This window comes from Campylobacter sputorum (genome assembly GCF_002220775.1).
GTDB classification, from domain to species: Bacteria; Campylobacterota; Campylobacteria; order Campylobacterales; family Campylobacteraceae; genus Campylobacter_F; species Campylobacter_F bovis.
Genome location: NZ_CP019685.1, coordinates 403701 through 461371, shown reverse-complemented (window position 1 = coordinate 461371; position 57671 = coordinate 403701). Strand labels below are relative to the sequence as shown.

At 30.4% G+C, this 57671-nt stretch carries 54 protein-coding genes, 5 tRNA genes, 1 pseudogene and 1 riboswitch (2 of these 61 cut by a window edge); of the genes and pseudogenes, 7 read left to right on the top strand and 53 right to left on the bottom strand.

The annotated features are described in order from the left end of the window. The 6 genes from CSPB_RS02350 to CSPB_RS02325 form a co-directional block, all read right to left on the bottom strand. A protein-coding gene (locus CSPB_RS02350) for a hypothetical protein (protein ID WP_089192995.1) crosses the window boundary here: on the bottom strand, positions 1 to 1204 show its 5' portion. It extends 173 nt beyond the left edge of the window; the window shows 1204 of its 1377 coding nt (coding positions 1–1204); its start codon is at positions 1202 to 1204; its stop codon lies off the left edge, out of view. A 58-nt stretch (positions 1205 to 1262) separates the two neighbouring features. Beyond that, positions 1263 to 2036 (bottom strand): flagellar biosynthetic protein FliR, encoded by a 774-nt coding sequence (fliR, locus tag CSPB_RS02345; protein WP_033916475.1) that lies wholly within the window; start codon positions 2034 to 2036, stop codon positions 1263 to 1265. Then, positions 2027 to 2671, bottom strand: coding sequence for an ABC transporter ATP-binding protein (locus CSPB_RS02340; RefSeq protein ID WP_089192994.1), 645 nt, complete (start codon positions 2669 to 2671; stop codon positions 2027 to 2029). The genes fliR and CSPB_RS02340 overlap by 10 nt, the downstream gene beginning before the upstream one ends. A 1-nt stretch (position 2672) precedes the next feature. Beyond that, the gene (tsf, locus tag CSPB_RS02335; RefSeq protein ID WP_089192993.1) at positions 2673 to 3731 is read right to left on the bottom strand and encodes a translation elongation factor Ts; all 1059 of its coding nucleotides are present in this window, start codon (positions 3729 to 3731) and stop codon (positions 2673 to 2675) included. Next, positions 3731 to 4522, bottom strand: a complete 792-nt coding sequence (gene rpsB, locus CSPB_RS02330; protein WP_033916478.1) for a 30S ribosomal protein S2 — start codon at positions 4520 to 4522, stop codon at positions 3731 to 3733. The genes tsf and rpsB overlap by 1 nt, the downstream gene beginning before the upstream one ends. Before the next feature lie 181 nt (positions 4523 to 4703). Then, positions 4704 to 7544, bottom strand: coding sequence for an FAD-binding and (Fe-S)-binding domain-containing protein (locus CSPB_RS02325; RefSeq protein ID WP_089192992.1), 2841 nt, complete (start codon positions 7542 to 7544; stop codon positions 4704 to 4706). Positions 7545 to 7694: 150 nt separating this feature from the next. Between CSPB_RS02325 and CSPB_RS02320 the strand changes: the two genes are divergently transcribed. Together CSPB_RS02320 and CSPB_RS02315 are read left to right on the top strand one after the other, a co-directional pair. After that, positions 7695 to 8075 carry an HIT family protein gene (locus tag CSPB_RS02320; protein ID WP_089192991.1) on the top strand — a complete coding sequence of 127 codons (381 nt, stop codon included), beginning with the start codon at positions 7695 to 7697 and terminating at the stop codon, positions 8073 to 8075. Next, positions 8059 to 8913 (top strand): cache domain-containing protein, encoded by an 855-nt coding sequence (locus CSPB_RS02315; RefSeq protein ID WP_089192990.1) that lies wholly within the window; start codon positions 8059 to 8061, stop codon positions 8911 to 8913. The genes CSPB_RS02320 and CSPB_RS02315 overlap by 17 nt, the downstream gene beginning before the upstream one ends. 1 nt (position 8914) lies before the next feature. On the opposite strand, the gene CSPB_RS02310 is transcribed toward CSPB_RS02315, so the two are convergent. The 7 genes from CSPB_RS02310 to CSPB_RS02280 all read right to left on the bottom strand — a co-directional run bounded on the left by CSPB_RS02310 (position 8915) and on the right by CSPB_RS02280 (position 16947). Further along, positions 8915 to 10045, bottom strand: a complete 1131-nt coding sequence (locus CSPB_RS02310; RefSeq protein WP_227484188.1) for a sensor histidine kinase — start codon at positions 10043 to 10045, stop codon at positions 8915 to 8917. Continuing rightward, positions 10038 to 10697, bottom strand: coding sequence for a response regulator transcription factor (locus CSPB_RS02305; protein ID WP_033916537.1), 660 nt, complete (start codon positions 10695 to 10697; stop codon positions 10038 to 10040). Before CSPB_RS02305 ends, CSPB_RS02310 begins: the two co-directional genes overlap by 8 nt. A gap of 1 nt (position 10698) precedes the next feature. Beyond that, positions 10699 to 11670, bottom strand: coding sequence for an NrfD/PsrC family molybdoenzyme membrane anchor subunit (nrfD, locus tag CSPB_RS02300; RefSeq protein ID WP_089192989.1), 972 nt, complete (start codon positions 11668 to 11670; stop codon positions 10699 to 10701). Then, on the bottom strand, positions 11663 to 12229 hold the full coding sequence (locus tag CSPB_RS02295; protein WP_089192988.1) for a 4Fe-4S dicluster domain-containing protein: 567 nt from the start codon (positions 12227 to 12229) through the stop codon (positions 11663 to 11665). The genes nrfD and CSPB_RS02295 overlap by 8 nt, the downstream gene beginning before the upstream one ends. Positions 12230 to 12239: 10 nt before the next feature. Further along, the gene (gene phsA, locus CSPB_RS02290) at positions 12240 to 14519 is read right to left on the bottom strand and encodes a thiosulfate reductase PhsA (RefSeq protein ID WP_089192987.1); all 2280 of its coding nucleotides are present in this window, start codon (positions 14517 to 14519) and stop codon (positions 12240 to 12242) included. A 69-nt stretch (positions 14520 to 14588) separates the two neighbouring features. After that, positions 14589 to 15269: a response regulator transcription factor gene (locus CSPB_RS02285; protein ID WP_033916485.1), complete on the bottom strand. Its 681-nt coding sequence runs from the start codon at positions 15267 to 15269 to the stop codon at positions 14589 to 14591. Position 15270: 1 nt separating this feature from the next. After that, positions 15271 to 16947: a sensor histidine kinase gene (locus CSPB_RS02280; RefSeq protein ID WP_089192986.1), complete on the bottom strand. Its 1677-nt coding sequence runs from the start codon at positions 16945 to 16947 to the stop codon at positions 15271 to 15273. 129 nt (positions 16948 to 17076) lie between these two features. Between CSPB_RS02280 and CSPB_RS02275 the strand changes: the two are divergent. Continuing rightward, a pseudogene (locus tag CSPB_RS02275) lies at positions 17077 to 18927 on the top strand (aryl-sulfate sulfotransferase). A 136-nt stretch (positions 18928 to 19063) separates the two neighbouring features. Then, positions 19064 to 19645 carry a DUF2179 domain-containing protein gene (locus CSPB_RS02270; RefSeq protein ID WP_089192985.1) on the top strand — a complete coding sequence of 194 codons (582 nt, stop codon included), beginning with the start codon at positions 19064 to 19066 and terminating at the stop codon, positions 19643 to 19645. A gap of 282 nt (positions 19646 to 19927) precedes the next feature. Here CSPB_RS02270 and thiD read toward each other — a convergent pair whose 3' ends face one another. The 4 genes from thiD to CSPB_RS02250 form a co-directional block, all read right to left on the bottom strand. Then, positions 19928 to 20716, bottom strand: coding sequence for a bifunctional hydroxymethylpyrimidine kinase/phosphomethylpyrimidine kinase (gene thiD, locus CSPB_RS02265; RefSeq protein WP_089192984.1), 789 nt, complete (start codon positions 20714 to 20716; stop codon positions 19928 to 19930). 323 nt (positions 20717 to 21039) lie between these two features. Continuing rightward, on the bottom strand, positions 21040 to 22911 hold the full coding sequence (locus CSPB_RS02260) for an aryl-sulfate sulfotransferase (RefSeq protein WP_193625310.1): 1872 nt from the start codon (positions 22909 to 22911) through the stop codon (positions 21040 to 21042). Between the two features lie 695 nt (positions 22912 to 23606). Further along, positions 23607 to 23852, bottom strand: a complete 246-nt coding sequence (locus CSPB_RS02255; protein WP_033916490.1) for an RNA-binding regulator — start codon at positions 23850 to 23852, stop codon at positions 23607 to 23609. 130 nt (positions 23853 to 23982) lie between these two features. Beyond that, entirely contained in the window at positions 23983 to 24525 is a 543-nt protein-coding gene (locus CSPB_RS02250; protein ID WP_089192983.1) for a DJ-1 family glyoxalase III, read from the bottom strand. A 98-nt stretch (positions 24526 to 24623) separates the two neighbouring features. Here CSPB_RS02250 and CSPB_RS02245 point away from each other — a divergent pair, with 98 nt between their 5' ends. After that, the gene (locus tag CSPB_RS02245; protein ID WP_257789331.1) at positions 24624 to 24854 is read left to right on the top strand and encodes a SelT/SelW/SelH family (seleno)protein; all 231 of its coding nucleotides are present in this window, start codon (positions 24624 to 24626) and stop codon (positions 24852 to 24854) included. 51 nt (positions 24855 to 24905) lie between these two features. On the opposite strand, the gene efp is transcribed toward CSPB_RS02245, so the two are convergent. From efp to CSPB_RS02120, 25 genes are all read right to left on the bottom strand, one after another. Beyond that, positions 24906 to 25472 (bottom strand): elongation factor P, encoded by a 567-nt coding sequence (gene efp, locus CSPB_RS02240; RefSeq protein WP_089192981.1) that lies wholly within the window; start codon positions 25470 to 25472, stop codon positions 24906 to 24908. Positions 25473 to 25547: 75 nt separating this feature from the next. Further along, positions 25548 to 30068: a DNA-directed RNA polymerase subunit beta' gene (rpoC, locus tag CSPB_RS02235; protein WP_089192980.1), complete on the bottom strand. Its 4521-nt coding sequence runs from the start codon at positions 30066 to 30068 to the stop codon at positions 25548 to 25550. Then, complete coding sequence (rpoB, locus tag CSPB_RS02230; RefSeq protein WP_089192979.1) at positions 30061 to 34200, bottom strand: DNA-directed RNA polymerase subunit beta; 4140 nt, start codon at positions 34198 to 34200, stop codon at positions 30061 to 30063. Before rpoB ends, rpoC begins: the two co-directional genes overlap by 8 nt. Before the next feature lie 90 nt (positions 34201 to 34290). Further along, positions 34291 to 34668 (bottom strand): 50S ribosomal protein L7/L12, encoded by a 378-nt coding sequence (rplL, locus tag CSPB_RS02225; RefSeq protein ID WP_033916495.1) that lies wholly within the window; start codon positions 34666 to 34668, stop codon positions 34291 to 34293. Between the two features lie 16 nt (positions 34669 to 34684). After that, complete coding sequence (rplJ, locus tag CSPB_RS02220) at positions 34685 to 35170, bottom strand: 50S ribosomal protein L10 (protein ID WP_089192978.1); 486 nt, start codon at positions 35168 to 35170, stop codon at positions 34685 to 34687. 100 nt (positions 35171 to 35270) lie between these two features. Further along, positions 35271 to 35972: a 50S ribosomal protein L1 gene (gene rplA / locus CSPB_RS02215; RefSeq protein WP_089192977.1), complete on the bottom strand. Its 702-nt coding sequence runs from the start codon at positions 35970 to 35972 to the stop codon at positions 35271 to 35273. A gap of 63 nt (positions 35973 to 36035) precedes the next feature. After that, positions 36036 to 36461 (bottom strand): 50S ribosomal protein L11, encoded by a 426-nt coding sequence (rplK, locus tag CSPB_RS02210; RefSeq protein WP_089192976.1) that lies wholly within the window; start codon positions 36459 to 36461, stop codon positions 36036 to 36038. Between the two features lie 12 nt (positions 36462 to 36473). Continuing rightward, positions 36474 to 37007: a transcription termination/antitermination protein NusG gene (gene nusG / locus CSPB_RS02205; RefSeq protein ID WP_193625314.1), complete on the bottom strand. Its 534-nt coding sequence runs from the start codon at positions 37005 to 37007 to the stop codon at positions 36474 to 36476. Between the two features lie 14 nt (positions 37008 to 37021). Beyond that, positions 37022 to 37201 carry a preprotein translocase subunit SecE gene (secE, locus tag CSPB_RS02200; protein WP_033916500.1) on the bottom strand — a complete coding sequence of 60 codons (180 nt, stop codon included), beginning with the start codon at positions 37199 to 37201 and terminating at the stop codon, positions 37022 to 37024. Between the two features lie 16 nt (positions 37202 to 37217). Next, positions 37218 to 37293, bottom strand: a tRNA-Trp gene (locus tag CSPB_RS02195). Positions 37294 to 37309: 16 nt separating this feature from the next. Then, the gene (gene rpmG, locus CSPB_RS02190) at positions 37310 to 37477 is read right to left on the bottom strand and encodes a 50S ribosomal protein L33 (RefSeq protein WP_033916501.1); all 168 of its coding nucleotides are present in this window, start codon (positions 37475 to 37477) and stop codon (positions 37310 to 37312) included. 50 nt (positions 37478 to 37527) lie between these two features. Further along, entirely contained in the window at positions 37528 to 38727 is a 1200-nt protein-coding gene (gene tuf, locus CSPB_RS02185; RefSeq protein ID WP_033916502.1) for an elongation factor Tu, read from the bottom strand. A gap of 66 nt (positions 38728 to 38793) precedes the next feature. Further along, positions 38794 to 38868 (bottom strand) — tRNA-Thr (locus CSPB_RS02180). A gap of 119 nt (positions 38869 to 38987) precedes the next feature. Further along, a tRNA-Gly gene (locus CSPB_RS02175) sits at positions 38988 to 39064 on the bottom strand. Positions 39065 to 39073: 9 nt separating this feature from the next. Next, positions 39074 to 39158, bottom strand: a tRNA-Tyr gene (locus CSPB_RS02170). A gap of 45 nt (positions 39159 to 39203) precedes the next feature. Next, positions 39204 to 39279 (bottom strand) — tRNA-Thr (locus CSPB_RS02165). 91 nt (positions 39280 to 39370) lie between these two features. Beyond that, entirely contained in the window at positions 39371 to 40072 is a 702-nt protein-coding gene (cmoA, locus tag CSPB_RS02160) for a carboxy-S-adenosyl-L-methionine synthase CmoA (RefSeq protein WP_033916503.1), read from the bottom strand. Between the two features lie 20 nt (positions 40073 to 40092). After that, complete coding sequence (locus CSPB_RS02155) at positions 40093 to 40947, bottom strand: bifunctional riboflavin kinase/FAD synthetase (RefSeq protein WP_227484191.1); 855 nt, start codon at positions 40945 to 40947, stop codon at positions 40093 to 40095. Further along, entirely contained in the window at positions 40907 to 41608 is a 702-nt protein-coding gene (tlyA, locus tag CSPB_RS02150; protein WP_089192975.1) for a 23S rRNA (cytidine-2'-O)-methyltransferase TlyA, read from the bottom strand. The genes CSPB_RS02155 and tlyA overlap by 41 nt, the downstream gene beginning before the upstream one ends. Further along, positions 41605 to 43542, bottom strand: a complete 1938-nt coding sequence (gene ligA / locus CSPB_RS02145) for an NAD-dependent DNA ligase LigA (RefSeq protein ID WP_089192974.1) — start codon at positions 43540 to 43542, stop codon at positions 41605 to 41607. Before ligA ends, tlyA begins: the two co-directional genes overlap by 4 nt. Positions 43543 to 43547: 5 nt before the next feature. Continuing rightward, positions 43548 to 44684, bottom strand: a complete 1137-nt coding sequence (folP, locus tag CSPB_RS02140; RefSeq protein ID WP_089192973.1) for a dihydropteroate synthase — start codon at positions 44682 to 44684, stop codon at positions 43548 to 43550. A gap of 11 nt (positions 44685 to 44695) precedes the next feature. Next, positions 44696 to 45307 (bottom strand): DNA polymerase III subunit delta', encoded by a 612-nt coding sequence (locus CSPB_RS02135; RefSeq protein WP_089192972.1) that lies wholly within the window; start codon positions 45305 to 45307, stop codon positions 44696 to 44698. After that, complete coding sequence (locus tag CSPB_RS02130; RefSeq protein WP_033916509.1) at positions 45308 to 45856, bottom strand: HobA family DNA replication regulator; 549 nt, start codon at positions 45854 to 45856, stop codon at positions 45308 to 45310. A gap of 3 nt (positions 45857 to 45859) precedes the next feature. Next, positions 45860 to 47059, bottom strand: a complete 1200-nt coding sequence (locus tag CSPB_RS02125; protein ID WP_089192971.1) for an aspartate kinase — start codon at positions 47057 to 47059, stop codon at positions 45860 to 45862. Continuing rightward, positions 47059 to 47526 (bottom strand): RNA pyrophosphohydrolase, encoded by a 468-nt coding sequence (locus CSPB_RS02120; protein WP_033916511.1) that lies wholly within the window; start codon positions 47524 to 47526, stop codon positions 47059 to 47061. Before CSPB_RS02120 ends, CSPB_RS02125 begins: the two co-directional genes overlap by 1 nt. Before the next feature lie 98 nt (positions 47527 to 47624). Between CSPB_RS02120 and hemW the strand changes: the two genes are divergently transcribed. Continuing rightward, positions 47625 to 48674 (top strand): radical SAM family heme chaperone HemW, encoded by a 1050-nt coding sequence (hemW, locus tag CSPB_RS02115; RefSeq protein WP_089192970.1) that lies wholly within the window; start codon positions 47625 to 47627, stop codon positions 48672 to 48674. Between the two features lie 8 nt (positions 48675 to 48682). On the opposite strand, the gene rpsR is transcribed toward hemW, so the two are convergent. The 11 genes from rpsR to thiS all read right to left on the bottom strand — a co-directional run bounded on the left by rpsR (position 48683) and on the right by thiS (position 57156). Then, entirely contained in the window at positions 48683 to 48943 is a 261-nt protein-coding gene (rpsR, locus tag CSPB_RS02110; RefSeq protein WP_089189080.1) for a 30S ribosomal protein S18, read from the bottom strand. A gap of 14 nt (positions 48944 to 48957) precedes the next feature. Beyond that, a complete protein-coding gene (locus tag CSPB_RS02105) occupies positions 48958 to 49536 on the bottom strand; it encodes a single-stranded DNA-binding protein (protein WP_089192969.1) in 579 nt (192 codons plus the stop codon). 9 nt (positions 49537 to 49545) lie between these two features. After that, positions 49546 to 49965 carry a 30S ribosomal protein S6 gene (gene rpsF / locus CSPB_RS02100; RefSeq protein WP_089192968.1) on the bottom strand — a complete coding sequence of 140 codons (420 nt, stop codon included), beginning with the start codon at positions 49963 to 49965 and terminating at the stop codon, positions 49546 to 49548. A gap of 93 nt (positions 49966 to 50058) precedes the next feature. Beyond that, positions 50059 to 51051, bottom strand: a complete 993-nt coding sequence (gene holA / locus CSPB_RS02095) for a DNA polymerase III subunit delta (RefSeq protein WP_089192967.1) — start codon at positions 51049 to 51051, stop codon at positions 50059 to 50061. After that, on the bottom strand, positions 51044 to 52966 hold the full coding sequence (locus CSPB_RS02090; RefSeq protein WP_089192966.1) for an RNB domain-containing ribonuclease: 1923 nt from the start codon (positions 52964 to 52966) through the stop codon (positions 51044 to 51046). The genes holA and CSPB_RS02090 overlap by 8 nt, the downstream gene beginning before the upstream one ends. Beyond that, on the bottom strand, positions 52963 to 53781 hold the full coding sequence (locus tag CSPB_RS02085; protein ID WP_089192965.1) for an HDOD domain-containing protein: 819 nt from the start codon (positions 53779 to 53781) through the stop codon (positions 52963 to 52965). Before CSPB_RS02085 ends, CSPB_RS02090 begins: the two co-directional genes overlap by 4 nt. Before the next feature lie 67 nt (positions 53782 to 53848). Further along, on the bottom strand, positions 53849 to 54397 hold the full coding sequence (locus tag CSPB_RS02080; protein WP_089192964.1) for a thiamine phosphate synthase: 549 nt from the start codon (positions 54395 to 54397) through the stop codon (positions 53849 to 53851). Then, a complete protein-coding gene (gene thiH, locus CSPB_RS02075; RefSeq protein ID WP_089192963.1) occupies positions 54394 to 55548 on the bottom strand; it encodes a 2-iminoacetate synthase ThiH in 1155 nt (384 codons plus the stop codon). Before thiH ends, CSPB_RS02080 begins: the two co-directional genes overlap by 4 nt. A 2-nt stretch (positions 55549 to 55550) precedes the next feature. Next, complete coding sequence (locus tag CSPB_RS02070; protein ID WP_089192962.1) at positions 55551 to 56312, bottom strand: thiazole synthase; 762 nt, start codon at positions 56310 to 56312, stop codon at positions 55551 to 55553. Next, the gene (gene thiF, locus CSPB_RS02065; protein ID WP_161492177.1) at positions 56309 to 56959 is read right to left on the bottom strand and encodes a sulfur carrier protein ThiS adenylyltransferase ThiF; all 651 of its coding nucleotides are present in this window, start codon (positions 56957 to 56959) and stop codon (positions 56309 to 56311) included. The genes CSPB_RS02070 and thiF overlap by 4 nt, the downstream gene beginning before the upstream one ends. Then, positions 56959 to 57156 carry a sulfur carrier protein ThiS gene (thiS, locus tag CSPB_RS02060; RefSeq protein ID WP_089192960.1) on the bottom strand — a complete coding sequence of 66 codons (198 nt, stop codon included), beginning with the start codon at positions 57154 to 57156 and terminating at the stop codon, positions 56959 to 56961. The genes thiF and thiS overlap by 1 nt, the downstream gene beginning before the upstream one ends. Before the next feature lie 26 nt (positions 57157 to 57182). After that, a riboswitch (TPP riboswitch) is annotated at positions 57183 to 57274 on the bottom strand. A 133-nt stretch (positions 57275 to 57407) separates the two neighbouring features. On the opposite strand from thiS, the gene CSPB_RS02055 reads away from it, so the two are divergent. Further along, positions 57408 to 57671 carry the beginning of a methyl-accepting chemotaxis protein gene (locus tag CSPB_RS02055; RefSeq protein WP_089192959.1) on the top strand. Its footprint extends 1416 nt past the window's final position, so the window shows 264 of its 1680 coding nt (coding positions 1–264); the start codon lies at positions 57408 to 57410; the stop codon falls past the right edge of the window.

Here is a 57671-nt window from a genome sequence, read left to right as displayed (position 1 = left end):
CGTTTATATTTTCATCATTATCCACAACTTCTTCATTTAGCGCTACCTTCATAGCTTTTTCTGTAATTTCGCTTATATCCCGTATATCTTCATTGGATACTTGCTCTATATTTTTATCTTCAAAAGTAGATTCTTCGCTACTAAATTCAGGAACCTTATCTTCTTTTAAATTTATATCTTCTTCATATGCATTTTCATCTAAAGAATCATCTTCAATCAAATCTTCTTGCAAATCATCTTGTTGCTCATCTAAATTTTCACCAACTTCTTTAATTTTATCAACAAGTCCGCTATCTAAATTCACATCATCTTCTATAGAGTCTTCTTCTAAATTTGTCTCTACAACATTTTCTTGCAAATCATCTTGCTCTAAAACTTCATCTAAGCTTTTTTCAAAATCATATTGATTTTCTTCATTTGTTTGCATAGCCTCATCTTCTAAATTCTCAGTAGGCATCTCTTCTTTTAACTGACTTGTCATATCGTCTTGCAAGTTTTGTTCATCGCTACTTTCATCAACCATATTATCTATCTCATCTATAATGCTAGTAATTTCATCTATATCATCTACATTATCTGTATTTATATCTGAAATTTCTTTTTCCAAACTTTCTTTAAAATCATCTACACTTTGATTTTCTTGTGTATCATATACTTCGGATATATCTTCATTTTCAAATAATTCTCTATGTTCTTCTTTTATATTATCTAAATCTTCTATATCCAGTTTTTCATCAATATCTTTATTTGTGATATCTTCATTTTTAATGTTATCTTCATCTATGTTTAAATTGTCTTTTAAGTCATTTTCTAAACTATTAGACATTTCTATATCATTCATAACATCTTCAAAATCAGCAAACTTAATATCATCATCTTCTTTTGGCTCTACATCAGCAAAAGAACTTTGTGAAAAAGACTCAATAATTTCTATAAATCTAGTTGGCAAGAAAGGTTTTTCTAAAATTTCACCACCTTCTGGTCTATTTTCTAAATTTTTAGGCACCAAAAAAACAGTATGATTTGCAAGCGATGTTAAGCTAGAATCAAAATCATCTATTTCGCTATCTACCACAAGAATATCTACTTTAGAAGTAATCTCATCTTTGGAGGTAATCTCTTTAAAATCATATCCAAGTTTATTTACACTTAAGCTAATAAGCCTTGAAACAGCGGGATTATTATTTAACAAAACAACTTTCATTAATTTCTCCTTTGAAAACCAACTGTATTATTTTATGATAAATTTGATTATTAATTGCTTAGCTAAAAAATAAATTTGGTAAATTGTTCATAGCAGCTAGTAAAAGCTTTTTAAAAACCTCCATAATTATACCAAGAATTACTATTAAAACTACATATGCCATACAAATTTTTATAGGATATCCAACTATCAAAAGATTAAATTGTGGCATAGTTTTCATAAGCATTCCAAATATAAAATCAGCCATAAGTGAAAATGCTAATACTGGAAAAGCTATGATAAAACCAAACATAAATAAATTTACCACACTTTTTGAGATATATGTTAAAAGCTCTGGATTTGGATAAAAGCCGCCAAGTGGTATAAAATCAAGTGAGCTTGAAAAAAACATTATAACAACATGATGACAATCTAAAAGTAAAAAAAGTATAAGTGCTATAAAATTCAATATATTTGAAATAATGGGCGTATTTATACCACTTTGTGGATCTATAACATTTGCCATAGTTAAGCCCATAACAAAAGCGATTTGCTCTCCTGCAAGTTGTAAGGCTGCAAACACAAGATACAAAATTATACCAGCACAAAGTCCAAAAAGTGCTTCGCTAAGAATTTCAAAAACCAGATAATTCATATAACTATCATTAAAATTTACTATCTTAGCCATAGGAAAAAATAAAATTGTAAATAAAAGCGAAAGAGAAGTTTTTATTACAAAAGGAATTTGGGTATGTGAAAAAAATGGAAAAAACAAAAACAAAGCACTCATTCTAACAAAAAGTAGCATAAATGTTAAAGTATTTTGGTTAGATATAAAATTTACTAACTCCATTTTTGTAGCTGTCTGTTTTCAAGACGATAAATTTGTGAGCATTTTGAGGCTAAAATTTCATCATGCGTAACTAGGATAAGTCCACCTTTTTTTTCTTTTGTATAATCAAATAAAACACTCATAACTTCTTTTGAAGTAGCTTTATCTAAATTTCCAGTTGGCTCATCAGCAAAAATTATCTTAGGTTCTTTATTTAAAACTCTTGCAATGCTAACTCTTTGCTGCTGTCCGCCACTTAACTCTGTGGCTTTTTGGTTTAAAACATTAGAAATTTGCAATTTTTCACATAAATCTTTATCCAATTTTTTGTTATTTAAAACAGAAGCAAGTTCTATATTTTCCAAAGCACTAAAACCTTTAAAAAGATAGTGCGATTGAAATATTATACCAAAATCATTTCTTCTTATATCAAGTTTTTGTTTGTCATTTAGAGTGTATATTGATCTATTTTTATAAATTACTTCGCCAGTTTTTGGCTTTAAAAGAGTTGATAATGCGTGTAAAAGAGTGGATTTACCACAGCCGCTAATACCAAGTATAGCTATAGTATCACACTCGTTTAAATTTAAATTTACATTTTCAAAGAGCGGGTAATCATACTCGCAAGATAAATTCTCCGCTCTTAAAAGTTCCATTTTAGCCTATTTGAGCTGCTACCTCAGCTGCAAAGTCTTCACTTTTTTTCTCTAAACCCTCACCAACTTCAAATCTAATATAATTTGTTATAGTAATTTTTCCACCAAGCTCTTTACTCTTATCTTCTATAACCTGCTCGATTGTTTTTTTATCATCCATTACAAAAAATTGTCCAAGAAGTGTAAGTCTTTGATCTAAAATAGTATTATCAGCAACAAATCTATCTATTTTACCTGGAATTATATGATCCCAAATTTTTTCAGGTTTTCCTTCTGCTTTTAATTCAGCTTTTATATCTTCTGTAGCTTTTTTCATAACTTCATCACTTAATTGCAATCTACTTGCAAAATGAGGTATGTGGTGAAGCGGTTTTCCAAGCCTTGATAACTCTTCATTATCTTTTTCAAGTTCAGCTTTTAGTGCTATAAATTCTTTTTGGACAAAATCTTTATCCAAATCTTTATAGCTTATAACTTGAGGTTTCATAGCAGCTGCATGCATACAAAGTTGTCTTAAAAAATCAGCAACTTTTGATTTATCAGCACTCTCGCAAGTTGCACTTATTATAACAGCTACTCTATTATTTGAATGGATATAACCATTTAAAACACCATCGCTTTGTTCAACAGTAGCAAATCTTCTAACAACTATATTTTCGCCTATTGTTGCTATTTGAGTTTTTAAATTCTCATCAAATTTAACACCATTTATTATACTAGCATTTAACTCATCTGCTGTTTTTATAGATTTGTCTTGTATATGTTGTGCTGTATTTTCTACTAATGAGATAAATTGTGCATTTTTTGCAACGAAATCTGTTTCTGAATTTATCTCAACAACAGTAGCTTTTGTTAGTTCTTTATTTATAGCTATACTAACAAGACCTTCGCTTGCTAATCTATCAGCTTTTTTTGCAGCTTTTCCAAGACCTTTTTCTCTTAGATAATCAACTGCTTTTTCCATATCTCCATTTGTTTCAACTAGTGCTTTTTTGCACTCCATCATTCCAGCTCCAGTACTTTCACGAAGCTCTTTTACCATGGCTGAGCTTATTTGCATTACTCTTCCTCCACTTCTTCAAAATCTTCTTCACTCATAGCTTCGTCAAGAATCTCATCTTTTTCTTCTTTAGTTACAGGATCTTTCTCATCTTGCACACTCTCGTCTTGATCTCTTAAAGCTTTACCTTCGTTTATTGCCTCTGCAAATTCCGCACAAAATAGCTGAATAGAACGAATCGCATCATCATTTCCAGGAATTGGATAATCCACAACATCTGGATCGCAGTTTGTATCAATTGGTGCAACAACAGGAATTCCAAGTCTATTTGCCTCTGTTACTGCTATTTTTTCTTTTACAGTATCAATAACAAAAAACATATCAGGAAGAGTTTTCATATTTCTAATACCGCCTAGAGTGTCTATTAGTTTCTCTTTTTTGCGGCGTAGCATTAAAGCTTCTTTTTTTGTAAGAAGGTTAATTGAACCATCTTCTTCCATTTTTTCTATAACATCTAATTTTCTTATTGATTGACGAATTGTATCAAAGTTTGTCATCATACCGCCAAGCCATCTATGATTTACATAAGGCATACCGCATTTTTCAGCATACTCTTTTATAGCTAAGCCTGATTGTTTTTTTGTTCCAACAAAAAGTATAGTTTTGCCTTCAGCCGCTGCGTCTCTAACTATATTGTATGTATATCTAAAATATCTAATAGTTTTTTGCAAATCTATTATATAAATACCTTTTCTCTCACCAAAAATGAATTTTTTCATCTTTGGGTTCCATCTTCTAGTTTGGTGACCAAAATGAACACCACACTCTAGTAAATCTCTCATTGTAACCATGAGTTATCTCCTTATGCGAAAAATCGCGAAATTTAGTTTTTCCTCCACACCCCTTAACAAGCTACAATATTTAAAAAGCAGTTTGCAACCAAATTTAGGAATGGATGTGTTTGAAATGAGACTTAAATTATAGCGGAGTTTTATTTAAACTACGCTAAATTTAAGTTTATATTAAATAGTTTTAATGCTTTTTACTAGAACATCTATCTAGCAAATAAGCTATACTTTGAAAAGATATATCGCTTTGGGAATTTAGCCCTACTTCACAGCTAGAACTAGAACTAACGCCTATTGTAGCTGCTTTAAATTTTATCTCTTTGGATAAATTTTTTGTAGCACTTAAATTTAACTCTGGTGTGAAAAATCCTTTATCTCCAGCAAATCCACAACACGCAAAACTTTCTATATCAAAAACGCTATTTGAACACATTTTAGCAAGTTTTTCTATGTAATCAGATTTACCACTTTTTTTCAGCTCACACTGCTTATGAACGATTATGGTTTCATCTATTTTTTTGATATCTAAATTTGAAGATATTTTATATAAAAATTCACTTATGTCAAGAATTTTTAAAGAGCTATTTTGTTTAGCAGCCATTTTTAGCGTATGATAAAAACACGCAGAATGATCTATAACTATATCGTATTTACCGCCATTACTAGCTTTTAAAAGAATATCTAAAAATTTATCTTGATTTTGCTTTTGTATACTATCGTAATTTACAAAACCCATACCACAGCAAAGTCTGTCTAAATCTTGTGGATAAATCACATTTACATTAGCTTTTTTGCATAAACTTTCAAAAACTTCTTGTAAAGCCCTAGTATCACGCATTTTTTTGTTTGGTGCAAAGCCTCTGTTTATACAGGTTGTAAAATACACAACGCTAGTTTGATTTTGTGATGAAATTTGGCTTTTTAGCTCATAAGTATTTGCTCTTGGCATAACGCTTGGTGCATAAGGAAACATAGGAATTTTTGAGTGGATTGCTGAAGTAATTTTAGATATATTTTTTTCTCCTATTACTTTACTAGCAAGTTCATCTGTTTTTAGTGCAAATTTCGCTATTTTCACTGTTTTATCTATGTTGTTATAAATTTTATTTGCTAAATTTAGTGTTTTATCACTAGCTGCTTTTCTTAAACTAAGTGCTATTTTTGCTGTATCTATGCTAAGAGGACACAAATCTTCGCACATAGAACAAGCTGCACAAGTTTCAGCACCATAATACTCAAAACCTTTTTTTAACTCATCTGAAAGTTTGATATCGCCATCTTCTAATGCCCTTTGCTGCTCTCTTAAAACTCCTATCCTTTGCCTAGGCGTTAAAGTGATATTTTTTGACGGGCAATTTCTCTCACAAGCCCCACATTCCATACAAAGATTAAACAAATCATCAATTTGCGACATTACCTTCATATTTTTCTTATAAATTTGCGGATCATCTGTTATGATAACATCTGGATTTAGCAAAAATTCCTTATCAAAAAGCTCTTTGACTTTTTTATTTATCTCATAAGCTTTCTTACCCCATTCAACCTCAACAAATGGTGCAACCATCCGTCCAGTACCATGTTCTGCTTTTATACTTCCACCCATATTTGCTGTCTCATAAGCCATATCTTTTACTAAATTTGAAAAATTTTCATATTCATTTTTATTACTTAAATCAGGTGTTATGACAAAATGCAAATTTCCACTTAATGCATGACCAAATATCACTCCGTTATTTTCAAATCCGTATCTTTTAAAAAGATTTTTTAGCATAATCACGCCATCGCAAAATTTATCTATTTCAAAGCAAACATCTTCAACTATAACAACGCTTTTTGACTTTCTGGCTCCAGCTGCAATCGGCAAAATTCCCTTTCTTATAGCCCACCAGCTGTTGTATTCATCTGGATCCTTTGAAATCAGAGTTGACATGCAAACAGGTATATCTTTAAGGGTTTGTTTTATAACTTTTAAATTTCTATCAACAATCTTTTCATCACTGCTTTGAGTTTGTAAAAGTAAGCAAGTTGCACCCTCTTTTACATTTTTTAAAAACTCAGGAACATTACTAAGATTTGCTACGCTTTTTAAACAAGCATAATCCATCATCTCGGCTGCAACTACCTCTTTTTTATCAAGCGGATTTATAGCAACCACTGCCCTGCTTGCATCTTCTAGCGTTTCAAAAAACATCAAAGCACAACCTTTAAACTTAGGATCATCAATGCAGTTATATGTAACTTCGCTCACAAAACCCAAAGTTCCTTCGCTTCCTATGAAAATATGGTTTATAATATCCCTGATATCACTAAAATCAACAAAAGAATTTATACTATAACCTGTTGTATTTTTAATCTTAAATTTCTTTTCGATTAGTTTTTTAAGCTCATCATCTTTATAAATTTCATTTCTAATATCCAAAAGACCATTAACTAAATCTTTATGAGTATTTAAAAATTTACTAAAACTAACCTCATCTGATGTATCAAGCAAAGTTCCATCCATCAAAATCACTCTTAGCGAATCAATCGTTTGATATGAGTTTTGATAAACACCACAACACATTCCGCTTGCGTTATTGTTTAAAATACCGCCAATTAATGCAGTTGCTATAGTTGCAGGGTCTGGACCGATTTTTTTACCATATGGCTGCAAATATTTATTAGCATCACTTCCGATAACACCGCATTGAAGAGTGATTTTATCTGCATTTTTTAAAATTTTATAATCTTTCCAACCATCATTTGCTATGATTAAAACACTATCGCTACAGCATTGTCCTGATAAAGAACTTCCAGCTGCTTTAAATGTTATAGGAGTTTTGCATTTCTTTGCAAGATGGATTAATTCTATAACCTCAGTTTCATTTGCTACTTTTACAACAACTTGAGGTATATATCTGTAACAAGACGCGTCTATTCCATAAGCATATCTAAGCAAATAACTATTAAAAACTCTATCTTTTGCTATCTTTTTAGCTTTTTGGATAAACTCTTCGTAGTTTGCCTCTTTCCACTTTAGTTCCATAAAAACCCTCCTTATTTTGTAATTTATATAGATTTTATATACTTTACGCTTAGTTATAGTTTTGAAATTACAATTAATATAAAATTTAAGCTATATCCTTAAATGCTAAATTTATGATATAATGGATTTTAAATTTAGCAAGGAAATGCCGTGATTTACGAAAATGATTTGATATATGTTGAACAAGAAGTTAATGAAATTCCATGGGTAAAAATTTTCACAAAAAAAGAGTATAAAGAAATTAGTGATTGTGAAGAATTTACACAAAAAGCTATTTTTAAAGCCGCAATTTGTGTTGAAAAAACTATGATTAGTTTTTATAATCCAGATAAAATAAATATGGCTAGTTTTGCAAATTATCTACCAAGGGTACATTTACATATTATGGCTAGATTTAAAAACGATAGTTATTTTCCTGAATGTATGTGGGGTAAAAAACAAAGAGATGCTAAGTTAAATTTACCAAGCTTTGATAAATTTAGTAAACTTTTAAACAAAAATTTAAAGGAATGTTTTGAAAAAAACTCTTAAAAAAATTATACTAATAATTGCTGCTATTTTCATGGTTATACTTGGAGCGCTTTTTTATAAATTTAAAATCAGCGAAGAAGAGCTTATCGTAAAACAATATTTTGACATCAACTCAGAAATTTTACTAAACACTATAAAAGAAGATAACATTAATGCTATGACCCTTTCTTTGATACTTTCGCAAAATGAAGATATAAAACAATGTCTTTTGTCTCAAGATAGACATTTTTGCTATACAACACTAAATAACTATATAGATATATTAAGCAAAATTCCACTATATCAAAACATTATGCTTCACACACATACAAGCGAATTAAAAAGTTTGGTAAGAAGCTGGAATTATAATAAATTTGGCGATGATTTGACTAAATTTAGACACACGCTCTTAGAGGTAAAAAATTCTAAAAAATCAGTTTATGGCATAGAAGCTGGAAGATGTGGAGTTTTTATAAGGGGAATTTCTCCAATTTCGTATGATAGTAAATTTTTAGGAAGCTTGGAAGTTATGCTTGATTTTAACCATTTAGATACAATAGCTAAAAGAAGAGGATATGATATATTTGTGCTTGTTGATCAAAAGTATTTTTCAGAATGCTTTCAAAGAAACTCACTTGTTAAAAATTACGCCATTTTAAATGAAAGCAGTGCAAATCTAAACATACTAACTACGCTAAAAAAATTTGACTTTGAAAATGAAGAGTTTACAAAAATAAACTCAAATTATTTTTGCAAAATAGAACTTTATGATATAAAAAACAACAAAATAGGATTTATAGTACTTCACTTTAACAAAGATAAAGTAGAAAATGGTGTATCAAAATTAATGCAATACTAAACTAGATATTATCTAGTATTTTATCCATATAAATGGGTATTTTATAGCTAAAAATACTACCTTTTGTATAAACTGATTTTACATCATATGAAATGCCATATTTTTTGCATATTGATGAGATGATGTTTAAACCTAATCCAAAACCACCTTGAGAATAATCTTCTCTTGTGTAGCGTTTCCAAATTTCGTTTGTATCTTTTATGCCGCGTCCAAAATCCTCAACACTAAAAAGTATAAAATCATCATTTATTTTAGTTAAATTTATCAAAATTTTACTATTTTCTTTAGAATACTTTATAGCGTTTGAAAGGTTGTTATCCACAAGCCTTGTAGCCTCAATCTCACTCATAAAAATTTCTAAATTTTTTTCAATGTTAGTTAATATTTTAATATTTTTAACATTTGCTATAGTGCTTATAAACTTAACCCTAGAGAGCAAAAAATATGAAAAATTTATCTTTATTTTAGGAAGATTAGTATAAGAATTTTTTATAAAAAACTCAACATCTTCGTAAGTTACTTTCATCTCTTTTAATGCCGATTTTATGCGATGTGTGTGTTTATCTTTGTATCCAAGCATTTCTAAATTTATAGTTGCTATGCCAAGTGGAGTTTTTAATTCATGCATGGCGTCGTTAAAAAACATATTCATAAGTCTTTTTTGTTCTTGATATGGTTTTGAAATACTTTCATAGCTTACATACATAAGTGCAAATACAACAACTATCGTTATTATAGCCATGAAAGTTGCTAAAAATATAAATTTAGTATAATCTAGCTTTTTAGCAACTATCAAAAACAACAAATCCCTATCATCGATAAATGATGTTTTGTAATACAAATACCCATCGCTTTTTAAAATTTGAAAATCTCTATTTTTAGGTGGTATAGAAAGCTTGGAGTATAAAACATTATCATCTTTATCGTAAATGCCAAATTCGTATATAAGTGTGCTTTTGTTTTGTATATTTTTGATATCATGTATTATCTCTTTGCTTTTGTAGATTAAATTTAAAATCTCTGTATTTTCATCTTTTTTAGAACTTAAATTTACTATTTGTATTCCTTGAAAAATAAATAGTAGCGTTATACAAATAGCAACAATTATAGGTATATTTAACCTTTTAAGCATTTATTTTGTATCCAAATCCTCTTGAAGATACTATAAAATCATCATAAGTTTTTTGTCTAATTTTACTAATATGAACTCTTATATCTGCACTATCTACATTTTTATCTTCCCAAATTTCATCTATAATTTCAGCTATACTTACAAATGAGCCTATTTTGCTTAATAGATATTCTATTATAGATATCTCTTTATTTGTTAAAACTATATCTTGATTTTTAAATTTAATAACTTTTAAAATAGTATCATATTCATAGTTATTTGAAAGTTTTATAATATTTTTGTCATCTTTGTTATAGTATTTTCTCATAAGCTCATTAACTCTAAATTTAAGTTCAGCTAACTCAAATGGCTTTTTTAGATACTCATTGCAACCAAGTTCATATCCATAAGATAAATCCTCTATACTAGTTAAAGATGTCATTATCATTATAGGGGTTTGTAAATTTAGGTTTTTTGCATATTTTATAACTTCATGACCTGAAATCTCAGGAACTTTTATATCTAAGATTAAAAGATGGTAGCTTGAAGCAGCTATCTTATCACACGCTTCAAGCCCATCACCAGCCTCATCAACTTCGTATCCAAGAGTCTCTAAATACTCTTTTATGCTAAGTCTATAAGCATAGTTATCTTCAAGTAATAATATCTTTATATCACACTCCTGTAAATAGTTGCCCTGCATAAACTATATAATATCTTAAAGCAATCACGCCAATTAATACAACAACAGAATTTAAGATTATAAATCCTGGTTTATACGCGTGATTTTTAAGAGCTGTAGCTGCGATTATAATAGGTGTTAAAAGACCGATTCCTACAACAACTATCCAAAATAATTTACCATAATACGGATCGCTAAGTGCTTGAGAAGCAGCAACCGCACTTTGTCCGCCTTGGAAATTCATTCCTATAAATAAAATTAAAAGCAAAGGAAGCTCAAAAAGTATAGCACGCAAATCCAAAACTAAAAGGTATTTTATGCTATCTTTGTTTAATGAACCTTTAAAAAACGCCATACCTATAAGTATGTTCGCAGCAATGCCACTTGAAAATCCAGAAACTAGAAACAAAATAGGTAAAATAGGAGTATTCCAAAGTGGAATTTTGCTAATAGCACTAAGCAAAAACCCTGTATACATTCCTACACAAATTGCAAGTATTAATAAAATATACTCAACTAATTTTGATATACTAGCAAAACTTCTAATTATCCTAGGTATAAAGCTAAATACCGATAAAGTTCTACTTTTTTCAATGCTATTTTCAAAAATAATAAAAGCAAAAAGCACACTAAGTGGCGTATAAACAAGCAAAAACAATACACCAAGACTCATAACAGAACCAAAATTATACGATATAAGCAACCAGTAAAAACTAAGTGGTTTGCCAAGATCAAATATAAGTAGCAAAAGACCAATTATTATAGTAACAGGTGCTGTTATTGCGCCAGCTTTTACCATAGCATCCCAGATAGAAGAGGTATTATCTGAATGTTTGTTCCATTTTACAAGAAGTGCAACTATCGTACAACCCGCACTAAGACCTGCTAAAAAAAGATACACAGCAATTGGCCAAGGCCAGTAAATAGCACCATATTGTGCCATATCTCCCCACATATTATTCATGATATCCTCCTCTTGTATTTTTTATATATCCTAAAGACGGCTTTGTTCCTTTATGAGCTTTAGGATAAATTACAGCATTTGTAGACATTGCTTTACTTACTTCACTATTTTTATCATTTGCATCACCAAATATAAGTGCATTTGTAGGACAAACCGTAACACAAGCTGGTTCAAGCCCTTTTGCAAGTCTTGTTTCATAACAAAATGTACATTTTCCTATAACTTTACTAACTGGATCAACAAATCTTGCATCATAAGGACAGGCTAAAACGCAGTATTTACAGCTAACACAAGTTCTTTCATCAACCAAAGTTATACCATCTTCAGTTTTAAAACTAGCTCCCGTTGGACAAACATCCACACATGGACTTTCTTCACACATAACACAACTTTGTCTTTCAAAATTTGTTTGTAAATTTGGAAATACACCTTTCATATTTGCGTGTACTTGAAGCCTATAAACACCATCACTTACTTTGTTTTCATTTCTACATGCAACAGAACAAGCTTGACATCCTATGCATAAATTTTCATCGTGTATCATTACATATTTTTTCATTTTATCCACCTTACAACTTTACAATATCAACGCCAACATTTGTAACCATTGTGCCACAAACTGCACCATCAGCTGGATTTAAAATCTTACTTTGATTAGTTCCATCACCATAAGTTCTCTTAAGTTCTTTACTAATATGCCCAAAGCCATGATAAACAAAAAGCGTATCTTCTCTTATGCCCTCAGTTACAAAAACGGTTCCTTTTTCTTCGCCAAATTTATTTTTTAGCATAATCTTGTCACCTGTTTTTAGATCTTTTTTATTTGCTGTTTTTGTATTTATCCAGATTGGTGCATCATTCATCATATCGTTTAAAATTTTGATATTTTGCGTATGTCCATTTGTATGGATAGGTGTTTTACCGCTCATTAAACAAAGCTCATGTCCATCAAAAACATCCATATTGTTGGTATTAAGACAGCCTTCTCCTGGAAGTTTTTCTTCAACTTGCAACGAAAATAGTTCTATCTTTCCGCTTGGAGTTTTAAATTTCATTTGCGAACTCATCTCACCATTTTCATCTACAAATTTAGCCGCATTTGGATATTTTTCTACAAATTTAGAAATATAACTTGCCTCTCTATAATAAACTTGTGGAACTTTCCATGAAACATAACCATCTTTTATAAGAGATTCTAGGAGTTTTGCATCTCCTTTTGCTTGAATCATTCTAAACTCATTTATATCATTGTATTTATAAAGACTATCAATGTTCATAATCTTAGCAAGTTTTCTAAATATCTCATATCCGCTTAAAGTACCATTTATTGGCTCAATTGCTTTTTGACGCATATAATACCCAGGTGCTGTACCTGATTTGTCTTGTATGCTTTCATCTCTTTCAAGATAAGTCGCTTCTGGGAATACAACATCAGCATATTGACTAAAATCACTCATATAAATATCAATTGACATTACAAAATCAAGTTCATTAATCGCTTTTATGACATCTTGTGTTCCAGCAACATTTATAAGATGATTAAATCTAGTATTTACCCAACCTTTTATAGGATATGGTTTTTTATTTAAAATAGCAGGAGCTATATCCATCAAAATACCATGTTTTCTAGGAATAAAAAAATGCCTACTTCCATCTTCTCCACAACCATCTATTCTAGGTGTTTTTGGAACTTTAAACTCGCTGTTTGGATTTGATAAAACAGGAAATAAATCTTCTCCACAAAGCTCGTTAAATTTCTTAGCATTTTTGCCAAAAAATAGTCCGCCTTTTTTTTCAAAATTTCCCATCAAAGCATTTGCTATAGCTATAGCTCTTGTTCTTTGATACTCAGCCCTTGTTGTGGTTGTTTTATGACCCCAATCAATGATAACTTGTGGTGCTTTTGAATAAATTTCATTAGCTATTCTCTCAACACTCTCAGCACTTATGCCAGTTATTCCTTCTTGCCATTTTGGAGTAGAGTTAGCTACACTTTTTGCAAGCTCGTCAAATCCTATTGTGTAATTTTCAATAAATTTTTTATCATATTTTTCATCTCTTATCCACACATGAATAAGTGCCATTACAAATGCTAAATCAGTTCCTGGTTTTACAGGCAGCCACTCATCAGCCTTAGATGCAATAACGCTAAATCTTGGTTCTAAAACTAAAAGTTTAGTATCTTTTTTATCCGCAAAAGCCATAAGTTTTTTAGTATCTGAAATGTTAATACCTTCAAATAAATTATGACCAAAATTTACAATATATTTTGCATTTTTAAAATCTCTTTTTGGTGATGTTCCAAATGTGTGCGGAATAGCTATTTTTTCTGTAATCGGACAGCAAGACCAATGTGAAAAAATATTTGGGCTTCCGTAACTACAGGCAAAATTTGTCATTTGCTCATGACTTTCTCCACTTTTTGAAGTAAAAACAACACTTTGCGGACCGTATTTTTCCTTGATTTCATTAAGTTTATCAGCTGCAAATTTAAGTGCTTGTTCATAACTAACCTCTTTCCATTTACCCTCACCTCTTTTGCCGACGCGAATTAAAGGCTTAACAAGTCTTTCTTTATCATAAAGCTGATTAACTCCTGCTCCACCTCTTGCACAAACTGCTGTTTTATTTGATGAAAATTTTGGATTTCCTGTTATAAAGGTACATTTACCCTCTTCAACTCTTACCTCAACAGGACAACGAGATGAACACATTTCGCAAATGCTTTTTACACTTTTACTTACGCCAGTACCCTCAACTATATCTTTTGCACTAGCTCCTAAATTTAGCTCAAAAGCTGCTAATGTCCCAATGCCTGCTGTGCCTTTTAGAAAACTTCTTCTATCCATTTTGCACTCCTTTTTTTATTGGTATGGAGTAATGTTAGACAATCATCGTAAAATTAATGTAAAATAAATTTAGCTTTTTAAAATATATCCAATTGATGAAATGTTTTCTATTTTTACATCAGCAAGTTGTGATTTTATACGCTTTATAGACATTTGAAGAGCATTTTTACTAAAATTTTCATCATTATAAACATAACTTTCTATAAGTTCGTAACTAACAACATTGTTTAAGTTATATAAAAATAGCCAGAAAATTTTATGATTTTTTTGTGATAAAAACACCAACTCATCATCAAGATAGATATTTTCATTACTATAATCAACGCTTACTCTTTTACTAATTTGTTTTTTCTCGCTTTTGATATTTGACAGAGCAATTATCAGCGAACTTTGTATAGTAAGCATGTTTAATGGTTTTCTAATAAAATTTAAAGCACCGTGTTTTATACTATTTAAGAAATTTTGATCGCTATCATATGATGTCATAACTATGAAATTTTGATTTGGCTTTATAGATAAGATTATTTTAATCATCTCAAATCCATTTAAATTTGACATATGCAAATCCGTTAAAATCATATCTATTTGATTTTTTTTAAAAATTTCAAGTCCTTCTAAACCATCACGAGCTAAAAATAGCTTTTTGCAATATGGCTTTAAGCCTAATTCTAACATACTTAAAGCAATTTCGTCGTCTTCAACAACCATTATAGTAAAATTTTCAAGAAGTTTTAATGTAGAAAGTTGCAAATTAGCTCCTTAAATTTATTGGTATATTTAGAGTAAATTTTGTTGGGTTGCGTGAAGAAATAAGCTGTAAATCGCCTTTTAGTTTTTGCACACAAATAGTTTTTGCAAAATATAATCCAAGACCAAAACCTAATTTTTTATTTGTCGTTTTATCCTCGCTAAAAATTTTTTCACTAAGTTTTTCATCAATTCCATCAGCAAAATCACTAACGCTAATCTCAACAAAATCATCTACTTGATTTATCTGTATATAAATTTGACGAATAGATACTTTTTGTGAGCTTATTATCGCATCTTTTGAATTTTGGATCAAAACCAATAAAATTTGTTGAATAAAATTTTCAATACTAACAACTTTTATGTCATTTTTAGATTCAAATTTAATTGTAATATTGTGATGAGAAAGCTCACAATGAGTCGCAAAAATCAATGATTTTATAGATTCATTAATCCAAAATTCGCTTATTGCATCGTCATTAGAATAAAAATTGCGAAAAATATTTATCGACTTATCTATCAATTCAATCTGTTTAAAACATAAATCTAAATTTGACTTCAACATATCGTCATTTAAATTGTGATTTTGACGAAAAAATTCTGTATTTGAAAGTATTAAACTAAGTGAATTTATTGGCTGTTTTAACTGATGATTTATGCTTGTAATAAGCGTGCCGATTTCATTTAATCTAGATTTTCTAGCTAGCAAAATTTCCATTTGATTTTTTTTAATAACAAATTTTTGAATAATAAACTCATATCCTAAATTTAATACAAGCATAAAAAATATAAAAAATATAAATAACACAATGCTGTGTTCAAATATGGTTTTAAAATTTTGTTTTAAAAAATTTTCATTATTTACACCAACACCTATTTTCCAATCAAATCTATCTATTGTGCTTAAATTTATTACATCATTATTTATTTTGATAATTGTTTCATTATTATCTAGTTTTAAGCAAGTCTCTGAAATTTCGGCTATTAAATTTTCATTATCTAATTTAGTAAGAATTTTACCACTTTCATCAACAATAAAATAGTAAAAATGCTTAGGTGGCTTAATTTGCTTGATTTTATCAAACAAACTTTTCGCTCCAAGAATTCCACATACCACACCTTTAAATTTATCTTGATCGATAATAGGTGTGCAAATATTTATAGTTCGTTCTTTTAAAATCGCATGTTTTGTTTTGTTGTTTATAGTTGTTTTCATCATAGATTTTGTTTTTACATACCAATCAAGCGTTCTTGCATTATTTATATTTGCAAAAGAATTTAGACTTTTGTTATGCTCTAAATCAAAAATTTTATCAGAATTTACAAAAAAATATTTATCATCAACATAAATGTGAATAAAGTCAAAATTTGGTGATGATTGAAGAAAATTTTTGTTAAATTTTATAATTTTATTTTCATCTTGATAGATTTGATTATTTTGTAAATACGCAGTAGCTGCTTCTAAACTTTTTATCTGCTCTTCTATCCAGAGAGAAAGAGAGTATTTTAATCTTTGAGTTGTCAAAATACGATTTTGTTCTATTTTTTGATAAACATCTTTTTTTATGTTTAGAAAAGTTACTATTAGTAAAAACATAAAAACAAGTGAAAAAATAGCCATTGTATGATATATTTTATAATTATCTATATTTAAAATTAAATTTTTAATAAATTTTTTCATAAAAATCTCCAATAAATAATTTTAGCAGTTTTTCATAAAATCTTACTTTAGCAAATATTAATATTCTTGTTGCAAATTTGTTAATTAAATTTATTAATATAACACAAATATTATAAAAGGAGATGCAATATGAAATCAAAGATTTCTTTATCAATCTTAGTTGCAGGATTGCTAGTATGCATAACACCTGCTGATATTTACGCAGCTGGCGGAGCAACGGTCCAAAGACATATAATGCAATTGGCAAAATCGGTGCAGTTGTGATGAATCCTTATGGAACAGCACCACTTACTGCAATAATTAATGATGGCGGATATCACATAAAAGACGCTAAAGTTACGGTTAAAGGAAAAGGTAGTAAAGGCATTGATATACAATACGATGTATCAGATACAAAACTTATGCAATATGCAGGAATTCCTATTTTTGGACTTTATCCAGATTTTATAAATACAGTTGAAGTTAGTTACATAAGATTTAAGCCAAGCAGTAAAAATGCAAAATCTCAAAAAATAAACGAAACATATTCTATTTATGCGCCACCGATTACAACTTATGGCTCAGGAACTGCATAAAAAACTTTTTACCAAAAGCCGAAGTATAGTACCTGCTTCGCCTAAAGTTAAAAATAATTTATATCTAATGAATCATTTAAGTTCAATTTTGCCAAATGCAAGTCAAGTTGTTTGGAACCACCCTGCTGGAGGTGCCTTAGAATGGGATTATGAAAGTTATGTATGGATGATTGATACAAATGGAGACATTAGATGGCAACTAGATGTTAGTAAATTTAGAGATCCTTATGATATAAGAAAAAAAGGCAATATGATGGGCTTTGATCAAACATCAGATGGAAATTTACTCTGGGGTATGGGTCAAACTTACAAAAAATATGACTTAATGGGTAGAAAAATTTTTGATAGAATGCTTCCTCGTTCATACATTGATTTTTCACACCATGCAGAAGAAACAAGCAAAGGAACATATTTATTGCGTGTTGCTGATTCAGATATGAAACGCAAAGACGGCAAAAATGTAAGAACTGTTAGAGATGTGATAGTTGAACTTGATAAAGAAGGAAATGTTATAGATGAATGGAATTTAAGTGAAATCTTAGATCCGTATAGAGATAACAATATCCTAGCAATGGATCAAGGTGCAGTTTGCTTGAATGTAGATGCTAGTAAAGCTGGGCAAACGGTCTCAAAAGAAGAGCTAGAGAGCGACAATATGCCATTTGGAGATGTTGCAGGTGTTGGACCTGGTAGAAACTGGGCTCATGTAAATAGCGTTAATTATGATTCATATGATGATAGTATCATTATTTCAAGTCGTCACCAAAGTGCTGTAATAAAAATAGGTAGAGATAAAAAAATAAAATGGATTTTAAGTTCGCCTGAGGGATGGAGTGATGAATATAAAAAATATATTCTAACCCCAATTGATGAAAAAGGTAAAAAGATAGTTTGTGAAGCACAAGGTTCACATTGCCCTGGATATTTAAGCCAAAAAGGTGGATTTGACTACTCATGGACACAACATACGGCTTATGTTATACCAGAAAAATCAAAAGGTCATATAAGACATATAAGCACTTTTGATAATGGAGATAGCCGCGGAATGGAGCAACCTGCAATGGTTAGTATGAAATACATCCGTGCTGTTGAATATGAAGTTGATGAAAAAAATATGACTGTTAAACAAGTTTGGGAATTTGGTAAAGAAAGAGGACTTGAGTGGTATAGCCCAATAACCTCAGTAACAGAATATATACCTAAAACAGATACTATGATGGTTTATAGTGCTACTGCTGGAATGGGGGATTTAGTTGCATTTAGAAACGGCACAGCAGAACTTGCTCCATATCTCCATGAGTTTAAATATGGCACAAAAACACCAGAATTAGAAATCAAAATGGTTGGCGGAAATATAATCGGCTATAGAGCATTAGTAATTGATTATAAAAAACCTTTTAACTAACAGAATTTAGTGGCACCTTCAAGGTGCTGCTAAAAATTTAATTTTCTTTTGATACAACTACTTAAAATTAACCAATATAATTATTTGTAAACTTTTTGTTTATTTGGTAAAATCATAAAAAATAAAAGGCGTTTATATGAGTGAATTTTTACAAAGTGATTTTTTTAGATATATTGGGATACCTATTTTAATATGCTTGGCAAGAATTATAGATGTTACTCTTGGAACTATAAGAATTATCCTTGTTTCAAAAGGTAAAAAGATAATAGCACCTATTTTAGGATTTTTTGAAATTTTAATATGGCTTATAGCAATCACTCAAGTTATGGCTCACCTTGATGGATGGCAAAACTATATAGCGTATGCTCTTGGTTTTGCACTTGGTAATCTTTTTGGCATACTGCTTGAAGAAAAATTAGCACTCGGGCATGTTGTAGTTAGGATAATACCAAAAATAAAAGCAGTAAATTTAGCAAAAATGCTAAGAAATAGCGGATATAGTGTAAGTATGATAAATGCAAACGGAAATGAGGGTGATATAAATATACTTTTTGTTGTTATAAAACGCTGTGAAATAGATAATATACTTCCTTTAATAAAAGAAAATAACCCTTGGGCGTTTTATACTATAGAGGATTTAAGATATGCAAATTTAAATATGATAAATGTTCCGGTAAATCAAAGCACTATAAAAAAATTTTCTAAAAATAGTATTTAAAATAATTAAAGGGAGTTTGTATGACACAAGAAGACAAGTTAGATTCCATAGAAAAATCCATAAATTAACTAAAAGAATTAAGTAAGAAAAAAGATGCTCAGATAGAAGAACTTATAAAGCAAAGAAATAGACTAAGGAAAAATAAAGAAGCTTATATAGCTAAAACTTATGTTTATGGTATTTTGATTCTTATTGCATTAGGATTAATAATTTATATATTATACGAAATTATGAATAAGGCAAATTTCGGCGTTTGTGATGTCTAAATTTACCTTATTATTTTTATATATGGTTTTTATAAAAATGATCTATAGGATTACAACCTGATCCTATCATAGCAGGATGAGAAATAGCACCAGTTATGTATTCTTTTGCTTTTTTACAAGCATTTTTTACACTTTCACCATTTGCTAAATTTGCAGCAATAGCGCTTGAGAGAGAACATCCTGTTCCGTGAGTATGATTTGAGTTTATTCTAGGTGTTTTTAACAATTCAAAATCTTTTCCATCATAGAAAACATCTAAAGAAATGCCATTTACATTACCAGCTTTTAGATAAATATTTTTTGCACCAAATTTAGTTAAATTTATACAAGCTTCTTTAAAATCATCTTCACTAGAAAGTTTGGTTTGTAAAATTTGTTGTGCTTCATATAAATTTGGAGTTATTACATAAGATATTGGAAAAAGCTCACTTACAAGAGTTTTTTGGGAATTTTCTTCTAACCAAATATCTCCGTTTTTGCAACTCATAACAGGATCAAGTACAACAGGTGGTAAATTTGGAATGCTTTTTAGAGTATTTGCAACTGTTTTTATAATCTCAACGCTTGGAACTACGCCTATTTTTATAGCATCTACCCTTATATCATCAAAAATTCTTTTTATGCCATCTTCTATCGTTTTAGTATCGATTAATTGCATACCAAAAAGACCTTGTGTGTTTTGAGCTGTAGTAGCAGTTACAACCCCCATAGCAAAAACATCATGAGCTATAAAAACCTTTAAATCAGCTATAATTCCAGCACCACCGCTTGGATCAACACCGGCTATACTAAGAACATTTTTCATATATCATCCTTATTTTAATTAAAATTGTGATTTTATCAATTTTATGCTTTTAAAACATTTAATAAATAAAATACATTTGATTGTTTTTATTTAAAAATTTATATCAAAATTTAAAAATTAATATATCTAAAATATAAAGTTAGAAAGTGAATTTGTATATTACAATGATATATATTTTATTTTTATTATAGTATTAAAAAATATTACTAACAAATTATTTATTATATTCCTTAAAAAATACAAAGCACCTATACAAACCACAAGATGATAAAAAGTTACTAGAATTAATTTCTCCTTGAATAAATTCAAGGAGAAATAATTATTTATTTTTTAGGAGCAAAAGCTTTGTCTATACTAATTGGCATAGCTTGATATCCATTTCCAACACCTGTAAATTTAATCATAACACTAGGTTCTTTAGAGCCCCATTTAAATTCATCAATTTCAGGAGTTGCTACACCTAAAACTTTTCCTGCTGCCAAATCATAACCCATTCCAGCTGTTGCTGAATATACCATAATAGAATTTTTATCATCCATATATTTTGTCAAGCTTGTAACTGGACTATACCATGAATTTCCTCTTTGTTTTCCATATTCCCAAACTTGCTCAACAGTCATTTTCTTTTGATCAACTTTATAAACTACTGCTCTACTATATTTCATAGAAGCAAGTGCAGGTTGTTCCATACCACGACTATCTCCATTATCAAAAACTGTCAAATATACAACATTTTTATTTGTTTTAGAATCAATTATAAATGCAGTGTGTTGAGTCCAAGTCCAGTCAAACCCACCTTTTTCATTCTCATATCCAGGACATTTTGAATAATCATTTTCACAAACTATTTTATTACCTTTGCTGTCTACAGGTTGAAGTAATTTATCTTTAAATTTATCTTTCCAACCCTTGTGAGCACCTATAATCCATTTTACTTCTTTATCTCTACCGATTTTAATAACTGCATTTTGATGACGACTTGAAATAACAATACTATCATCATTTGAATCATAATCTACGCTATTTACATGCACCCAGTTTCTACCAGTACCTGTTCCGGCTATATCTCCAAACGCACCTTCTGAATCAAGTTTAGCAAGTTCTTCTTCACTCATAGTGTGTCCTGCGGCACTAGCATCTATATTTAAACAAACAGCACCTTGATCTAAAACCAAAATAGCATCACTTCTATATGGATCTAAAATCTCAAAAAGTCTCCAATCATCTACTACTTCACCATTTGGAGATACTTCAACAATAACATCTCTTACGGTTCTTACATTATTTCCATCTGGTCTTTTTGTATTTGCAGATGCAACTCTTAGCAAATAATTACCATTTTGTGCCTGATCAAATGAATGCGAAAAATCTATATAACCCAGAGGAAGAGCTCTATTAAATACCTCTCTACCCATAAGATCGTATTTTACATATCTTTGTCCATAACCCCAAGTTAAAGCACCATCTTTACCTTGTTGAAATCCCATCATAATACCAGTATGCATAAAATCTGTAAAGCTGATTAATTTAGATGAATCAAAATACCATCTAACATCTCCTGCAGTATCTATTATAAAAGCATTTGATCCATAGTTCCACTCCATTGCACCGCCAGCTGGGTTATTCCATACTATTTGTGAACTATTTGCAGGTGATTTTCCTGTAACATTATTCACAAGATAAAGCCTATCTTCAAAACCTTTCTCAACTTTTTCAACTTTAATTGATCCAACTGGAACTTTTGTATGTCCAAGAAGTCCAGAAGTCGGAAGCATAACTGGAGCTGTTGGAATCTTGTATTGTTCGCTTACATTTTGCCATTCTTGTTTACCTGGAATTTTTTTAGAATATTTAACTTTTACTTCATTCATATGATCAGCATAAAGTCCCCAAACAGGAATTCCACCATATAGTTTTAATTTATTATCATCTATTTTATAAGATATTTTTCTACCACCATCTTTTGGCACTATCTCAACACTAGCGTCTTTTAAAACATAACCGCCATTTTGTATAACCGCAGTAAGTGGAGAATATCCATATGGATTAATTTTTACAGCACCTATCTCGCCTTGAACTTGCCAATCTATCTTAGCACCACTTGGTCCACCCATAGCAAAAACCGATGTTGAACCAACACTTAACAACATTGCAGCAACAAGTGCTGAACTTAAAGTTTTTCTAAAACTTTTCATTATTTACTCCTAATAATAAATTTATAAAGCTATAAAAATTCTTTACAAGTATCATTCTAACAAAAAATACTTTAATTATTATATTTATTTTTTATATTTTGGTTCTAAAAATTTGCACTAGTATAACTGGGGGGGGGACGATAAAACCTTGTTTATAAAATATTAACTACAACTATAAATTTAGATTAAAAAATATTTATTTGTAACAAATTGTAACATAATTACATAAAAAATAAATTTAATATTAGTTTATATTTTTAAAAATTTTATATACTCTCTTGCGACTACTTTTAGTTTAAATTTAGATAAATTTGTATCTGCTTTTATATGCTTAAACAAATATTTTTAATAGATACAAAAACTGATTTTTACTGCTTTAAAAAAGTATGAATGCAATATAAATATTTTTTATAAATACTTAAATTTGATATCAAAAAATATTATTTTTCAACTACAACATTTATGAGTTCAAAAAAATTAAATTTAAGAAAGTTATGAATTAAAATTTAAAAGATAAAGTAAATTCTATATAAGATAGAAAACTTGCTATAGTGATGACAAGCCTGAAGTTGTTATAATGATATCAAAAAGATTTACAAAATATCTATTAAAATTCATATAGTTTATTTTTAAAATTTAATGTAGAAATCTAAATTTAATAATACTTAGTAAAAGGAGTCAAGCAACTCCTTTTACTAATCTTTTGGTCTAGCCTCATTAACTCTGAGTTTTCTACCACCTACTTCTGTATCATTTAGAGCCTCGATAGCTTTTGAGCCTTCGCTTACATTTTCCATTTCAACAAAACCAAATCCTTTTGAGCGATTTGTTTCTCTATCTTTTACTATTTTTGCACGACTTACTGATCCATAAGCCTCAAAAGTAGACCTTAGCTCTGCTTCTGTCATACGATATGACAAATTACCAACATAAATATTCACTGAACACGTTCCTTGCTTTATTTTCCAAATTAAATTTGGATAAAGCATTATATCAAAAATATACATATTTTGAGTAAGATTTTAAAAAATATTTAATAAATTTTAAATTTTGTTATAATTTAAGTAAAATTTACTCAAAAAGTAATCCATTTTTAACATCTAAATATACCTTTTCGCCTTTTAATTCTCTTAAAATTTCTAATCCAAATTCCATAGCTGTTGCAGGACCTCTAGAAGTCATTATATTGTGATCGCGAACTACATTTTGATTTGATATATAACCACTTTTATTCACATTTTTCTCAAAACCAGGGTAACAAGTGTATGAGTTTTTAATTAAATCAAATTTAGCAAGCACAAACGGAGCAGCACAAATAGCACCAATATGTTTATTGTTAGCATCAAAAGATTGTAATATTTCGCAAAGCTTATGACTGTTTGCAAGATTATCTGCCCCAGGTAATCCTCCTGGCAAAATAGCCATTTCATACTCACTTACAACCAAATCATCTAATACAATATCTGCATACACGGTAATATTATGAGCTCCAGTAACTTTTCTTCTATCTAATCCCACACTAACACAATCGATACCGCCTCTTTTTAAAATATCTATAATGCTAACAGCTTCAATTTCTTCAAAACCTGTTGCTAAGATAATTGCTATTTTCATAAAAACTCCTTTATATAATTTCAGTAATTATACAATGTTATAATAAATTTAAATTTACCTACTATAATGCACTTTTATTTTAAAATAAAGGTTAAAAAATGGATATAAAGATTACTTATTGTAATTCTTGATCTTATAGACCACAAGCTTCCCGTGTGGAAGAAGAAATAAAAAACGTCTATAATGATGCAAAGATAGAACTTGTAGCAGGTAGTGGCGGTAACTTCATAATTGAAGTAGATGGAAAAATTATATTTTCAAAAAGAGATATGGATGAGCCGAGATTTCCTAATGATGGGGAAATTTTAGAACTCATTAAGATGATTTAAATTTAAAATTTGTATCTGTTTTAAATTTAAAACAGATACAAAATATAAAAATTATTTATTTGCTCTTTCTATATATTCACCCCTAACTGTATCAACACGGATAACTTCACCTTCTAATACATGAAAAGGAATTTGCACAACTGCACCAGTTTCAAGTGTAGCTGGTTTTTTATTGCTTCCTTGCGTATCACCACGGAAATTTGGAGCAGTTTCTATTATCTTTAACTCAACAACCTGAGGAACTTCAAGTCCGATTGCCTTACCATTATGAAAAAGAACATCAACCATCATACCATCAAGCATCCATTTTTTGTTCTCTCCAACCTCTTCATCGCTAATTGAAATTTGTTCGTAAGTAGTAGTATCCATAAACTGACAAAACTCACCATCATCATAAAGATATTGCATTTGTTTATCTTCTAAATTTGGAGCTTCGCATTTATCACCTGCATGAAAAGTTTTTTCTAAAACTCTACCATCTATATATGATTTTATTTTTACTCTAACAAAAGCTGCTCCTTTGCCAGGTTTTACATGCTGATACTCTACAATTTTATAAGGAACACCTTCTAATTCTATCTTTAGACCCTTTTTTAAATCTCCCATAGAATACGCCATTTATTTTCTCCTTTTTAATGAGTATAAATTTATAAAATTAAACAGAGGAAAGAAAATTTCTCTCCTTTGTTTGTGCTACTCTTTATCTTTTGGATATATAAGTTTTAATTTTTTATCTTGATTAAAACCTGTTCCAACAGGAATCATGCGACCGATAATAACATTTTCTTTTAAATCTTCTAAATAATCAAATTTACCAGCAATGCTAGCTTCTGTTAAAACTTTGGTTGTTTCTTGGAATGAAGCAGCTGATATAACACTATCGCTTCCAATAGCTGCTCTTGTAACACCAAGAAGCACTGGCTCTGCTAAAGCAGGCTCACCACCTATTTTCATAATTCTAGCATTTTCCTCACGGAATTTTCTTTTACTTATCAAATCGCCAACTATAAAATTTGTATCTCCACTATCTACAATCTTAACTTGCCTTAGCATTTGTGAGACTATGATTTCTATATGTTTATCAGCTATCGCAACACCTTGAGAGCGATAAACTTGTTGAATTTCGCTAATCAAATAATAATGAAGTGCTTTTTCGCCTAAAATTTTAAGAACATCATGACTACTTATAACGCCATCTGTAATCTTTTCTCCAGCATGAACAAACTCACCATCTCTAACTTGAATTTTTCTATCTTTATCTACAAGATATTGATGAATTCTACCGTCTGTGCCCTCTATAATGATTTTCTCTTTTGATCTAAGAGGTTTATCAAATCTTATTATACCGTCAATATCTGCAATAATTGCAGCATTTTTAGGTCTTCTTGCCTCAAACAGCTCACTAACTCTAGGAAGACCTCCTGTGATATCTTCAGATTTTGCTATAGCTTTAGGTGTTTTTGCAAGCGTATCTGCTTGTTTTACAATTGTGCCCTCATCAACAAAAATAGCTGTTTTTGGCTCAAGTGGGTATTTAAGCATTTTACCATCGCTTGTTGTAACAATTATGGTTGGTTTTATACCACTTGGCAAATACTCATTTATAACAAGACGGGTTTGCCCTGTTGTCTCATCGTATTGTGCTGTAACGCTTCTATCTGGTTCAATTTGTTCAAAAGATACCTTACCATCAGCTTCTGATATAACAGGATTTGAATATGGATCCCATTGAGCTATAACTGTTTTCTCTTCTTTTTTAGGTTTAGCTATGATACTTTTTGCATCCACAGTAGAGCTATCGTCAAATTCTATTATAGACTCTCTTGGTATATAATGTCTTATTGCTTCTCTGTCATCTTCATCTGCAACAACAACAAAAAGACCTTTTTCATTTACAAGATGTCCTTTTTTAATATCTTTTTTTCTTTGCAAATAATCGCCATTTAAAATATAAAATTTAAGTATACCACTAGCACCAGAAATAATCTTTTGTGTTACAGGTTCACCATCTTTAACCATAAGCTCACTTGCATAAGGAATACGATTAGGTATATTATAGCCCTCTTTTATAACCTCAACTATACTCTCATTTTCTTTTACGCTATCACCTGCTTTATATGATATATAAAATTTACCCTCAACTTTTCCGCTAACTCCAGCAAGCTCGTTTGGTTTGGCAATATCTTGTTTTCTAAGAGTATATTTTACCTCTTCTTTTTTGCCTTTTACAATAATACTAACATCATCATGCGCCATATCAATATCTATAATACCATCAAATGCTGCTTTTATTTTAGGCTCAACCAAAAGAACGGCAGCATTTCTTCTGTTTGCAACAATTTGTTTTTTGTTGTTTTCATAAGTCTGAACATTATAATATCTTATAAAGCCTTCTTTACTAGCTTCAATTTTTCTAGCTTGTTGCCCAGCAGAAGCAGTTCCACCGATATGGAATGTTCTTAGTGTCAGCTGAGTTCCTGGTTCACCAATTGATTGAGCTGATATAATACCAACTGCTTCACCAGGCTTGACAAGTTTACCTTCAGCAAGATTTACACCATAACATTTAGCACATACGCCTTTTTTAGCCTTGCATGTTACAGGAGTTCTAATGCTTACTGATTTTATACCAGCATCAACTATCTCTCTTGCTTTTTCTTCATCTATAAGAGTTCCTTCGCTAAATAAAATCTCATTTGTTATAGGATCTATAACATCGGCACTTACGACTCTTCCTAAAATTCTCTCTTCTAGACTTTCTATTAACTCACCATTTTCAGTAATCTCAGTTATTTCTACGCCTTCGTGAGTTCCACAATCATGCATAGTCACTTTTACATTTTGACCAACATCTATAAGTTTTCTTGTAAGATAACCAGCATTTGCTGTTTTTAACGCAGTATCTGCAAGACCTTTTCTAGCACCATGAGTTGAGATAAAATATTCTAAAACATTTAGTCCTTCACGGAAATTTGAGATAATAGGTGTTTCAATAATACTTCCATCTGGCTTTGTCATAAGACCACGCATACCAGCAAGCTGCCTAATTTGAGCTGTACTACCTCTAGCACCGCTATCTGCCATCATATAAATAGAGTTAAAACCATTTTTATCTTCTTTAACTAGTTTCATCATCTCATTTGCGACTTTATTACTAGCATCGGTCCATATATCAACTATTTTATTATATCTTTCAGAATCTGTTAATAGTCCTGCACCATATTGATTTTGTATCTCTTTAACTTGATTTTTTGCATCTTGAATATATTTTTCTTTACTTTGCGGAACAATGATATCATCAACTGATATTGAAATTCCAGCTTTTGTTGCATATCTAAAACCAAGATCTTTAAGAGCATCAAGAAATCGTGCACTTACTTCAAATCCACCATTTTTATAAACATAATCAACCAAATTTGCAATATCTTTCTTTTTCATAATTTTGTTCCACATATCATCTGGAACAAAATCAGGAATGATTGATTTTATAATGAGCCTTCCAGCTGTTGTAAATATAGTCTTGCCATCTATGATAGTTTTTAATTTTGCATGATGATCAAGGTAACCATATTCAACAGCAAGTCTTACCTCATCAACATTTCCAAAAATTTTATTCTCTCCAAGTGCGCCATCTTTAATCAAAGAAAGATAATAAATTCCTAAAACCATATCTTGAGATGGAACGGCAACAGCTTTACCACTTGCAGGAAGCAAAATATTCATTGAGCTTAGCATCATTATCTTACATTCTGCAATGGCTTCTTGCGAAAGAGGTACATGTATAGCCATTTGGTCACCATCAAAGTCAGCATTAAATGCAGAACAAACCAATGGATGAAGCTTAATAGCTTTACCATCTACAAGAACTGGATGAAATGCTTGAATAGAAAGTTTATGAAGCGTAGGAGCACGGTTTAACATAACAGGATGATCTTTAACAACCTCTTCTAAGCACTCCCAAACTTCATTGTTCTTATCATCTATCATTTTTTTAGCTTGTTTAACTGTTGTAGCGTAACCTTTTTCTTGAAGTCTTGCTATGAGATGTGGTTTAAATAGCTCTAAAGCCATTGTTTTTGGTAAACCACATTGATCCATTCTTAAATTTGGACCAACAACAATAACGCTACGACCTGAAAAATCAACTCTTTTTCCAAGAAGATTTTGTCTAAAACGACCTTGTTTACCCTTAATAATCTCACTTAGAGATTTAAGAGGACGCTTATTTGCTCCTTTTACAGCATTTGCTCTTCTGCCATTATCAAAAAGTGCATCAACAGCTTCTTGAAGCATTCTTTTTTCATTTCTAACAATAATCTCAGGAGCATCAAGTTCCATAAGTCTTTTTAAACGACTATTTCTATTTATTACTCTTCTATAAAGATCATTTACATCAGAAACTGCAAATTTACCACCATCTAAACCAACTAGGGGTCTAAGATCTGGCGGAAGAACTGGCAAATTAGTTATCATCATCCACTCAGGACGATTTCCACTTTCTAAAAATGACTCTATGACTTTAAGTCTTTTTACTAAAGTTTTTTTCTTAGCTTCTGAGTTAGTAGATGCATACTCTTCTTTTAAATTATTATGAATATCTATTAAATCCAAACTACTTAAAAGATCTCTAATGACCTCTCCACCCATTCTAGCTTTAAAACCGCTATCTGAGTATCTATCAAGTAAAGATTGATATTGCTCTTCATTTAATACATGATATTGTTCTACTTTTTTTGTATTTTCATTATCATAATACGCATTACCAGGAGTTTCTACTATATATGCCTCATAGTAAAGTACTCTTTCTAAATCTTTCATTTTTATGCCAAGCAAAGTTCCTATTCTACTTGGAAGAGAATTTACATACCAAATGTGAGCAACTGGAGTAACAAGTTCAATATGGCCCATTCTAGATCTTCTAACTTTAGATGTAGTTACTTCAACACCACATTTTTCACATTTAATGCCTTTATAACGCATTTTTTTATACTTACCACAAAGACATTCATAATCTCTTACTGGACCAAAAATTTTAGCACAAAAAAGACCATCTCTTTCTGGTTTTAGTGTTCGGTAGTTTATAGTTTCTGGTTTTTTAACTTCGCCATGACTCCAAGATTTTATCTTTTCAGGACTTGCAAGCATAAGTTGAAATGCTTTAAAATCCTTTGGTCTATCTTCTTCTTTAATATCTATAGGTCTTAACTCACTCATCTTCATCTACCTCATCAAAAATTTCAACATCAAGTGCCAATGACTTAAGTTCATTTGTCAAAACAAAAAATGTTTCAGGTATACCCGTAACTGGGACATTTTCTCCTCTTGTTATAGCCTTATAAGCCTCTAATCTTCCATCAACATCATCAGATTTTATAGTTAGCATTTCTCTTAGAGTATAAGCAGCGCCATAAGCCTCTAATGCCCAAACTTCCATTTCTCCAAATCTTTGTCCACCAAACAGTGCCTTGCCACCAACTGGTTGTTGAGTAACAAGAGAGTATGGACCAGTGCTTCTTGCGTGAACTTTTTCATCAACAAGATGGTGAAGTTTAAGATAATACATACAACCAACATGAACTCTTTCGTTTATCCTACTACCTGTTCTTCCATCATAAAGTATAGTCTTACCATCAGGATCAATACCAGCCATTTCAAAAAGTTTTACAAAATCATCCACATTTACACCATCAAATATATGAGTTGCAAATTTAACGCCTTTTGACCAATCTCTTGCATATTTAAGAAGATCTTCATCACTCATATCTTTTAGAAGTTTTTTAGCATCTGTTAATCTTGATAAAGATGCAATTTCAATCATTCTTTTTCTCAAGTCTTTTAGCCACTCGCCTGTTTTTTCTTCTAAAATTTTCTCTATTTGCTCACCAAGTTTCCATCCAACCAAGCCTAAATGGCATTCTAAAATTTGACCTATATTCATACGACTTGGAACACCAAGCGGATTTAATACTATATCAACTGGTCTACCATTTGGGAGATAAGGCATATCGACCTCAGGAACTATATTTGAAACAATACCTTTATTTCCGTGGCGTCCTGCCATTTTATCACCAACTTTAAGCTTTCTTTTTGTAGCGATATAAACTTTTACAAGCTTAACAACTCCGCTTGGCAAAATATCATCTTTTTCTAAAATTTCAAGCTTTTCATCATGATCTTCTTTAAATTTCCTTTTCTCATTTTGAAAATAATTTTTTAAATCATCATACTGCTTTTGTATATTTTTAGCAAAGCTTTTTACAAAAGAATTAAGAGTAAATCTATTCATAGATTCTAAAACATCTACAGGAACAAAAGAACCTTTTTTATACTCAACATCTCCAATAATTTGATCTTGATTTAAAGGTTTTTTAGAAAGCAAACTTGTAACTTTTAACATCTCTTCTCTATCAAGCATCAAAAGCCTGTCATGGTGTTCTTTTTCTAATACAGATTTTTCATCTTCATATGCTTTTAAAGTTCTATTATCTTTTTCATAACCTTTTTTAGTAAATATCTTAACATCTACTACAACGCCTTCCATAGAAGCACCAGCATAAAGCGATTTATTAACAACATGTCCAGCTTTTTCGCCAAATATAGCTCTTAATAATCTCTCTTCAGGAGTTGGCTTAACTTCTCCTTTTGGACTAACTTTTCCAACTAAAATCATACCAGGAGTTACTTGAGTTCCTATTTTTACAATACCACTTTCATCAAGATGAATTAAATCCTCTTCTTTTACATTTGGTATATCTTTTGTTATCTCTTCAACACCATCTTTTAGTTCCCTAGCTTCTATCTCTTTTTCATAAATATGAACACTTGTAAATGCATCTTTTCTAATCATGCCTTCGCTCATAACAACGGCATCTTCATAGTTATATCCGTTCCAAGGCATAAAAGCTATAAGTGCATTTTTTCCTAAAGCAAGTTCACCTTTTTCCATACTAGGACCATCAGCAATTATTTGATTTGCTTCAACAAACTCACCTTTTTTTACTATAGGATATTCTCCAAAAGTTGTATTTTGATTGGTTCTTAAATTTTTTTCTAAAGAATAATGATCAATATAAGGACCATCTTCATCTTCACCTAAAATAAATATATTTTTACTATCAACTTTTTCTACTATACCAGAACGCTTAGCTTTTATAGACTCCCAAGAATCTCTTGCAATAATTGCTTCCATTCCAGTTCCAACAAGAGGAGCTGTAGTTTTTAGTAGTGGAACAGCTTGACGCTGCATGTTTGAACCCATAAGTGCACGGTTAGCATCATCGTGTTCTAAGAATGGAATAAGAGAAGCTGCAACGCCTGCAATCATGCCAGAACAAAGATCTATTAAGCTTACTTCTTCTCTTTTAGCAAGAATAGTCTCTCCATCTTTTCTAACTTCTAGAATTTCATCTACAATATTTCCTTTATCATCAAGTTTTGCTGATGCAGGAGCTATAACAAGCCCTTCTTCTTGAGTTGCAGTAAGATAAACTATATCATTAGTGACTTTTCCATCTACAACTTTTCTATAAGGTGCTTCAACAAAACCAAGGTCATTTACTTTTGCATAAGTAGAAAGCGTATTTATAAGACCGATATTTTGACCTTCTGGAGTTTCAATAGGGCAAATTCTGCCGTAATGAGTTGGATGAACATCTCTAACTTCAAATCCGGCTCTTTCTTTTACTAAACCACCCTCACCAAGTGCAGAAAGTCTTCTTTTGTGCGTAACTTCGCTAAGTGGGTTTGTTTGATCCATAAACTGACTAAGCTGCCCGCTTGTAAAAAACTCAAGCAATGTTGTGCTTATAGTTTTTGGATTAATTAAATCATAAGGCATAATTTCTTCTATATTGCCACTAATTGCTGTAAATTTATCTCTTATAGCTTTTTGCATTTTAACAAAACCTAAATGAATCTCATTTGCCAAAAGCTCTCCAATAGATCGAATGCGTCTATTTCCTAAGTGATCTCTATCATCTATATATCCTTGACCATTTTTAACTTTTATAAGATATTTTGCAGTTTTTATAATATCTTCGCTTGTTAAAACTGTGATATATTCAGGTGCATCCAATCCTAGTTTATGATTCATTTTCATTCGACCTACTTTTGTTAGGTCATATCTTTCAGGATTAAAGAAAAGATCATGCATAAAAGCTTTTGCAGCTTCTTTTACAACAGGCTCTCCTGGTCTCATAACTTTATAGATTCTTATAGCAGAAAGGTCATTTTCATCTTCAATACCTTCTGTTTGCTTTAATAACTTAAGAGTCTCAGCATCTTGAATAAAGGAATTAATTATAGAGTTATCAACTCCACTTGCTCTATCGTTTGCTATTTGAATACTTGTTTGTGTTTCAAGAATTTTGGCTAATTTATTTTCATCAAGTTGAGAAAGTATATCGTATATAACTTCTCCGCTCTGGCTATCAATAATAGGAGATGAAAGATATCTATCTATCAAAATATCAGCTGGATATTCTACCATCTTTAAACCATCTTCAAGCATTTTTTCAGCTTTTTTCTTTGTAAGACGCTTACCAGCACTATGAACAACATTACCTTTTTCATCTTTTATATCGTATTCAACTCTATTTAAATAATCATTTGGATCAAAATCTGTTAGAAATTTATTATTTTTAATATAAATTGTTTTTATAGGATAAAAAAGTTTTATAATATCATGTTTTGTGTATCCTAAAGCCCTAAAAAGTATAGTAATTGGAACTTTTCTTCTTTTATTTATCCTAACATACAATACATCTTTTGCATCATATTCAAAATATAACCAACTGCCTCTATCTGGTATAATTTGTGCAGTATAAATAAGTTTATTTACAACAGTTGGACTTTCTTCTTCTTTAAAAATAACGCCTGGGCTTCTATGAAGTTGATTTACAACAACCCTTTCAACGCCATTTATTATAAATGATATTCTATCTGTCATAAGAGGAATATCGTGGATATAAATATCTTGTTCTTTTATATCTTTTATACCGATTTTCTCACCGGTTTTTTCATCTTTTTCATGTAATATAAGTCTAATTTTCATTTTGAGATTTACACAATATGTAAGACCTCTTTGAATGCACTCTTTAACTGTATATTTTGGTTTGCCAAGCTCACTACCAACATACTCTAATGTGAGTCTATTTTGTGGATCGTGAATTGGAAATATCGATTTAAAAACTTTTTCAAGACCGCTACCAGCAGTTTTTGCATTTAAATCTAAGAAATAACTAAAACTTGTTTTTTGTAATTTTAATAAATTTGGAACATCAATCTCACTAGCTATATCAGAATAATTAACTCTAAGACGATTTCCAGAGCGTAAGCTGTTTAACATGCGACTACCTCTTGGTATTTATTTGAAAGAAAAGCATTTAGCCAAAAATTGGCATCGTATTTTGGAAGGGAAACAAATCCCTTCCACATATTATTTAAGTTCAACCTTAGCACCAGCTTCTTCAAGCTGTTTTTTAGCTTCTTCAGCATCAGCCTTGCTGATACCTTCCTTAATTGTTGAAGGAGTATTTTCTGTTGCATCTTTAGCCTCTTTAAGTCCAAGACCAGTAAGAGCTCTAACAACTTTAATAACATTAATTTTCTTATCACCAGCGTCTGTCAATATAACATCAAATTCTGTTTTCTCTTCACCACCTGCTGCTGCACCACCTGCTGCTGCACCACCTGCCATAACAACTGGAGCTGCACTAACACCAAATTTCTCTTCAAATTCTTTTACAAGCTCTGAAAGCTCAAGAACTGAAAGACCTGAAATAAACTCTAAAACATCTTCTTTAGTAACTGCCATTTTATTCTCCTAAATTTTATGCACTTTCTTGTGCTTTTTTCTCTTTAAGTGCATTTAGTCCTATAACAAAATTTTGTAAAGGCGCATTCCACACTTGTAAAAGCATAGCAATAAGCTCATCGCGACTCGGCATTTTAGATAGAGCCACAACTTTCTCAACGCTAGCAACTTCATTTTCTATATAAGCTGTTTTAATCTTGAAAAGATTATTTGTTTCTTCAAATTTAGCAACAACTTTTGTAACTGCAAGTTGATCTTTTCCCCAAACAAAAATGTTTGTATCTTTAAAATCTAAAGCTTCTATGCCAGCTTTTTTAAGAGCAACTTTTGCAAGTGTATTTTTTATAACTTGAACATTAACTTCTTTTTCTTTAGCACTTGCACGCAAAACCTCAAGTTGTTTAACACTCAAACCTTTGAAGTCACACACAACAATAGCTTCAGATGATGAAAATTCTTCTTGTAATCCTGAAACTAATTTTGCTTTTTCGCTTCTTATCATTCTTAACTCCTTTCCGACCAGCAATTTCAAGCAGAGAGGGATAAACCCAATTAAGCTTACAGCCTCGGCTATCTCTAATCTAAGATATAATTATTAAAAATTATTTTAAATCCATAACTTCTTGAGTATCAAGAACAACAGAAGGACTCATTGTAAGTGATAAAGAAGCATTTTTAACATATCTACCTTTAGCGGTTGATGGTTTATGCTTGTTTATAGCTTTTATAAAAGTTGAAATATTGTCATTAAGTTGTTCCACACTAAAACTAGCCTTACCTACACCTGCATGTATATTTCCCTGTTTATCAACACGGAAATTTACTTGTCCACTCTTTGCATTATTTACAGCAGATGCTATATCCATTGTAACTGTACCTGTTTTTGGATTTGGCATTAGCCCTTTTGGACCAAGTATTCTACCAACTTTACCAACTAATCCCATTAAATTTGGTGTTGCTATCAAAACATCGAAATTCATAATACCTTTTTGAATATCTTCAATCAACTCATCACTTCCTACTATATCTGCACCAGCTTTAGTTGCCTCATCTGCTTTTGCATCTTTTGCTATAACAGCCACACGAACTTTTTTTCCAGTTCCAGCAGGAAGAACGACTGATCCTCTAACCATTTGATCAGCATGTCTTGGATCTACATTTAATTTTAAAGCAATCTCGACTGTCTCATCAAATTTAGCAGATGATAGTCCTTTTACAGTTTGAATACCTTCACTTAAACTATATGTTTTATTAGAATCAACTTTTTTTAATAATTCATTAAATCTTTTAGTAACTTTTGCCATTATTTTTTCTCCGCATTTATAAAAGTGCTTCCGCCTTATTTAAAACCTTGGCGGTAAAAAGGTTTATTCTACTACTTGAACACCCATAGAACGAGCTGAGCCTGCAACAATCTTAGCAGCCTGTTCTTTATCATTAGTATTTAAATCAGCAATTTTTTTATCAACTATATCTAAAATTTGTGCTTTAGTAATCTTTGCAACCTTATTTTTAAGTGGATTATCAGAACCTTTAGATATACCTACTGCTTTTTTTATAAGATCTGTAATAGGTGGTTGTTTGGTTATAAAAGTAAAACTTTTATCTGCATAAACAGTTATAACAACTGGTATATTAAATCCAGCCATATCTTTTGTTTTTTCATTAAAAGCTTTACAAAACTCCATTATATTTACACCTTGTTGTCCAAGAGCTGGTCCAACAGGTGGGCTTGGATTAGCCTTTGTAGCGGCAATTTGTAATTTAATTTCGCCTACAACTTTCTTAGCCATAAACTTTTCTCCTTATATTATCTTCTCAACTTGTGAATATAAAATTTCAACTGGTGTACTTCTACCAAATATAGAAACATTAAGTTTTAATTTGCCATGAACCATATCATACTCTTCTACAATACCTATAAAATTAGCAAATGGTCCTTCTTTAATGCGAACATTTTCACCCTCATCAAATGATATTTTAGGTTTAGGTGCTGCTCTTTTATTGGTTTTTTCTAAAATAGTAGCAATATCTTTATCGCCTAGTGGCGTTGGTTTCATAGCTTCACCAATAAATCTTCCAACTTTTGGAAGTGATTGTATTGCATGCCACAAAGCAGTATCAAGATCTAAACAAGCAAAACAATAACCAGGGTAAAGAGTTTTTTCTTGTATCTTTTCTTTACCATTTTTAAATTCTAAAACATCTTCAGTTGGAACTAAAATATCTTTTAATTTTTCTTCTATATTTCTAACTTTTACCAAATTCTCAATAGCTCTTTTAACAGCCATCTCGCTGCCAGCATAAGTTTGAATAGCATACCATTTATGTCCCATTATAAATCCTAACTCTATTACACTAGTTTCGAAATACTAAAAGACATAATCAGATCAACCAAAGCTAAAAATAGAGATATTACAGTAACTACTATAACAACAGTGATAAATGCATTTCTCATTTGCTCTTTTGTAGGAAATATAACTTTTCCTAACTCAGCTTTCGACATATTAAAATAACTTATTAACTTTTCCATATATAACCTTATCAAATGGCAGGGCAGGAGGGATTCGAACCCCCAACCATCGGATTTGGAATCCGGCGCTCTACCGTTGGAGCTACTGCCCTAAATGGCTTTCGCCCACTATTTTAGTTTTATCTCTTTGTGAATAGTATGCTTTTTTAATCTTGGACAATATTTTTTTAATTCTAACTTTTCTGTAGTTGTTTTTGTGTTTTTGTATGTTGAATAATTTATATCTCCACACTCAGAACATTTTAAACCTACTTTAACTCTACTAGAATTTGCCATATTAATATTCCTTCAATACAAAATGACAGGGTAGTACCCTGTCTAAAAATTTATTCTATTATTTTTGAAACAACACCTGAACCGATTGTATGACCGCCTTCACGAATCGCAAATCTAGTTCCTTGCTCAAGAGCAATTGGGTTTATAAGTTCAACTGTAAGTTTTACATTATCACCAGGCATAACCATCTCTGTTCCCTCAGGAAGAGATATAGAACCTGTTACATCTGTTGTTCTAACATAAAATTGTGGTCTATAGTTACTAAAGAAAGGAGTATGTCTACCACCTTCATCTTTTGTAAGAATATAAACTTCACCTTCAAATTTCTTATGAGGAGTAATTGATTTTGGTTTACATAAAACCATACCTCTTTCTACATCTTCTTTTTTTGTACCTCTTAACAAAATACCAACATTATCTCCAGCCTCACCTTGATCTAGCTCTTTTCTAAACATTTCAACACCAGTAACTGTTGTTGTTTGAGTAGGTCTAATACCAACTATCTCAATAGTCTCACCAACTTTTACTACACCTTTTTCAATTCTACCTGTTACAACTGTACCACGACCAGAAATTGAGAAGATATCTTCGATTGGCATAAGGAAATCTTTATCTGTATCTCTTGTTGGAGTTGGGATATAACTATCAACAGCATCCATAAGTTTCATAATTTTAGCAGACCATTCACCCTCTGTTCCAGCTTTTGCTTCTTCTAAAGCTTTAAGTGCAGAACCTATTACGATTGGAGTATCATCTCCAGGGAAATCATATTCATTTAATAAATCTCTAACCTCAACTTCAACTAACTCTATAAGCTCAGCATCATCAACCATATCTTCTTTATTTAAGAAAACAACTATGTATGGAACACCAACTTGTCTTGATAGTAGAATATGCTCTCTAGTTTGTGGCATTGGACCATCTGCAGCTGAACATACAAGAATAGCACCATCCATTTGCGCAGCACCAGTAATCATGTTTTTAACATAGTCAGCGTGACCAGGGCAATCAACATGTGCATAGTGGCGTTTTTCTGTTTCATACTCTATGTGTGATGTAGCAATAGTAATACCACGCTCTTTTTCTTCAGGCGCATTATCAATATTGTCATAATCTTTAAGCTCAGCAAGACCTCTTCTTGATAGAACCGCAGATATAGCAGCTGTTAAAGTAGTTTTACCATGATCAACGTGACCAATAGTACCAATGTTTACGTGTGGCTTGTTACGTGTAAATTTTTCTTTAGCCATTTCTTCCTCCGTCTTATGATATATTTTTTTTAATATCAAGTTTGTGTATATAAGCAATACTTAGCGTGGAGCTCATAGCGGGACTTGAACCCGCGACCTCTTCCTTACCAAGGAAGTGCTCTACCTCTGAGCCATATGAGCACTTTAAGTGTCAAGGCAAAGCAGAGTTTCGCTTCTTATTCACAAACAACTATAATGGAAACCATGGCTAGTAAACTGTTTTAAGATATCTACAGCTCCCAGTTTTAGGTATCCAAAAGTGGAGCGGGAAACGGGGCTCGAACCCGCGACCCTCAGCTTGGAAGGCTGATGCTCTAGCCAACTGAGCTACTCCCGCATGTAGCAATGGTGGTGAGACGTGGATTCGAACCACGGAAGACATAGTCAGCAGATTTACAGTCTGCCCTCGTTGGCCTCTTGAGTATCTCACCTCAAAATATTGCTTTTATTGTCTGGTCAAACACTGTTACACAAAATGGAGCTGGTGAACGGACTTGAACCGCCGACCTACTGCTTACAAGGCAGTAGCTCTACCAACTGAGCTACACCAGCATCCTTAAATCGTGAAAGCAAATTATATCTTAAAAAATAATCTATGTCAATACTTTGTAACAAAAATATATAAAAAACATAAAAATTTTTACTAAAAAGCTAAAAAAACTGCAAAATTTGCCCACTTAAATATACATTCCATATTTTTAAATCCAGCATTCTTTACCATTTGATAATTTTCTTCTTGAGTATATGGAATCAAAACATTTTCCAATGCTTCTCTTTTTTGAGATATTTCAAATTTACTATATCCTTGTTTTTCTTTATAATCTTCATAAATTTCTATAATATTTTTTGTAAATTTTTTATCCTCAAAAACAAGTTTTTCAGAAAATAACAATACCCCATCATCATTTAAGTTGTTATAAAGTTTTTTTATAAACTCATCTCTTTTTATAGGTCTAATAAATTGCAAAGTATAATTTAAAATAAATGCATCACTTTTTACAAAGTCGCAATCAAGTATGTCGCACTCTTTAAACACTATTTTTGCACCATATGCTATGGACTTATTTTTAGCTATTTCAAGCATTTTTGGAGCATTGTCATATCCATATAAAATCAAATCTTTTCTTAAATCATACAATTTTAATAAAGTTGAAGCAGTTGAACAACCAAGATCACAAACTACGGCATTTTCTTTTAGTATTTTTGACAAAATATCTACACTCAAGCTTTGAGAAATTTCATAATACGGCACAGAACGGGATATCATATCATCAAAAACTGTTGCTACACTTTCATCAAATTCGAACTGTTTTGAAATTGGTTTTTTAAAAATATCGTCTTTCATTTATAATCTTTGTATTAAATTTAGTATTGTTTGGAATTCTCAAGCATTATTTTAGATTTTTGTATATCTATACTTATCTGTTTTTTTAATTCACAAAAAGAGCTAAATTTAGCGTTATCTCTTATATAATCTACAAAATACAGCTCAACAAAATCTACTTTTTCATTAATATTTTCATCTATAATGTGCGTTTCTACCGCAAAATTATTATCACTAGAAACTCTATTGCCTATAAAAGTTACACAATCATAATATTTTTTATTTATTCTTGCTCTTGCGGAATAAACGCCATCTTTTGGTAAAATATAATCTTTTATATATAAATTTAAAGTAGGATAAATTTCTTTTTTGCCAATGCCTTGACCTTTTATAACATTGCCCTCAATACAATACTCTCTACCTAAAAATTTATTTGCTTCATAAATTTTTCCATCTTTTAAAAATTTTTTTATATTTGAGCTATGAACACCAATTCCATCTATTTTAAATTCATCAACAACTATAGTTTTGCCACTAAAAAAATTTTTCAAATCAAATGTATCGCAAACTCTGTTTTTACCAAATCTAAAATCACAGCCTACGACTATTGTTTTTAAATTTACAAAATCATTACAAAGCGCATCTATAAACTCATCCCCACTCATATTTTTTATTAGCTCAAAATCATAATAAAAGCATGGAAATTTAGAGTATTGTGATCTTTTTATACCAGGAGTTAAACACTTCTTATTCATCTGTATAACAAGCAAAGCACCTTTTTTGGTAAGTTTTTTTAAAAGTTCTTTATGACCTTTATGAATTCCATCAAAAGTTCCAATGGCAATAGAATCTATATCAAATTTGTCTAAATGCATAAAAATACTCTTTGTTTCCATTTTTTCCACTTATATTGCACTCTTTTGTTAAAATAATTTCAAGTCCTAAATTTATACAAAATAGCTCAAAATCTCTTCTAGCAGATATTACAGCTTTTTGATCCATTACAACGCCTTTTTTATTTCTTTTTGCAAAAATCCCCACTTCAAATTGCGGTTTAAAAAGCGTTATTATGATACCTTTTGTTAAATTTTTTAAATTTTGCATTATGTTTTTAAGCGATATAAAAGATACATCGCAAGTTATGATATCAAATTTAACCTCACTTTTAAAATCCCTAATATCTGTGTTTTCCATAACTATAACTCTGCTATCATTTCTTAAATTTTTATCAAGCTGCATTGTACCAACATCAAGAGCAGTTACGCTTTTTACACCATTTTGAAGCAAAATTTCTACAAACCCACCAGTTGAACTTCCTACATCAAGCACATTCATAGAATTTAAATTTAAATTAAGTTCTTTTAAAAATGGTTTTAATTTTAAAGCCCCTCTTGATACAAAAATTTGTTCATTTAGTGATATTTCTCCACTAATTACATTAGCGCTTGGGGAATTTGATAACTTACCATCTAAAAAAACTTTATCTTCTTTTATTAAATTTAACGCTTTATTTCTACTGATATTTAGCTTATTTGCGACAAATTGATCAAATCTCACAAAAGCTTCTCGTATTCGTCTTCATTTATCGTTTTTACACCAAGATTAACTGCTTTATCAAACTTACTTCCAGCTTCATCTCCATATAAAACATAATCAGTTTTTTTAGAAACCGAGTTTGTAACTTTTGCACCAAAACTTTCAAGTTCTCTTTTAAAATCATCTCTAGGTTTACTTAAAGTTCCTGTTATAACTATAATTTTTCCAGTAAATGCATTATTTATAATGCCCTGCTCTTTTGTAATTGGAGTTATAAAACTGAGTAAATTTTCTATTTTTTGTCTATTTATAGATACAAACTGAATATAACTCTTTGCCATTATTTCGCCAAAACCATCCAAACAAAGCAGATCATTATAACTCAAATTTAACCAATCATTAGGATATGCCTTGGCTATCTTTTTAGCAGCTACAATGCCTATATGTTCTATCCCAAGAGATGTTATAAAACGCTCAAGCTCTCTTGTCTTGCTATCTTCTATCGCATTTAAAAGGTTTGATATCTTTTTATCTTTAAATCCATCTAAATCCCTAAAATCCTCATCTTTAAGCGTGTAGATATCTGAAATAGAGTTTATTTTACCACTATTTACAAGAAGTTCAACTATAGCATCTCCAAGACCATCTATATCCATACAAGTTTTAGATGCAAAATATATAATAGAATTTATAACTCTAGCCCTACAATCAATATTTTGACATTTGATAAAAACACCCTCATCTAGCAGTTTTGAAGAGCACACAGGACAAAACTCAGGTCTATAAATTTTACTTTGCGAACCATCTCTCCTGTCTTTAAAAACATTTGTAATTTTTGGTATCACATCGCCACTTCTTATAATATTTACAAAATCATTCTTCATAAGTCCCAAACGTTCAATCTCATCAAAGTTATGAAGAGTTGCGGATTTTACATTTGCCCCGTCTATATTCACAGGCTCTAAAACCCCAACAGGAGTTACAACACCGCTTCGTCCAACTTGCAAAGTAATATCTAAAAGCTTAGTAACTTTTTCTATAGCTGGAAATTTATATGCTACCATAAATTTTGGAAACTTAACAGTATATCCAAGCTCTGTGCATTTTTGTAAATCATCAACTCTTATAACCATACCATCCATCATAATAGACTTTTTATCTCTATTTAACAAAAGATGATTATAAGCATCTTTTATCTCATCTGCATTTTTACACACTTTTAAAAAATCATCTTGCATAAAACCAAGAGAGCGTATAAACGCCATAATCTCACTATGCTTTTTAAATTTTAACGAATTACTTCCAACACTCCAAGGCAAAAACATAAGTTTTCTACTAGCAGTTACTTTACTATCAAGCTGTCTTAAGCTTCCTGCGGCTGCATTTCTTGGATTTGAAAATAAAGGCTGTGAATTTTTTGCTCTTTCATCATTGATAAGATCAAAATCACTCTTTTTTATAACAACTTCTCCGCGTATTTCTATGCTTTCTTTATAGTCAATTTTAAGCGGAATCGAAGTTATAGTTTTTGCATTTAAAGTTACATTTTCTCCAATCAAACCATCGCCTCTTGTTGTAGCTTTAACCAAAATTCCATCTTCATATAATAAATTTAAACTAGCACCGTCAAATTTAGGCTCAACATAAAAATCGTTGTTAAATTTCAAACCCCTATTTATCCAAGCAATAAGTTCGTCATTATTAAAAATATCTTCCATTGACCACATTGGTGCTATATGAGTTGATTTTTCAAACTTTTCGCTTATAGCTCCACCTACTCTTAATGTAGGAGAATAAGCCAAAATCTCATCATTATGAGCATTTTCATACTCAAGTACTTCATGGTACAGTTTATCATACTCATCATCTGTTGCGATTGGATTATCTAATGTATAATAAGCTTTTGCCCATAAATTTAGCGTTTCTACAGCATTTTTGTATTGATTTTTATCCATTTTATTTACCACAAAGATAATTCATTCATAACTTTATGCATTTTAAACATTTGAACATGTTCTTTAACATCGTGTGTTCTTATGATAGTTGCTCCGTTTTCAAACGCTTTTAGATGCAAATATAAACTTCCTGGAAGTCTATCTTTAACTTCACTTTTAGAATAGTAATTTATCACACTTTTTCTGCTTGCTCCTACAAAAAGTGGATATCCAAAATGCAAAAAATGCTCTAAATGTTTTATAAGAAGCATATTATCACTAGCACTTTTTCCAAATCCAATACCAACATCTAAAACCAACTTTTTAGCACCATAGCTCAAACATTCTTCTATCTTATTTGCAAAAAATTTATCCATATCGTTCATCAAATCATCATATTTTGGATCTTCTTGCATATTTTTTGGATTTCCTTGCATATGCATCAAACAATACTCTACATCATACTTTGCCGCAAGTTTGCATAAAGTCGTATCTCCAGTAATATCATTTATCATCTTAAATCCATGATCTAAACAAAACTCCAAACAATAAGGATCGAAGCTATCTAAGCTAAATTTAGCCTTTTCATATAATTTTAATCTATAGACATCTTTTATAGTTTTTTCTATCCTTGCAAACTCTTCTTTAGAGCCACAATACTCACTTCCAGGTCTTGAGCTAACGCCGCCTATATCGATATAAGTAGCACCATCGTTTATAAATTGCTCTATTCTAGCAATAGATGTTTCACTACTTACTCTACTAGCTTCATTAAAACTATCTTTGTTTATATTTACAACACCCATTATATCTGGTTTGGTTGGCTTTATAAATTTATGCTTTAAAAAAGCTGATAATTTTTTTAGCTCAAAGTCCTGAATAGCTTCTTTTTTTGCTAACTCCTGCATCTGTTTATCACTTGCTATAAGTAAAGCTGTGCCAATTTCTTTTCCTAATATAGCTGTGCGATTGCACACAAGTTCCGCACCTATACTAAGCGCATCTTGTTTTAAGATATTTGCAGCTGGAGCTTTAATATTTTTAATCAAAAACAAATTTAAATTTGCCTTTTTTTTCATCTTTTGGATACCGATTTTATAAGGTTTTATTGTTTTACAAATTTCTTCAAAATTTGTATTATTGTCTATTTTATAAATTTCCATAATATATCCTTTTATTTTTTATATATCATTAGTAAAAGCGGTGTTAAAATAGTATGTGGTTTTGCATTTAATGTGATTAATGTAGATAACTTATAAAAGTATTCAAGTTCGTTTGCAGAAAAATTTATACCCTGTATAAATGCTGCATATAAAATATCATCAAACAGCTTTAAAAGTTCGTTTTTATCTAGCTTATCTGATCTTTGCAAGGCTGATTTTTCATCTATAAATTCTACAATTTCTTTTAACTCAAGTTTTTTTAAATTTAAACCCACCTCGCTTCTTTGAATTTTTTGCAATCTATTTTTTATAACAAGGCGAGATTTGATCGTAGGAAGAAGCAAACTTTTAGAAGTTGTTACAATGCAAAAAAATATATTCTTAGGTGGCTCTTCTAAAATTTTTAAAAGAGTGTTTTGAGCTTCAACTCTATAATTTTTTGCCATTATAACAATGAGTTTTTTGCTAGCTTCAGCTATATAGCTTTCTTTTATGATATCTCTTGCGTCCTCTACTAAAAGCTCATCAACCTCAAAAAATCTAATATCATTTATATCATAATTTGCTAAAATTTCATTTTTTATACTTTCAAAATCATTGCTTATTATGATCTCACTTTGCATTTAAAAACTTACCTTTGCAGTAACTGCCGCCTCTACGCTCTTATCAAAAAGGCTATAAAGAGATAAAAATTTACTATCTATATTTTCATCTTTTGAGTTTAAAGAAAAACCATTTTGAGATTGTTCATCAAGTAACCACATATAGCTATCATCTCGACCTTTAGCAACTTGAGCTCTTTTATTTGAACTACTTCCTATATAAAAATATATAAATCCATTTGGAAAAGTTATTTCTAAAAGATCATCAAGTAGTGCCATTTCATCTTTTGAGCTAATATCATCTAAATTTGGATAAATTGACTTTAGTGAAAAAAATGGTAAAAGTGGTCTAGGCGATGCACTAATTGAACGCCTATTTATATTTGTTAAAAAATAGCTCAAAAACCACTCTCTTTGCTCATCGCAAATTAACAAAAAAACTCTACCATCAAGTAAGAACTTCAGTCTTGAAGCAAGAAGAGGAGACCACTCTTCCCTTCTTTCTTCCATCCAGCTCATAGAACCCTCAGCTCTTATGGCTTGTAAAGTCCATTTAAAAAAATCCATCATATATTATTTATCCAATTTATAAGCATCATGCAAAGCTCTAACAGCTAATTCGCCATATTTTTCGTGAACTATCATAGATATTTTTATCTCACTTGTAGAAATCATTTGTATATTTATGCCTTCTTTAGCAAGTGTGCTAAAGGCTAATGCAGCCACCCCGCTATGACTTTTCATACCAACGCCAACTATAGAAACTTTTACTATTTCGCTATTACATACTATTTCACTTGCAGGTGCAGTTTGACTCATAACTTCTTTTGCCAACTCAAGTTCATTTTGTGGTATAGTAAAGCCTATATTTGCAGTTCCATCAACACCAACATTTTGAATTATCATATCAACATTTATATCTTTTTTTGCAAGAGCAGAAAAAATCTCAGCTGCAATACCAGGTTTATCAACTACACCTCTTATAGTTACTCTAGCTTGATTTTTATCAAGTGCTATACCGCTAACTAATACTTCCTCCATATTATTCTCTCCTGTTATAAGTGTTCCTTCATTTTCATTAAAACTATTTCTAGTTATCAAATTTACATTTAATTTCTTTGCAAGTTCAACTGATCTATTTTGTAAAACTTTAGCACCAAGACTAGCAAGCTCTAGCATTTCATCATAGCTTATTTTGTCAAGTTTTTTAGCTTTTGGTTCAATCCTTGGATCTGTTGTATAAACGCCATCCACATCTGTATAAATTTCACATAAATCAGCATCCATTGCACCAGCTATAGCAACAGCACTAAGATCACTTCCGCCACGACCAAGAGTAGTTACATCTCCATTTTCATCAACTCCTTGAAAACCTGCTACTACAACTATTTTTCCAGTATCAAGTTCATTTTTCATTCTCCTTGTATCTATAGAGTGAATTCTTGCCTTGGTATGAAGATTATCAGTTAAAATTCCCGCCTGCCTTCCGCTAAGAGTTATGGCTTCATACCCCTTTGATACAAGAGCTATGCTAAGTAACGCACTTGTAACTCTCTCTCCCGCACTTAAAAGCTGATCCATTTCTCTGCCTTGAGGTTTTTTTGTAAAAAATTCGGCATACTCAATAAGTTTATTTGTAACACCACTCATAGCCGAAACAACAATAACTAAAGAGTGTCCTTCGTTTTTGTATTTTATAACTCTTTTGGCAACTTCATCTATACGCTCAAGCGTTCCCATGCTTGTTCCACCATATTTTTGAACAATTAACATTAAATGAATCCTTCCTTTTTAAAATACTGTATCACTTTACCATAAATTGGTCTTTTAAAATGTTTTATATAATCAAAAATTTTATCTACAGGCACAAATTTATGATCTATAAATTCTGGATGCTTAGTATTTGTATTTATATTTTGTAGAGATCTTAAACGAACTAAAAAGTACTTTTGAGTTTGACCATCAAAAGGATACATCTTTGCAGATACATGCCCTGGAAAGTCATAACTAAGCCAATGCGGATATTCCCCAATTACTTCTATATCATTTGTACCAATTTCTTCTTTTAATTCCCTAAAAAGAGCTGTTTTAGCACTCTCGCCATCATCAATTCCACCTTGTGGAAACTGCCAAATATTTTCCATATCATTTCTTTTTGCTATGAAAATATTACACTTAAAAGGATAAGATGGAGAAAGAATCACCGCAGCAACATTTGGTCTATACTTTTTTTCTGCCATAACTCCAACTTGTTTTATCAATTTGGCTAAATTTTAGCGAAAAATAGATTAAATTTTAGTTATTTGGTTATAATAAAAATAAACTTTTGGAAAATAATTTGCTACTTTATATACATATTCCATTTTGTGAACAAAAATGCCCTTACTGTTCTTTTGGCTCAAGTGTTTCTTATGGCAACGATACAATAAAAGCATATTTTGATGCTATAAAAAGAGAATTTGAACACACTATAACTATCTTAAAAGATGTAAAAATACAAACTATGTTTATAGGTGGCGGAACACCAAGTGTGGTTAATAGTAAGAATTATGAAAAACTTTTTAAAATGGTTGAAAAATATTTAGATACAAGTGCCGAAATAACAGTTGAAGCAAATCCAAACTCAGCTAAATTTAATTGGCTAAAAGATATGAAAAACTATGGGGTAAATAGAGTAAGCTTTGGTGCTCAAAGCTTTATAGAAAAAAAACTTAAATTTTTAGGGCGAATACATAATTCAAAAGATATATTTAATGCCATAAACAATGCGAATAAAGCAGGTTTTGAAAATATAAATATAGACTTAATGTATGGCAGCAAAGAAGATAATAAAAATTCACTTTGCATAGAACTTGAAAATTTAAAAAAATTAAATATAACGCATGTTAGTGCGTATTCCTTAACATTGGAAGAAAATACACCTTTTTATAAAAAGATAGATTATGCAAAAGATGATGAAAATTTGGCTAAATTTTTTATAGAAGGAATTATAAATTTAGGTTTCAAACAATATGAAATATCAAATTTTGGCAACATTTGCAAACACAACCTTGGATACTGGAAATTAAAAAATTATATTGGGCTTGGTGCATTTTCGGTAGGATACATAGATACTAAAAGATATTTTAATCAAAAAAATATAAATAAATACATACAAAATCCAACAAAAAAAATAGTAGAAAATTTATCGCTCGAAGATATAAAATTTGAAAAAATATTTCTAGGTTTGCGAAGTATTGTGGGTGTAAATAAAAGTATATTAAATAAAAAAGAGATTAAAAACGCAGAATTTTTAGTTGAAAATCAAAAACTTGAGTTAAAAAACGGAATTTTTTATAATAAAAATTATCTTTTGTCAGATGAGTTAGCCCTTTTTATAAAGAGCTAACAATGATATTAAAGACCCTCAAAAGGATTTGTAACTACATCATCCCTATCAACTATATAAGGTATGATAGCTGCTTGTCTAGCTCTTTTTATAGCCTTTTCAACCATCTCTTGATATCTTTTAGATGTACCTGTTAAGCGTCTTGGCATAATTTTAAAACGCTCTGAAAGGCAATATTTTAATAATGCTGTATCTTTATAATCGATAAACTCAATTTTTGCTTCTGTATATTTACAATATTTTTTAGAATATTTTCTTTTTTCTGCCATTGTATTTTCCTTGATTAAAATGGTATTTCATCATCACCGCTGTCAAATTTATCAGAATCGACATCGATTTCTTGGATTTTTTCTTCAAAATCATCGTAATAATTATCCTGAGGTTTAGACTGAGCTTTATTAGTTGTTTGAGAAAAACCTTGTGAATAACTATTTTGACTTTGTCTATTTTGATTGTCATAATTTTGCGAATAACCACTATTTTGATAATTTTGGTTACCATAATTTTGAGAATATCCACCACCTTGTTGGTTATTATTTCCAGCACCTAGCATCTCCATATTTTCTACTACTATGCTATGCTTACTTCTATTTTGTCCGTTATTATCAGTCCATTGATCAAATTTAAGTCTACCCTCAACAAGTAGTTTAGAACCCTTAGATAGATATTGATTGGCAATTTCTGCAGTTCTTCCGAAAAAAGATATATCAACAAAGCATGTTTCTTCTCTTTTCTCACCACCTTGAGTGCTATATTTTCTAGTTACTGCAATAGCACTATTACCTATCGCGGAACCGCTAGTAGAGTAGCGAAGTTCTATATCTCTAGTTAAATTACCTACCAAAACTACTTTGTTAAACATAAATTATCCTTAATTTTCTTCTTTTGGTTCTTGTTCCTGATTTTCTTTTGGAGTTCTTGGTTCTTTTGGAGTTCTCTCTTTTTTAGCAATTTCGCTAAATTTAATACCTTTACTTAGTTTTTCCCATGCAGAAATTTCTAATTTATTTTCATATTTAACTGTTAAAAATCTTATAATTTCTTCTGTTATTCTAAGATTTCTTACAAGTTCAGCTATTAGACTAGCTGGTGCTTTAAAATAGATTACAAAATAATTGCCACGATCATATTTTTTTATGGTATAAGCAAGTTTTCTTGTTCCCATTTCAATTACTGAAGCGATTTCGCCACCATTTTTTGTTATAACTTCTTTTACGAAGTCAAGCTTTGCTTTTGCTTCATCTTCTGTAAGCGTAGGCTTTAAGATGAACAAAACCTCATAATGTCTCATTTTTTTCTCCTTATGGATATATAGCTCATAATTTTTATTATGAGCAAGGGATTTTGTCTATTTAGACAAGCTGTTATTATACATCAAAATTACTTAATTTTTTCTGTTTAGGTAGATTATTTCTTGAAATCTAATTAAAGATGAGAGAAGAAAATATTTTTTATCTAAATTTGAATCGGTTTTTAGTTCGAATTCTACACTATTTAAAAACATAAAAAGTTCTTTGAATGTATTTAAGCTTAATTTTAAAGCCTGGGTTTGTAAAAATTTAGCTATATTTGTAGGAGGTGCGTAACCAATAGCAGCTTTTATATCGAAAGTTCCATTACTTTTTACATAAGAATGAATTTTAAAAAGTCTAAAAAGAGAAAGATAAATAGAATTTAAAAACGATATTTCATTAAAATTTGCACTCTCAAAGCACAAAAAAAAGTCATCTTTAAAATCTTTTAACTCTATTAATTTATTAAAAATTTCATCAAAACTTACAGGACTTAAACCAAAAACCAAATCTTTAACCATCTGTTCGTCTATCTTTTTTCCTAAATTTGATAATTTATTTAGCTCTGTTGCACTAAGATATAAATTTTCATTATGAATGCTATAAATTTGATAAAGTGCTGAAGTTGTTATATCAAGATGAAGTTTTTGGGCTTTTTTTACAAGTAAAGACACAGCTTCATTTGGATTGCTAGGTGCAAAAAATCTAACAAAATTTTGACCAAAAACCTTTGTGCTTTCAAGTGCGATTTTCATATCACTCTCATAAAACTCAAATAAAAATTTACAATCGCTATTTTTTTTGCAGGCATTTACCAAAACTTCAAGCTCTTTTTTTGGTATTTTACTATCTCTTTTTATATGCAAAACAGAATTTGAACTAAATAAATTTGGCTCTAAAAGAACAGATTTTGCAGCATTAAAATCATATTCGTCATAGTAAATTTGTGTACTTTCATCTTTACCATATAATTCTAAAATTTCTGCACTATACTCATCTATTTGATAATCATCACTACCAAAAACTAAAAAATAGTTTGGAAATTTTGAAGAGTTTAAGAGAGTTTCGAATTCTTTTTTATACATTTAATTTTTCAACTACTTTACCAATAATTTTTGTTGATGCTATATCAACTTCAGTGATTTTAACCATAACTTTTTGCAATAAATCGCAACTATAATTATTTATATAAATTCTTGCACCTTTTATCTCATCATCAAGTTTTGCAACGCAAATTTTATCATTTGAACTTATATAGCATTTAAAAACCTCACCTATCCTATCTTTAGCCCATCTCGCAAATTTTCTATCCATAAAATCAAATGCTACTTTATCGGCTTCTCTTTCAAGTTCATTTAAATTTACACATGTATCTTCTATATTTAAAATAAGGTAATTAAATTTTTTATTATCATTGTTTGCATTTGCTTTTAAAAGGCGGTGTAAAATGAGATCTGTATATCTTCTTATCGGACTTGTAAAATGAGAATATTCTTTAAATCCTAAGCCAAAATGCCCGTAACATTCATGCGAATACTCTGCTCTTTTTTGTGCTTTTATGATAAGCTTATCAACCTCTTCTCTTATTCCTATTTCACTACTTTTGGCTTGAATTTTTGCTATTAATTTTACTAAATCACTTTCATAACTAAAATTAAGCCCAAAAATACTTAAATCATCCAATAATTTATGTATTTTTTTGATATCAGCAACTCCGTGATTTCTAAAAATTCCCTTTTTAATCCTTTTTGCAGCAGCCTTGTTTGCAAGAAGCATACAATCTTCTATTAAAGAGTGTGATGGAGTTTCGTTTTCAAAACGGGTTGATTTTAAAGCAAAATCATCATCTAAAATCATTCTAAGATCTTTACTTCTAAAATCAAATCCATTTTTTAATCTATTTTCTTTTAATTTTTTAGTAACTTCAAAAAGTGGCAAAAGCCACGATAAAATCTCACTTTCTTTAGCTTTTTTACTTTCTAAAATTTCATCAACTTCATCATAATTATAACGCCTTTTTGAATTTATAATAGCTTCAAAAAGTTCTTCTTTTTTAGCATTTAAATTTTCATCTAAAGTTATTTTAAAACAATATGCAAGTCTATCCTCATTTGGCTTAAGAGAACAGATATTTTCACTTAAACTCCTTGGTAACATTGGAATAGCAATATGTGGAAAATATATGGAAAAACCGCGTTCTTTTGCCTCTTTGTCTATTGGGGTATAAGGCTCAACATAATGGCTTACATCAGCAATTGCTATGTAAATTTGATTATTTATTTTATCAAAATATATTGCATCGTCAAAATCTTTTGCATCAACTGGATCTATGGTGCAAAATGGCAAATGAGTAAGATCTATCCTGTCTTGATAAAAATTTTTATCAACTTTATCGCCCCAGCTAAGAGCTTGTGTTTGGCAGATATCTGGGAAATCTTTATGCTTATTATAAAGCGCCAAAGATATATCCATATCACAGCTTGGATCGTTTATATTTCCTATAACCTCAACAATCTCATTTGTGATGTTATCTATCTTTAAAAGTGTTCCAAGCGGCAATTCTTTAAGTGATTTTTGAGAAGCTTTAAGCTGCGATGAGAGCATAGTTGCTATATTTACACCAAGTATTGTTCCGCCAAAAGATTTAGTATACACAACGCTTGTTTTAATTTTTGCTTTTAAAATCATCAAAACTTTGGCTTTTAGTTTTTTGCCTTTCATAAGCTTAGCTACTACTATGTCGCCAATATGGGATCCATTTAAATCTCTAAATTCTACTATGATATCTTTTTTGATTTTTTCATCGTAAGTTTTTATATATCCAGTTTGATTACTAGAAATATCCAATCTTCCTATAACAAAACCATTATTTTGATAGTATCTGCTTTTATGTAGAGTTACAACATTTAAATTTTCTAAATTTCTTAAAATTTCCCTATGAGATAGGGAAACTTCACTTTCTTTGACGCCACTAAGTAGTTTTTTTAAAAAGATTTTCACTGTTCTTTTACTTTTTTTATAGCCTGTAAAAATACCTCTTTGTCTAAATTTGCTTTTTTAATCATAGGCAAAGTGTATTTTTCTAAATACTCATCTTCTAGTTGATAAAATATATTTACAGCACTTTTTACTATTTGAACCGCAACACAATAATCTTTTATATAAGTTGGTGCATTCATAGGATTATTTGAATGAAGAATAACATCAACAAGCTCTTTTTCTAAATTCCACTGCTCAAATATACTCGCAGTTACAACCTCATTTGATATGTTAAGAAACTTATTTTCTATCTCTGCAAGCTCTTGTATTGATTTTACATTTTTTATAGCATCTTTAAATTTATCTCCAAGACCTTGTTCTATAAGTTCATTTGCCAAAACTATTTTTCCTATCTCCATCAAAAAAGAAGCAGGTGATAAAATATCTAACATACTACTATCAACTTCTTTATACCAAGAAAGCATAAGAGCATTTTGCATAGAAGATATTATGAGAAATTTTTCTTCACCCATATTATATGGCAATAAATTTATATTAAAACTCCTTTTAACAGCACTTGATAGTGCAAAACCTTTAATAGTAGCCATACCAAAAAGAGAAATAGCACGACTAACATCATTTATCTCTCTGCTAAATCCATAAAGCGGTGAATTTGCTGAACGCAAAATATTTGCAGTAAGCATAGGGTCATTTTCTACAATCTTAGAAAGATCAGCTATTGAACTATCTGGATCATTGCAAATTTTTTGAATTCTAACAACAGTATCGCTAAGAGGCGGGAGTGCCTTTATTTTAGTGTATATAGTATCATTCATCGTATTTCTACCTAGTTAAAATATTGCTATATTTTATCACAAATAGTATTAAATTTCAAAGAACTTATTAATTCATAAACTCTCTCATCATACAAACACCATTTATTTTTATATCTTTAAATTTTGATATATTTTGCGAATTTATACCGCCAATTGCATAGATATCTAAATTTGTAAAATTAGTTAAATTTTTTAATTTTTCTAAACCAACACCTATTTTACCAGGATGGGAATTTGTTTCAAAAATATTTCCATAAGTAATAGATGAAGCTCCATTTTTAGTAACAAAATTTAACTGCTCTTCATTGTGTATGCTAACATTTATATCGTTAAAATTTAGCAGTAATTTTTTATCTATATTTTTAAAACATTCAAAACTAAAATGGATACTTTTTAAGCCCCTTATAATGGCATAATTTGCAAAATTATGCGTTATAAATTCCACTTTATTTTGTTTACAGATATCTAATATCTCATCTGCGCATTTTTCATAATACGACTCGTTTTCTCGTAAAATAATGGCGTTAATTCTGTTTATCACACCACTTTTTAAAATACCTATTATGCTTTTTTTACTCAAAGTTGAGTTTGTAACAAAAACTATTTTTAAACTCATGATATATAATCATAGTCCTTAAATACAGGCTGCAAACCAAGTTTTATAACATCATCATAAACTTCTTTAACACTTCTATTATCTGAAATTTCAAATTGCTCATCGCCGGTATTTTGAGAATTTTTACTATGTGTTCCTATGCCAACGCTTACTCCAGCTGAAACCTTATTTGCAGCTATTTGCATAGCACCATTTCTAAATTTAGCATTTTCTCTAGTTGAAATTGTAATTGAAGCAAAAGGTAAGAAAAGTCTATAAACACAAATAATCTGTAAAAGCTTTTTTTCATCTACATCATGCGGATTTATGCGGGTATTTGATATTGTTGGGCGAAGACGAGGAACAGAAATAGCAATACTAGCATGTGGGTATTTTTTTTGTATCAAGCTAGCATGAAGTGCAGTTGCAAAAGCATCTTTTTTATAATCATCAAGTCCTAAAAGTGCACCAAATCCAACGCCTCTCATACCACCCATTAACGCTCTTTCTTGAGAGTTAAATCTATAAGGAAAAACTCTTTTGTTTCCAGCAAGATGAATTTTTTCATATTTTGTAGTGCTATAAGTTTCATTAAAAATAGTTACAAAATCAACACCATTTTCGTGTAAAATTTTATAATCAGCACTATTCATCGGATAAACCTCAACTCCAACAGTTGAAAAATACTTCTTAGCAAGTTTTGCAGTTTTTGCTATATATTCAACGCTTGAATAACTCTCACTCTCTCCTGTTAAAAGTAAAATTTCACTAAGTCCGCTTTTAGCGATATTTTTTAACTCTTCTTCTATTGATTTCTCATCAAGATGAAGTCTTTTTATATCGTTATTACAACCAAAACCGCAGTAAATGCAGTGATTATCGCAATAATTTGAAACATAAAGAGGTGTAAAAAACTGAATCGAGTTGCCAAAATTTGCCCTTGTTACAGCTTGAGCTTTTTTAGCTATATCTTCAAGGCATTCAAGTGCGGCTTCACTTAGTAAAATTTGCAAATCTTTTTCGTTAATTTTATCTTTTTGTAAAACACTTTTTACATCATCAATGCTTACATTTTCGCAATTAAACTCATCTCGTGCTTTAAGAACTTTATTCATTATTTCATGATCTATTTGCTCCATTCCTTCAAGATATTTCATATGATTACTTCTCATTTTTACTCCAAAAATCCAGTTAAAGGAGAGCTTGCATCGGCAGTTTTTCTAACTCTACCAAGCCCAGAAAGATACGCCATTCTTCCAGCTTCTATAGCAAGTTTAAAAGCTTTTGCCATTTTATTTAAATCTCCAGCTGTTGCAATTGCTGTATTTATCATCACAGCATCTGCACCCATTTGCATAACTTCACAAGCTTGAGCTGGAGAGCCAATGCCTGCATCAACAATAATTGGCGTATTAATCTCATCTATTAAAATTTCTATAAATTCTTTTGTCAAAAGTCCACGATTTGAACCAATTGGCGAACCAAGTGGCATTATCGCACCAGCCCCAGCATTTGCTAAATCTCTTGCAACATTTAAATCAGGATACATATAAGCAAGTGGTATAAAACCTTCATTTGCTAGTTTTTCAGTAGCTTTTATAGTTTCATAATTATCAGGAAGCAAATATTTGCTATCTCTAATAACTTCTACCTTTATAAACTCCCCACATCCAATTTCTCTTGAAAGTCTAGCTATCCTAACTGCCTCATCTGCAGTTCTTGCACCGCTTGTATTTGGCAAAATTGTTACATTTTTAGGAATAAAATCTAGTATATTTGCCACTCCGCCTTCATTTGCTCTTCTTAATGCAAGTGTTACAATCTCCACTCCAGCGTCATTTATAGCACTTTTTATAAGCTCTAGACTAAATTTACCGCTTCCTAAAATAAATCTTGAGTTAAATTCCTTATTTCCAAGTTTTAATATATCGTTCATATCTTACCTTTTAGTATCAAATTTATAACCACATTTGCACAAAGTGCCGCACACATGCAAACTTTAGGCGACATTACTCCATACTCATAAATGTCATCATTACTAAAATCTCCGCACACAAAAAGTCTACTTCCAAAACTTTTTACACCAAATTCATCTCTTATTGTGTGTCCTGCTAAACCTGAAGTTGCAACCACAAATTTATCATTATAGCTTGATAAAATTTCATCAACAAGCATAGATTTTGCAGTTTCATCATCAAAAGCTTCACAAACTATATCATCATTTTTGAAAATTTTACTAGCATTTGATGAAGTGATTTTTATATTCTCACAAATAACATTTATAAAAGGATTTATGGCTAAAATATGTTCTTTTAAAGCATCAACTTTTGGCTTTGCGATATCTTTTAGATAGAAATTTTGTCTATTTAAATTTACAAGTTCAACTCTATCAACATCTATGATATGCAAATTTCCAACTCCAACTCTAGCTAAATTTAAAGCCAAATTTGAACCAATTCCACCAGCTCCAGCTATACCAACTTTTGCATTTTTAAATAAATTTAGCGAATTTGGAGAATTTCTTTTTGAAATTTCATAATAAAATTTATCTTTGTCTTTTAAAAGTTCATTTAAATTATCCATCATCCACCCCTAACAAATGTTACTACTTCAAGCTTATCTCCATCTTTTAGGATAGTAGTTTGGAATTTGCTTTTTGGAAGTATTTTGCCGTTTAGTTCTACTGCGATATGTTTTATGTCGTAATTTTTTTCTTTAAGCATTTTTTCAACACTAGAATTTATAAATTCGCTACTTAAAATCCCATTTATACTAAGCATTTGTATATCCTTAAATTTTAAGCACCAAAAGAAGTGAAGCATTCTCCCTACGCTGGTATTATCCATATTCAGGTATTTAGGGTTTATTTCTCAGCTTTTAGCTCCCCTGATGCGTTTTTGCATTTTAACAAATTTAGTATTTATATAAAATTAATATTTCAAAATAATAAAAAATATTGATTTTTAGAGATATTTTTGATACAATTAAACCTTGCAATAAAAATTATTAAATTAAAAAAAAGGGGGGGGGTATGAAAATATCTTTAAAAATAGCCATAGCTATAATCTCATCATTATTGTTTTTATCCTCAGCACTCATTTTTGAAAAAATAAGTGTGGATAATAAAACCATAGAATTTACGGAAAAACAAATAAGAAATTCAATTATTAAAGAAAAACAAGCTGCTATAATGCAACAGCTAGATGCTGTAAAAACAATAACAGAATCCATAGCCAAAGTCTATATAGAATCTGAAGAGCCTGTAGAAGAAACAAAAGAAGATATACTAGTGTAT

Coding starts and splice junctions, on each gene's coding strand:
- fliR (WP_033916475.1), bottom strand. CDS start 2,036: ATGGAGTTAGTAAATTTTATATCTAACCAAAATACTTTAACATTTATG.
- CSPB_RS02340 (WP_089192994.1), bottom strand. CDS start 2,671: ATGGAACTTTTAAGAGCGGAGAATTTATCTTGCGAGTATGATTACCCG.
- tsf (WP_089192993.1), bottom strand. CDS start 3,731: ATGCAAATAAGCTCAGCCATGGTAAAAGAGCTTCGTGAAAGTACTGGA.
- rpsB (WP_033916478.1), bottom strand. CDS start 4,522: ATGGTTACAATGAGAGATTTACTAGAGTGTGGTGTTCATTTTGGTCAC.
- CSPB_RS02325 (WP_089192992.1), bottom strand. CDS start 7,544: ATGGAACTAAAGTGGAAAGAGGCAAACTACGAAGAGTTTATCCAAAAA.
- CSPB_RS02310 (WP_227484188.1), bottom strand. CDS start 10,045: ATGCTTAAAAGGTTAAATATACCTATAATTGTTGCTATTTGTATAACG.
- nrfD (WP_089192989.1), bottom strand. CDS start 11,670: ATGAATAATATGTGGGGAGATATGGCACAATATGGTGCTATTTACTGG.
- CSPB_RS02295 (WP_089192988.1), bottom strand. CDS start 12,229: ATGAAAAAATATGTAATGATACACGATGAAAATTTATGCATAGGATGT.
- phsA (WP_089192987.1), bottom strand. CDS start 14,519: ATGGATAGAAGAAGTTTTCTAAAAGGCACAGCAGGCATTGGGACATTA.
- CSPB_RS02280 (WP_089192986.1), bottom strand. CDS start 16,947: ATGAAAAAATTTATTAAAAATTTAATTTTAAATATAGATAATTATAAA.
- CSPB_RS02270 (WP_089192985.1), top strand. CDS start 19,064: ATGAGTGAATTTTTACAAAGTGATTTTTTTAGATATATTGGGATACCT.
- thiD (WP_089192984.1), bottom strand. CDS start 20,716: ATGAAAAATGTTCTTAGTATAGCCGGTGTTGATCCAAGCGGTGGTGCT.
- CSPB_RS02260 (WP_193625310.1), bottom strand. CDS start 22,911: ATGAAAAGTTTTAGAAAAACTTTAAGTTCAGCACTTGTTGCTGCAATG.
- CSPB_RS02250 (WP_089192983.1), bottom strand. CDS start 24,525: ATGAAAATAGCAATTATCTTAGCAACAGGTTTTGAAGAAATTGAAGCT.
- efp (WP_089192981.1), bottom strand. CDS start 25,472: ATGGCGTATTCTATGGGAGATTTAAAAAAGGGTCTAAAGATAGAATTA.
- rpoC (WP_089192980.1), bottom strand. CDS start 30,068: ATGAGTGAGTTAAGACCTATAGATATTAAAGAAGAAGATAGACCAAAG.
- rpoB (WP_089192979.1), bottom strand. CDS start 34,200: ATGTTAAACAGCTTACGCTCTGGAAATCGTCTTAGAGTTAATTATTCT.
- rplL (WP_033916495.1), bottom strand. CDS start 34,668: ATGGCAGTTACTAAAGAAGATGTTTTAGAGTTTATTTCAGGTCTTTCA.
- rplJ (WP_089192978.1), bottom strand. CDS start 35,170: ATGATAAGAAGCGAAAAAGCAAAATTAGTTTCAGGATTACAAGAAGAA.
- rplA (WP_089192977.1), bottom strand. CDS start 35,972: ATGGCAAAAGTTACTAAAAGATTTAATGAATTATTAAAAAAAGTTGAT.
- rplK (WP_089192976.1), bottom strand. CDS start 36,461: ATGGCTAAGAAAGTTGTAGGCGAAATTAAATTACAAATTGCCGCTACA.
- secE (WP_033916500.1), bottom strand. CDS start 37,201: ATGGAAAAGTTAATAAGTTATTTTAATATGTCGAAAGCTGAGTTAGGA.
- rpmG (WP_033916501.1), bottom strand. CDS start 37,477: ATGGCAAATTCTAGTAGAGTTAAAGTAGGTTTAAAATGTTCTGAGTGT.
- tuf (WP_033916502.1), bottom strand. CDS start 38,727: ATGGCTAAAGAAAAATTTACACGTAACAAGCCACACGTAAACATTGGT.
- cmoA (WP_033916503.1), bottom strand. CDS start 40,072: ATGAAAGACGATATTTTTAAAAAACCAATTTCAAAACAGTTCGAATTT.
- CSPB_RS02155 (WP_227484191.1), bottom strand. CDS start 40,947: ATGGAAACAAAGAGTATTTTTATGCATTTAGACAAATTTGATATAGAT.
- ligA (WP_089192974.1), bottom strand. CDS start 43,542: ATGGATAAAAATCAATACAAAAATGCTGTAGAAACGCTAAATTTATGG.
- folP (WP_089192973.1), bottom strand. CDS start 44,684: ATGGAAATTTATAAAATAGACAATAATACAAATTTTGAAGAAATTTGT.
- CSPB_RS02135 (WP_089192972.1), bottom strand. CDS start 45,307: ATGCAAAGTGAGATCATAATAAGCAATGATTTTGAAAGTATAAAAAAT.
- CSPB_RS02130 (WP_033916509.1), bottom strand. CDS start 45,856: ATGATGGATTTTTTTAAATGGACTTTACAAGCCATAAGAGCTGAGGGT.
- CSPB_RS02125 (WP_089192971.1), bottom strand. CDS start 47,059: ATGTTAATTGTTCAAAAATATGGTGGAACAAGCATGGGAACGCTTGAG.
- CSPB_RS02120 (WP_033916511.1), bottom strand. CDS start 47,526: ATGGCAGAAAAAAAGTATAGACCAAATGTTGCTGCGGTGATTCTTTCT.
- rpsR (WP_089189080.1), bottom strand. CDS start 48,943: ATGGCAGAAAAAAGAAAATATTCTAAAAAATATTGTAAATATACAGAA.
- CSPB_RS02105 (WP_089192969.1), bottom strand. CDS start 49,536: ATGTTTAACAAAGTAGTTTTGGTAGGTAATTTAACTAGAGATATAGAA.
- rpsF (WP_089192968.1), bottom strand. CDS start 49,965: ATGAGACATTATGAGGTTTTGTTCATCTTAAAGCCTACGCTTACAGAA.
- holA (WP_089192967.1), bottom strand. CDS start 51,051: ATGTATAAAAAAGAATTCGAAACTCTCTTAAACTCTTCAAAATTTCCA.
- CSPB_RS02085 (WP_089192965.1), bottom strand. CDS start 53,781: ATGAATGATACTATATACACTAAAATAAAGGCACTCCCGCCTCTTAGC.
- CSPB_RS02080 (WP_089192964.1), bottom strand. CDS start 54,397: ATGAGTTTAAAAATAGTTTTTGTTACAAACTCAACTTTGAGTAAAAAA.
- thiH (WP_089192963.1), bottom strand. CDS start 55,548: ATGAGAAGTAATCATATGAAATATCTTGAAGGAATGGAGCAAATAGAT.
- CSPB_RS02070 (WP_089192962.1), bottom strand. CDS start 56,312: ATGAACGATATATTAAAACTTGGAAATAAGGAATTTAACTCAAGATTT.
- thiF (WP_161492177.1), bottom strand. CDS start 56,959: ATGGATAATTTAAATGAACTTTTAAAAGACAAAGATAAATTTTATTAT.
- thiS (WP_089192960.1), bottom strand. CDS start 57,156: ATGCTTAGTATAAATGGGATTTTAAGTAGCGAATTTATAAATTCTAGT.